At 69.3% G+C, this 55,018-nt stretch carries 55 protein-coding genes (1 of these 55 cut by a window edge); 30 read left to right on the plus strand and 25 right to left on the minus strand.

Annotated features, from left to right (window positions below):
- Positions 1–109 carry the end of a helix-turn-helix transcriptional regulator gene (locus tag NKT36_RS05005; RefSeq protein WP_327052854.1) on the plus strand. The gene continues 236 nt to the left of window position 1, outside the view, so 109 of the gene's 345 nt are visible here — the last part of the coding sequence; its start codon lies beyond the left edge, outside the window; the stop codon is at positions 107–109.
- A 214-nt stretch (positions 110–323) separates the two neighbouring features.
- Here NKT36_RS05005 and NKT36_RS05010 read toward each other — a convergent pair whose 3' ends face one another.
- Positions 324–572 (minus strand): HalOD1 output domain-containing protein, encoded by a 249-nt coding sequence (locus NKT36_RS05010; RefSeq protein WP_327052855.1) that lies wholly within the window; start codon positions 570–572, stop codon positions 324–326.
- A gap of 343 nt (positions 573–915) precedes the next feature.
- Between NKT36_RS05010 and NKT36_RS05015 the strand changes: the two genes are divergently transcribed.
- Genes NKT36_RS05015 through NKT36_RS05025 form a run of 3 tightly spaced genes read left to right on the plus strand, consistent with a single transcriptional unit; the run spans position 916 to position 3,950 of the window.
- Positions 916–1,950: a thiamine pyrophosphate-dependent dehydrogenase E1 component subunit alpha gene (locus NKT36_RS05015; RefSeq protein ID WP_327052856.1), complete on the plus strand. Its 1,035-nt coding sequence runs from the start codon at positions 916–918 to the stop codon at positions 1,948–1,950.
- A complete protein-coding gene (locus NKT36_RS05020) occupies positions 1,947–2,957 on the plus strand; it encodes an alpha-ketoacid dehydrogenase subunit beta (RefSeq protein ID WP_327052857.1) in 1,011 nt (336 codons plus the stop codon). The genes NKT36_RS05015 and NKT36_RS05020 overlap by 4 nt, the downstream gene beginning before the upstream one ends.
- A complete protein-coding gene (locus NKT36_RS05025) occupies positions 2,958–3,950 on the plus strand; it encodes an NAD(+)/NADH kinase (protein ID WP_327052858.1) in 993 nt (330 codons plus the stop codon).
- 54 nt (positions 3,951–4,004) lie between these two features.
- Here the strand turns inward: NKT36_RS05025 and NKT36_RS05030 are convergent, their stop codons facing one another.
- A complete protein-coding gene (locus tag NKT36_RS05030; protein WP_327052859.1) occupies positions 4,005–5,660 on the minus strand; it encodes a 2-oxo acid dehydrogenase subunit E2 in 1,656 nt (551 codons plus the stop codon).
- 254 nt (positions 5,661–5,914) lie between these two features.
- Here NKT36_RS05030 and NKT36_RS05035 point away from each other — a divergent pair, with 254 nt between their 5' ends.
- On the plus strand, positions 5,915–6,190 hold the full coding sequence (locus tag NKT36_RS05035; RefSeq protein WP_327052860.1) for a hypothetical protein: 276 nt from the start codon (positions 5,915–5,917) through the stop codon (positions 6,188–6,190).
- Between the two features lie 131 nt (positions 6,191–6,321).
- Here the strand turns inward: NKT36_RS05035 and NKT36_RS05040 are convergent, their stop codons facing one another.
- A complete protein-coding gene (locus NKT36_RS05040; protein WP_327052861.1) occupies positions 6,322–6,996 on the minus strand; it encodes a helix-turn-helix domain-containing protein in 675 nt (224 codons plus the stop codon).
- Between the two features lie 87 nt (positions 6,997–7,083).
- Here NKT36_RS05040 and NKT36_RS05045 point away from each other — a divergent pair, with 87 nt between their 5' ends.
- Positions 7,084–7,809: a cupin domain-containing protein gene (locus tag NKT36_RS05045; protein WP_327052862.1), complete on the plus strand. Its 726-nt coding sequence runs from the start codon at positions 7,084–7,086 to the stop codon at positions 7,807–7,809.
- 284 nt (positions 7,810–8,093) lie between these two features.
- On the opposite strand, the gene NKT36_RS05050 is transcribed toward NKT36_RS05045, so the two are convergent.
- From NKT36_RS05050 to NKT36_RS05060, 3 genes are all read right to left on the minus strand, one after another.
- Entirely contained in the window at positions 8,094–9,242 is a 1,149-nt protein-coding gene (locus NKT36_RS05050; protein ID WP_327052863.1) for an acyl-CoA dehydrogenase family protein, read from the minus strand.
- Between the two features lie 148 nt (positions 9,243–9,390).
- Positions 9,391–9,759, minus strand: a complete 369-nt coding sequence (locus tag NKT36_RS05055) for a type II toxin-antitoxin system PemK/MazF family toxin (protein WP_327052864.1) — start codon at positions 9,757–9,759, stop codon at positions 9,391–9,393.
- A complete protein-coding gene (locus tag NKT36_RS05060) occupies positions 9,756–10,127 on the minus strand; it encodes a MarR family transcriptional regulator (RefSeq protein ID WP_327052865.1) in 372 nt (123 codons plus the stop codon). Before NKT36_RS05060 ends, NKT36_RS05055 begins: the two co-directional genes overlap by 4 nt.
- A 57-nt stretch (positions 10,128–10,184) precedes the next feature.
- Here NKT36_RS05060 and NKT36_RS05065 point away from each other — a divergent pair, with 57 nt between their 5' ends.
- From NKT36_RS05065 to NKT36_RS05075, 3 genes are all read left to right on the plus strand, one after another.
- On the plus strand, positions 10,185–10,310 hold the full coding sequence (locus NKT36_RS05065) for a hypothetical protein (RefSeq protein WP_327052866.1): 126 nt from the start codon (positions 10,185–10,187) through the stop codon (positions 10,308–10,310).
- Between the two features lie 163 nt (positions 10,311–10,473).
- Positions 10,474–10,770 (plus strand): AbrB/MazE/SpoVT family DNA-binding domain-containing protein, encoded by a 297-nt coding sequence (locus tag NKT36_RS05070; RefSeq protein WP_327052867.1) that lies wholly within the window; start codon positions 10,474–10,476, stop codon positions 10,768–10,770.
- On the plus strand, positions 10,767–11,207 hold the full coding sequence (locus NKT36_RS05075; RefSeq protein ID WP_327052868.1) for a PIN domain-containing protein: 441 nt from the start codon (positions 10,767–10,769) through the stop codon (positions 11,205–11,207). Before NKT36_RS05070 ends, NKT36_RS05075 begins: the two co-directional genes overlap by 4 nt.
- Positions 11,208–11,872: 665 nt before the next feature.
- On the opposite strand, the gene NKT36_RS05080 is transcribed toward NKT36_RS05075, so the two are convergent.
- Entirely contained in the window at positions 11,873–12,109 is a 237-nt protein-coding gene (locus tag NKT36_RS05080) for a hypothetical protein (protein ID WP_327052869.1), read from the minus strand.
- Positions 12,110–12,517: 408 nt separating this feature from the next.
- Here NKT36_RS05080 and NKT36_RS05085 point away from each other — a divergent pair, with 408 nt between their 5' ends.
- The 6 genes from NKT36_RS05085 (at position 12,518) to solA (ending at position 17,884) form a co-directional block, all read left to right on the plus strand.
- A complete protein-coding gene (locus tag NKT36_RS05085) occupies positions 12,518–12,838 on the plus strand; it encodes a NifU family protein (RefSeq protein ID WP_327052870.1) in 321 nt (106 codons plus the stop codon).
- Positions 12,839–13,306: 468 nt separating this feature from the next.
- The gene (locus tag NKT36_RS05090; RefSeq protein ID WP_327052871.1) at positions 13,307–14,530 is read left to right on the plus strand and encodes a S1C family serine protease; all 1,224 of its coding nucleotides are present in this window, start codon (positions 13,307–13,309) and stop codon (positions 14,528–14,530) included.
- A 108-nt stretch (positions 14,531–14,638) separates the two neighbouring features.
- Entirely contained in the window at positions 14,639–14,866 is a 228-nt protein-coding gene (locus NKT36_RS05095; protein WP_327052872.1) for a hypothetical protein, read from the plus strand.
- Positions 14,867–14,894: 28 nt separating this feature from the next.
- Complete coding sequence (locus tag NKT36_RS05100) at positions 14,895–15,839, plus strand: hypothetical protein (RefSeq protein ID WP_327052873.1); 945 nt, start codon at positions 14,895–14,897, stop codon at positions 15,837–15,839.
- 218 nt (positions 15,840–16,057) lie between these two features.
- Positions 16,058–16,639 carry an LURP-one-related/scramblase family protein gene (locus NKT36_RS05105; protein WP_327052874.1) on the plus strand — a complete coding sequence of 194 codons (582 nt, stop codon included), beginning with the start codon at positions 16,058–16,060 and terminating at the stop codon, positions 16,637–16,639.
- Between the two features lie 99 nt (positions 16,640–16,738).
- Positions 16,739–17,884, plus strand: a complete 1,146-nt coding sequence (solA, locus tag NKT36_RS05110; protein ID WP_327052875.1) for an N-methyl-L-tryptophan oxidase — start codon at positions 16,739–16,741, stop codon at positions 17,882–17,884.
- 82 nt (positions 17,885–17,966) lie between these two features.
- On the opposite strand, the gene NKT36_RS05115 is transcribed toward solA, so the two are convergent.
- Both NKT36_RS05115 and NKT36_RS05120 read right to left on the minus strand, forming a co-directional pair.
- Positions 17,967–19,196, minus strand: a complete 1,230-nt coding sequence (locus NKT36_RS05115; RefSeq protein WP_327052876.1) for an MFS transporter — start codon at positions 19,194–19,196, stop codon at positions 17,967–17,969.
- Between the two features lie 172 nt (positions 19,197–19,368).
- Complete coding sequence (locus NKT36_RS05120) at positions 19,369–20,619, minus strand: MgtC/SapB family protein (RefSeq protein ID WP_327052877.1); 1,251 nt, start codon at positions 20,617–20,619, stop codon at positions 19,369–19,371.
- Between the two features lie 350 nt (positions 20,620–20,969).
- Between NKT36_RS05120 and NKT36_RS05125 the strand changes: the two genes are divergently transcribed.
- Entirely contained in the window at positions 20,970–22,004 is a 1,035-nt protein-coding gene (locus NKT36_RS05125; RefSeq protein WP_327052878.1) for a formyltransferase family protein, read from the plus strand.
- Here the strand turns inward: NKT36_RS05125 and NKT36_RS05130 are convergent.
- The 3 genes from NKT36_RS05130 to coxB form a co-directional block, all read right to left on the minus strand.
- Positions 21,971–22,645, minus strand: coding sequence for a DNA methyltransferase (locus NKT36_RS05130; RefSeq protein WP_327052879.1), 675 nt, complete (start codon positions 22,643–22,645; stop codon positions 21,971–21,973). The genes NKT36_RS05125 and NKT36_RS05130 overlap by 34 nt on opposite strands.
- 108 nt (positions 22,646–22,753) lie before the next feature.
- Complete coding sequence (locus tag NKT36_RS05135) at positions 22,754–23,380, minus strand: class I SAM-dependent methyltransferase (RefSeq protein WP_327052880.1); 627 nt, start codon at positions 23,378–23,380, stop codon at positions 22,754–22,756.
- Between the two features lie 154 nt (positions 23,381–23,534).
- Complete coding sequence (gene coxB, locus NKT36_RS05140; protein WP_327052881.1) at positions 23,535–24,323, minus strand: cytochrome c oxidase subunit II; 789 nt, start codon at positions 24,321–24,323, stop codon at positions 23,535–23,537.
- A gap of 284 nt (positions 24,324–24,607) precedes the next feature.
- On the opposite strand from coxB, the gene NKT36_RS05145 reads away from it, so the two are divergent.
- Positions 24,608–26,893: a DUF6789 family protein gene (locus NKT36_RS05145; RefSeq protein ID WP_327052882.1), complete on the plus strand. Its 2,286-nt coding sequence runs from the start codon at positions 24,608–24,610 to the stop codon at positions 26,891–26,893.
- Between the two features lie 39 nt (positions 26,894–26,932).
- Complete coding sequence (locus NKT36_RS05150; RefSeq protein ID WP_327052883.1) at positions 26,933–27,574, plus strand: hypothetical protein; 642 nt, start codon at positions 26,933–26,935, stop codon at positions 27,572–27,574.
- A gap of 4 nt (positions 27,575–27,578) precedes the next feature.
- On the opposite strand, the gene NKT36_RS05155 is transcribed toward NKT36_RS05150, so the two are convergent.
- Complete coding sequence (locus NKT36_RS05155; RefSeq protein WP_327052884.1) at positions 27,579–28,397, minus strand: cytochrome c oxidase subunit 3; 819 nt, start codon at positions 28,395–28,397, stop codon at positions 27,579–27,581.
- Between the two features lie 181 nt (positions 28,398–28,578).
- On the opposite strand from NKT36_RS05155, the gene NKT36_RS05160 reads away from it, so the two are divergent.
- Positions 28,579–30,225: a thiamine pyrophosphate-binding protein gene (locus NKT36_RS05160; RefSeq protein ID WP_327052885.1), complete on the plus strand. Its 1,647-nt coding sequence runs from the start codon at positions 28,579–28,581 to the stop codon at positions 30,223–30,225.
- 74 nt (positions 30,226–30,299) lie between these two features.
- Positions 30,300–30,596 (plus strand): hypothetical protein, encoded by a 297-nt coding sequence (locus tag NKT36_RS05165; protein WP_327052886.1) that lies wholly within the window; start codon positions 30,300–30,302, stop codon positions 30,594–30,596.
- A gap of 11 nt (positions 30,597–30,607) precedes the next feature.
- Here the strand turns inward: NKT36_RS05165 and NKT36_RS05170 are convergent, their stop codons facing one another.
- From NKT36_RS05170 to NKT36_RS05180, 3 genes are all read right to left on the minus strand, one after another.
- On the minus strand, positions 30,608–31,732 hold the full coding sequence (locus NKT36_RS05170) for a 3-hydroxyacyl-CoA dehydrogenase (protein WP_327052887.1): 1,125 nt from the start codon (positions 31,730–31,732) through the stop codon (positions 30,608–30,610).
- Positions 31,733–31,825: 93 nt separating this feature from the next.
- The gene (locus NKT36_RS05175) at positions 31,826–33,232 is read right to left on the minus strand and encodes an APC family permease (protein ID WP_327052888.1); all 1,407 of its coding nucleotides are present in this window, start codon (positions 33,230–33,232) and stop codon (positions 31,826–31,828) included.
- A 195-nt stretch (positions 33,233–33,427) separates the two neighbouring features.
- Complete coding sequence (locus NKT36_RS05180; protein WP_327052889.1) at positions 33,428–35,314, minus strand: bacterio-opsin activator domain-containing protein; 1,887 nt, start codon at positions 35,312–35,314, stop codon at positions 33,428–33,430.
- A 302-nt stretch (positions 35,315–35,616) separates the two neighbouring features.
- On the opposite strand from NKT36_RS05180, the gene NKT36_RS05185 reads away from it, so the two are divergent.
- From NKT36_RS05185 to mobA, 7 genes are read left to right on the plus strand one after another with little or no spacing between them, the layout of a single operon-like run.
- Positions 35,617–36,639, plus strand: a complete 1,023-nt coding sequence (locus tag NKT36_RS05185) for a 4Fe-4S dicluster domain-containing protein (RefSeq protein ID WP_327052890.1) — start codon at positions 35,617–35,619, stop codon at positions 36,637–36,639.
- Positions 36,640–36,641: 2 nt separating this feature from the next.
- Complete coding sequence (gene nrfD, locus NKT36_RS05190) at positions 36,642–37,910, plus strand: NrfD/PsrC family molybdoenzyme membrane anchor subunit (RefSeq protein ID WP_327052891.1); 1,269 nt, start codon at positions 36,642–36,644, stop codon at positions 37,908–37,910.
- Positions 37,911–37,912: 2 nt separating this feature from the next.
- Positions 37,913–41,152, plus strand: coding sequence for a molybdopterin-dependent oxidoreductase (locus NKT36_RS05195; RefSeq protein ID WP_327052892.1), 3,240 nt, complete (start codon positions 37,913–37,915; stop codon positions 41,150–41,152).
- Between the two features lie 6 nt (positions 41,153–41,158).
- On the plus strand, positions 41,159–41,926 hold the full coding sequence (locus NKT36_RS05200; RefSeq protein WP_327052893.1) for a molecular chaperone TorD family protein: 768 nt from the start codon (positions 41,159–41,161) through the stop codon (positions 41,924–41,926).
- A 9-nt stretch (positions 41,927–41,935) separates the two neighbouring features.
- Positions 41,936–42,991, plus strand: a complete 1,056-nt coding sequence (locus tag NKT36_RS05205) for an Mrp/NBP35 family ATP-binding protein (RefSeq protein WP_327052894.1) — start codon at positions 41,936–41,938, stop codon at positions 42,989–42,991.
- Positions 42,992–42,993: 2 nt separating this feature from the next.
- Positions 42,994–43,449: a hypothetical protein gene (locus NKT36_RS05210; RefSeq protein WP_327052895.1), complete on the plus strand. Its 456-nt coding sequence runs from the start codon at positions 42,994–42,996 to the stop codon at positions 43,447–43,449.
- Positions 43,442–44,143 carry a molybdenum cofactor guanylyltransferase gene (mobA, locus tag NKT36_RS05215; protein WP_327052896.1) on the plus strand — a complete coding sequence of 234 codons (702 nt, stop codon included), beginning with the start codon at positions 43,442–43,444 and terminating at the stop codon, positions 44,141–44,143. The genes NKT36_RS05210 and mobA overlap by 8 nt, the downstream gene beginning before the upstream one ends.
- Before the next feature lie 30 nt (positions 44,144–44,173).
- Here mobA and NKT36_RS05220 read toward each other — a convergent pair whose 3' ends face one another.
- The 3 genes from NKT36_RS05220 to NKT36_RS05230 all read right to left on the minus strand — a co-directional run bounded on the left by NKT36_RS05220 (position 44,174) and on the right by NKT36_RS05230 (position 45,553).
- Positions 44,174–44,449, minus strand: coding sequence for a DUF7521 family protein (locus NKT36_RS05220; protein WP_327052897.1), 276 nt, complete (start codon positions 44,447–44,449; stop codon positions 44,174–44,176).
- Positions 44,446–44,823, minus strand: a complete 378-nt coding sequence (locus NKT36_RS05225) for a helix-turn-helix domain-containing protein (protein ID WP_327052898.1) — start codon at positions 44,821–44,823, stop codon at positions 44,446–44,448. The genes NKT36_RS05220 and NKT36_RS05225 overlap by 4 nt, the downstream gene beginning before the upstream one ends.
- 214 nt (positions 44,824–45,037) lie before the next feature.
- Entirely contained in the window at positions 45,038–45,553 is a 516-nt protein-coding gene (locus tag NKT36_RS05230) for an SHOCT domain-containing protein (RefSeq protein WP_327052899.1), read from the minus strand.
- Between the two features lie 183 nt (positions 45,554–45,736).
- Between NKT36_RS05230 and NKT36_RS05235 the strand changes: the two genes are divergently transcribed.
- Complete coding sequence (locus NKT36_RS05235) at positions 45,737–46,681, plus strand: phosphotransferase family protein (protein ID WP_327052900.1); 945 nt, start codon at positions 45,737–45,739, stop codon at positions 46,679–46,681.
- On the opposite strand, the gene purH is transcribed toward NKT36_RS05235, so the two are convergent.
- Positions 46,650–48,266: a bifunctional phosphoribosylaminoimidazolecarboxamide formyltransferase/IMP cyclohydrolase gene (gene purH / locus NKT36_RS05240; protein WP_327052901.1), complete on the minus strand. Its 1,617-nt coding sequence runs from the start codon at positions 48,264–48,266 to the stop codon at positions 46,650–46,652. The genes NKT36_RS05235 and purH overlap by 32 nt on opposite strands.
- Before the next feature lie 268 nt (positions 48,267–48,534).
- Between purH and NKT36_RS05245 the strand changes: the two genes are divergently transcribed.
- Positions 48,535–49,248 (plus strand): diphthine--ammonia ligase, encoded by a 714-nt coding sequence (locus tag NKT36_RS05245; RefSeq protein WP_327052902.1) that lies wholly within the window; start codon positions 48,535–48,537, stop codon positions 49,246–49,248.
- 78 nt (positions 49,249–49,326) lie between these two features.
- Here NKT36_RS05245 and NKT36_RS05250 read toward each other — a convergent pair whose 3' ends face one another.
- A complete protein-coding gene (locus NKT36_RS05250; protein ID WP_327052903.1) occupies positions 49,327–50,295 on the minus strand; it encodes an NDP-sugar synthase in 969 nt (322 codons plus the stop codon).
- A gap of 482 nt (positions 50,296–50,777) precedes the next feature.
- Between NKT36_RS05250 and NKT36_RS05255 the strand changes: the two genes are divergently transcribed.
- On the plus strand, positions 50,778–52,424 hold the full coding sequence (locus tag NKT36_RS05255) for a COG1361 S-layer family protein (RefSeq protein ID WP_327052904.1): 1,647 nt from the start codon (positions 50,778–50,780) through the stop codon (positions 52,422–52,424).
- Here the strand turns inward: NKT36_RS05255 and NKT36_RS05260 are convergent, their stop codons facing one another.
- The 4 genes from NKT36_RS05260 to NKT36_RS05275 all read right to left on the minus strand — a co-directional run bounded on the left by NKT36_RS05260 (position 52,425) and on the right by NKT36_RS05275 (position 55,011).
- Positions 52,425–53,219 carry an ABC transporter permease gene (locus NKT36_RS05260; RefSeq protein ID WP_327052905.1) on the minus strand — a complete coding sequence of 265 codons (795 nt, stop codon included), beginning with the start codon at positions 53,217–53,219 and terminating at the stop codon, positions 52,425–52,427. It lies immediately after the preceding gene.
- Position 53,220: 1 nt separating this feature from the next.
- Entirely contained in the window at positions 53,221–54,183 is a 963-nt protein-coding gene (locus tag NKT36_RS05265; protein WP_327052906.1) for an ABC transporter ATP-binding protein, read from the minus strand.
- A gap of 49 nt (positions 54,184–54,232) precedes the next feature.
- Positions 54,233–54,583, minus strand: a complete 351-nt coding sequence (locus NKT36_RS05270; RefSeq protein WP_327052907.1) for a helix-turn-helix transcriptional regulator — start codon at positions 54,581–54,583, stop codon at positions 54,233–54,235.
- A 92-nt stretch (positions 54,584–54,675) separates the two neighbouring features.
- Positions 54,676–55,011, minus strand: a complete 336-nt coding sequence (locus tag NKT36_RS05275; RefSeq protein WP_327052908.1) for a hypothetical protein — start codon at positions 55,009–55,011, stop codon at positions 54,676–54,678.
- Positions 55,012–55,018: the final 7 nt, after the last annotated feature.

The following is a 55,018-nucleotide window of genomic DNA, read 5'->3' on the forward strand; positions in this document are numbered from 1 at the left end:
CGTCACCAGCGAGCAGGGGTCGATAACGACCACCGACAGAACCCAGCTCGTCGAGTCGTACCTGCCGGTCGACCAAGGCGAGACGAACACGACTGGAACTGAAGAGTAGGTGCGAGCGTTGTCCGTAGAGCGCGTCTGGTTCGGACGGTTCAGCGTGCAAGCTACGCGTCCGCTATTCAGCACGACTGCTGGAAGCTGACACCCGCTGAAGGGGTCAGCAGGGTCAGGTGAGGGTACAGTGTGGCGCGAGACGAGGCGATGGTGCTGTCGCTCTCCAGTTCGCTAGCAGCGTCACTGCGTCCCCCACTGCGTCCCCCTCGTCTCTACTGGCGTGCGTCCAGCGGTTCGTAGACGAGGATGGTGTTGGAGCTACGGACGACGACGAGAAGGTCGTCGACCGTGAACCGGACTTCGACGTGACTCCGTTTGTCCGGGGTCGCGTCGACGAGGTCGTCGAGTGCGTCCGGGTTGAGATGTTCGTACAGCGTGAGCGTGGTCTGGCCGTCGCGACGGTCGGTGACGTCGAGCACGACGTCGACGACGTTGGCCGTCGGCGACTGCGACACGTCCATCGAATAGGACCCGGTCAACGTGTATCGAGCGGGGACGCTCGGACCGGGAGCGTCGGTTTCGGCACCAAACCAGGTGGTCGTTTCGCCGCCAGTCGCCGTACTTGGCATAGAGGCCAATACCACCCCATCGTATTAAGTAATGGATTTCTAAGAGGAATTTAAACGACGTATAATCCGGGCGGTCCGGCGTTCGGAGACGGGATTCGTCGTCGCGAGTACGCTCACCGTCGGCTGAAATCCACAGTGGCGTCGGACGATCGGAAACGTATCCGCGAATCAGCCAAATCGTTCTGTTAGTTTGCGTAACAGTCTTTGAGTGCTGGAACCATACAACGTCCGTTACATGGTAACAATAGACCTGGAGACGGAAGACGGCCAGCGAGAGGCGATGCGGCGGATGTTGACCATCCGTGCGTTCGACACCAAGGCCGGCGAACTGTTCGGCGACGGGGAACTGCCCGGGTTCGTCCACCTCTACATCGGCGAGGAGGCGGTCGCAGTCGGGGCGTGTGCCGCGCTGGGGGACGACGACTACATCACGAGCACCCACAGGGGCCACGGCCACTGCATCGCGAAGGGACTCGACCCCGAGCGGATGATGGCGGAGCTGTACGGGAAGGCCGACGGGTACTGCAACGGCAAAGGCGGGTCGATGCACATCGCGGACGTGGACGCGGGGATGCTGGGCGCGAACGGCATCGTCGGCGCGGGGCCGCCGCTGGCGACGGGGGCCGCGCTGACGTCCCAGCACAAGGGCGAGGACGCGGTCGCACTCGCGTTCTTCGGCGACGGCGCGGTCGCGCAGGGCCAGATCCACGAGGCCATCAACATCGCCGCGACGTGGGACCTCCCGGCGGTGTTCCTCGTCGAGAACAACCAGTACGGCGAGGGGACGCCCGTCGAGAAGCAGCACAACGTCCAGCATCTCAGCGAGACGGCCGAGGCGTACAACATCCCTGGGTTCACGGTCGACGGGATGGACGTCACGGCTGTCTACGAGGCGGTACGGGAGGCGCGCGAACGCGCCGCCGACGGCGACGGTCCGACGTTCATCGAGGCGGACACCTACCGCTACCGCGGGCACTTCGAGGGCGACCAGCAGCCCTACCGGACCGACGAGGACGTCGCCATCTGGCAGGACCGCGACGCCATCGAGTCGTTCAAGCAGCGACTGCTCGACGCCGGGACGCTCACCGAGGAGGAGTTCGACGAGATGGAGGCGACGGCCCAGGAGGAGATCGAAGCCGCAGCAGAGCAGGCGAAGGAAGCCGACTACCCGGACCCGAGCGAGGCGTACGACGACATGTTCAACCAGACCGTTCCCGAGATCAGCGCGTTCGCCGACCGCATGCGGACCGACGGGGGTGAGCGCCGATGAGCACCGACACCGCCAGCGGGAGCGACCCGGCGGACACCGAGGAGATGACGATGCGGGAGGCCATCCGGCTCGCGATGCGGGAGGAACTGGAGCGCGACGACGACGTGTTCGTGGTCGGCGAGGACGTCGGCGAGTTCGGCGGCGTCTTCGAGGTGACGAGCGGACTGGTCGACGAGTTCGGCGAGCAGCGCGTCCGCGACACGCCCATCAGCGAGGCCGGGTTCATGGGCGCGGCGGTCGGCGCGGCGGCGACCGGAAGCCGGCCGGTGGTCGAGATCATGTTCGCGGACTTCCTCGGCGTCTGCTCCGAGCAGATCATCAACCAGATGGCGAAGAACCGCTACATGTTCGGGGGGAAGACCGAGATGCCGGTCACGGTCAGGACGACCGAGGGCGGCGGGATGGGTGCCGCCAGCCAGCACTCGGGCACGCTCCACACGTGGTTCGCACACTTCCCGGGCGTGATGGCGGTCGCGCCGGGGACGCCGGCGGCGGCGAAAGGACTGTTGAAGACCGCGATCCGCTCGGACGACCCGGTGTTCGTCTTCGAGAACAAGATGATATACGAGCAGACGGGCGAGGTGCCGCTGGACGAGGAGTTCACCATCCCGCTCGGACAGGCGAGCGTCGAGCGCGAGGGCGAGGACGTCACGGTCGTGGCGACCCAGCGCATGGTCGGCGAGTCGCTCGACCTCGCGGAGGACCTCGCGGGCGAGACCAGCGTCGAGGTCATCGACCTGCGGTCGCTCTACCCGCTGGACACGGACACGCTCGTCGAGAGCGTGAACAAGACGGGGCGGCTCGTGGTCGCCGACGAGAGCCCGCTCTCGTACGGCACCCACGCCGAGGTCGCGTCCCGGGTCATGGAGAACGCGTTCTTCAGCCTCGACGCACCCATCCAGCGCGTCGGCGTCGCGGACGTCCACATCCCGTTCAGCCCGGCGCTCGAAGAGGAGGTCCTGCCCCACGGCGAGGACGTGAGGGCAGCCATCGACCGGGTCGTCTGAGTGACGACGACAGTCGGCCTCGTCGTCAACCCGGCCGCCGGGCGCGACATCCGGCGGCTCACCGGCGGCGCGAGCGTCAGCAACAACTACGCGAAGCGCCGGACCGCGGACTGCGTCCTCGAAGGGCTCACGCTCCTGGACGACGTCGCGGTGCAGGTCATGCCGGACGCGACGGGCCTCGCCGAGCGCGTCGTCGCCGACACGCCCGACGGCCTTGCGGTCGACCAGCTGGACCTGACGGTGACCGCGTCCGGGCGGGACACGCGGGCCGCGGCTGAGCGCTTCGCCACGGCGGCGGACGTCGCGGTCGTCCTCGGCGGCGACGGCACGAACCGCGACGTCGCCCACGGCATCGGCGACGTGCCCGTCGTGAGCGTCTCGACCGGGACGAACAACGTCGTCCCGACGACGGTCGACGGCACCGTCGCCGGCGTGGCCGCGGCGCTCGTCGGGAGCGGCGCGGTGCCGGCCGACGACGTGACGGTCCGCCACGGGACCGTCGAAGCCACCGTCGCAGGCGACGGCGACGACCGCCACCTCCGGGGGCTCGCCACGGTCGGCATCCTCGACCGGTCGTTCGTCGGGACGCGCGCGATCCTCGACCCCTCGGACGTGGTCGGCGGCGTGGTCTCGCGGGCCGCGCCGGACGAGATCGGGCTCTCGGGCGTCGCGGGCGGACTCGTCACCCACCGGCCGGACGACCCCGGCGGCGTCGGGTTCCGGCTTGGCGGCGACGCCACCCGGACGGTAAGGGCCATCACCGTGCCGGGTACGCTCGCGCGCGTCCCGGTCCGCGAGCACCGCGTCCTCGACGACGGGGAGGCCTACGCGTTCGACGTGGCCTCGGGCGTGGTCAGCGCCGACGGCGAGCGGGACCTCGAAGTGCGGGACGCCGTCGTCACGCTCCGCCCGGTCGCGGACGGGCCCCGCATCGTCCGCGTCGCGGACGTGTTCGAGCGCGCCGCGGCGGACGGATACTTCGGCGAGGGATAAGGCGGCGGGCCGCACGGTCGACGACGGTGGGCCGAGTCCCGGTCGCGCCCTCCGTCAGCGTCCGCCGGCCGCGATGACCAGCGGCCACGGGTCCTCGACGTGGTCGACGAACGTGCCGAGGAAGCGCGCGGCGTCGGCGCCGTCGACGACCCGGTGGTCGAACGACAGCGAGAACGAGATGCGGTCGCGGACGGCGACCTCGCCGTCCCCGGCGGGCACGACCGCGGACCGGATGGCGTTGACGCCGAGGATGGCGACCTGCGGCGGGTTGATGACGGGGTCGAACGACTCGACGCCCAGCACGCCCAGGTTCGAGACGGTGAACGTCCCGCCCGAGAGGTCGTCCATGGTGTAGTCCCCCGAGAGGGCTCGCTGGGTCACCCGCGCTCGCTTCTCGGCGAGGTCGGCGAGCGACAGCGAGTCGACCCCCCGGACCACCGGCGCGATCAACCCGTCCTCGACGTCGACCGCGACGCAGACGTCGTGTGACTCCCGGAGGTGGTGGACGTCGTCCTCGAAGGTCGCGTTGAACTCGGGGTGGGCGTCGAGCGTCGCCGACAGCGCCACCAGCAGGACGTCGGTGACCGACACGTCCGGAGCCAGCGCCTCGTCTGTCGCCGCGGCGGCCGCCAGTAACTCCTCGGCGTCCGCGGTGCGATGTTCGGTGACGTGGACGGCCGTGCGGTCGCTCGCGCCGAGTCGCTGGGCGATGGTGCGACGCATCCCGGAGAGCGGTCGGTCCTCGGTCCGCGTGCCGGGGGGTTCGCCCTCGGCGTCGCCCGCTCCTGATTCCCCGGCACCCGCTCGCTCGGCCTCCGGTTCGCTCGCTTGCGCGTCGGGCCCGCCCCCGGTCGCCGCGCGCACGTCGGCTTCAGTGATGCGGCCGCCCGGCCCGCTCCCGGAGACGCTGGCGACGTCGACCCCGAGTTCGCGCGCGAGTCGGCGCGCGCTCGGCGCGGCGAACACGCGCCCGGCCGGCGTTTCGGGTTCCGTGGCCGCTGCGGCCGACGACTCGGCCGTCGCCTCCGCGGAAGCACCGGATTCGGCCGACTCGGCCGCCTCCGCGGCGTGCTCGGCCGCCTCCGCGGCGGCCTCCACGTCGCCTTCGGTGACCGCGCTCTGCGGTCCCGTGCCCTCGACCGTCGAGAGCGTCACGTCGAGTTCGTCGGCCCGCCGTTTCGCGCGGGGCGAGGCCCGGACCGCGTCTGCGCCGCTGTCCGCTCCGGCCGCGTCGCTTTCGGCGTCGGTCGCGGCCGCTTCGACGTCGCTCTCGGTGACGGCGCCCTGCGGGCCGGTCCCCTCGACGGTTGCGAGGTCGACGCCCAGTTCCTCGGCGCGTCGCTTCGCCCGGGGCGACGCCCTGACGTCGGTCTGCGTCGCCGCCGCCTGCCCGCCGGCGGGCGAGTCGGTGGCCGCCGGTTCGGACGACTCCGCCTTGGCCTCGGGGGAGTCCTCACCGGCTTCGGCGAGGACGGCGTCGACGTCGGCGTCCGCGTCCGCGACGACGGCCATCGGGCCGCCGGGTTCGGTCTCCTCGCCCTCCGCCAGCAGCACGCGCCGGAGGACGCCGTCCTCCCGCGCTTCGACCTCGGCGGTCGTCTTCGCGGACTCGATCTCGGCGATGACGCTCCCCTCCGAGACGTCGTCTCCCTCCGAGACGAACCACTCGACCACGGTCCCCGTGTCCATCTCGAGCCCGAGCTTGGGCATCTTGACAACGTATGACACAGTACAGTCGTACACGTAGCGCCGGAATATAGCCGCTCCGGTCAGCGTCCCGGGCGACAGCGGGGCGACGGGTCGTCGACTGTTGCGGGCGACGGAGGGGGCCGAATGACTGACCTGTCCCCCACCGCTCCCGAACCGTGAGACCCACCTGAGGTCGTCGCTGGTGGTCGTACCACCCGTGGCGACGGAGCGTCGACGCACAAGATACATTGGAGAGGAGTCTGCATTGTCAGGAGATGTCGCCCTCCAGACCGTTCTTCACGTCACCCTCGGGAGCACTCGATACGAGCCAGGTCGTCGACGAAGCAGTCCCCCTCGCGAAGCTCGTCGCGGCCGTCGGTGTGGTCGCGCTCGTCCCGGTCTTCCTGCAGGTTCTACTGGTCGAGATGCTCGGAATCGTTCCCGCACTCGCGGTCCTGTTCACGCTGGCGGCCCAGTTCCTCGCCGCCGTCGGGACCGGTATCGTCCTCATGTACGTCGTCGTCCGTGCGAACCAGCTCGCCGACGAGTGACCGATTGAACGGCGGGACGTCGGTGGCCCGTTCGGGGCGTCGCGGACCCGTTCGGGGTGTCGCGGTCGCGGCGGACGCGACGCGGGAGCCGGTCTCGGGGCAGCGCAAACTGGAACGTCGGTCCTCTCCGGTCAGTGCCGACGCCTGAGGTCGTCCATCACGGCCTGCAGTACCTTCGACTCGGCCTTCTGGAGGTGTTCCGACGCCGTCGGCGGAGCGCAGTCCAGTTCGTCGGCGACGTCGGCGTGCGTCGCCGTGCGTGGACGGTCGTAGTAGCCGAGTTCGAGCGCGACTGCCACGGCGTCGCGCTGTCGGTCGCTCAGTCCCGTCGCGGGGCGCTCGGGACCGCCGTGGAACGGCCCGATCTCCTCGATGCGAACGGCCACGCCGTCGGGAGCCTCGTCGAGCGCGTTCTGGAGCGCGGCGGGGTCGCCGACCACGTGGAAGTACATGTCGCCATCGCGATAGACGATCGGCTTTCGAACGACGATGCCCGGCCTGGTCCGGGCCTCGCGGATCGCGTCGAACATCGGGGTCACCTCGGGCTGCATATCGACGAGGGCGTAGGTCCACTGCTGGTCGGTCGCCGAGAGCCGGACCGACTCGACGCCCGGCGTACCGGGAGCGTCCCTCGCGAACGGCTCCGCGTCGCCGTCGATAGCGAAGAGGACCGTATCGCTGTCGGACACGGTCGTGTTCCACTCCAGAACGCGGGTCTCCCGGATCGCCGCCGAGGCGGACAGCATCGTGTAGAACGGCGGTGCGAGGTCCTGGTCCACGCTGGCCGTCACCCGGAGATGTTTCATTGACGCCTGTTCGAACCGGTCGTCGGATAAACCCACCTCCTATACCATGCAGAAACCCCTCGGCGGGCGCGGCCGAAGTCGCCGACGATGGCTGACAGCGATCCGTCACGCGGCGTCCGTCGAACCGGCCGTCCGCTCGACGACCACGGAGTCCCCATCGACGGGCCGGCGCTGGAACTCCCTCCGAACGGCCCGGCAGCCGACCGCCTGCGGGAATCCCCACGGCCGCTGGCGTCGAACCCCGGCGCGGGGACGTGGGCCACGCTACTCGAACGTCCGGCAGACGGCGAGAGCGACTCACCGGTCCTCTTGCAGTGGCTCGCCCCGGACTCGGCCAGTCCACCGGGACACGTTCACCCGAGCGCGGAGACGTTCGAGGTGCTGGAAGGAACGTTGACGGTCGTCCGCGACGGCAAGGTCCGGCGACTCGACGCTGGCGACGACGTGACCGTCCACCCCGGCGTCGAACACGCCTTTCGCAACGACACCGACGAGTTCGTCGCCTTCAGGGCCGAACTCCCGTCGATGCTGACCGTCGAGTCGCTGTACACCACGTGGGGGCTCGACCACGAGGGAGCCTTCGGTGCCGACGGGGAGTTCGGCGAGCCGGGAGTGCTCCACGGCCTGGTGCTCAGCGAGGACGTGTACGACGATACCGTCATGACGATGGCACCGGTCGCCGTCCAGCGACTCCTCTGGGCCACCGTCGGTCGCGTCGCGAGGGGACTTGGGTACTCGGGAATCGACGAGTCGTACCTCCGCGACGAGTTCTGGCGAAACCACGTCGAACAACCGTCGTTCGACGGCCGGTGACGACTGGCGGCGGCCGTCCGGTGGTCAGGACTCGACCTGTTCCGCGAGCCAGTCGACGGTGACCTCGTCCTGCCCTCGCTCGTTCGTCGTCCCCGGGTCGTCCCCCGGTCCTGACGAACCCGTGGTTCGCGTCCTCGATGGTGTGGAAGTCAGCCCCCTTCTCCCGTGCGACCCGTCGGGCGTCGTCGTACGGCACGACGTCCTCGGCGTCGCCGTGAACCACGAGCGAGGAGACGGCGCTCTCCCGGAACCGCGCTAGAGACGCGATTCGGGTGTCGAGTGCGTCACTGCCGCTGCCGATAGATTAGGTTCCGCTGGACGGCGTTCGCCCCCTCGTAGATGACGGGAACGCGGACGTCGCGGTAGACGCGGGCGACGCGGCGGTCGGTGAAGATGGAGCGGCCGCCGTGGAGTTGCATGGCGCGTTCGGCGCACTCGACGGCGGCCTCCGTCGAGGTGGTCTTCGCGAGCGCGGACCAGTAGCCGGGGTTGTCGCCTGCCTCCACTTTTTCGGCGGCGCGCCAGTTGAGGGCGCGGGCGCGTTCGAACTCGATGAGCATCTCGGCGAGGTCGTGCTGGACGGCCTGGAACTCGTTGACGTCGCGGCCGAACGCCTCGCGGTCGTGGACGAAGTCCCAGGCCTCCTCGATGGCCGCGGCGGCAAGGCCGAGCGCGTGCCCACCGACGACGACGCGGCCGTAGTTGAAGAACTCCGCGAGCATGTAGAAGCCGGTACCCTCGGTGCCGACGAGGTTCGATTCGGGGACGCGGCAGTCGTCGAGGACGACGTGGCCCTGCTTGGACGCGCGGAACGCCATCTTCTCGGGGATGTGCTCGGCGTCGTACCCCTCGGTGTCGGTGGGGACGACGAACAGCGAGTAGTTCGAGTAGCGGTCGTCGGCGTCGTCGGTCTTCGCGTAGACGGTCACCCAGTCGGCCTCGACGGCGTTGCCGATCCAGTACTTCTCGCCGTCGAGCACCCACTCGTCGCCCTGCTTCTCCGCAGTGGTGGTCATGCCGGCGAGGTCGCTGCCGGTCTGTGGTTCGGAGACGGCGAGGCCGGTGAGCTGCTCGCACTCCGCGACGGGGCGGAGGTACTCCTCTTTCTGCTCGTCGGTGCCGTAGCGTTCGACGATCTCGCCGCCGAAGCTGGCGAGTTGCAGGGTGAGCGCGATGCCGCCGTCGGCGCGGAAGAACTCCTCGGCGATGGCGAGCGTCTGCGCGAGGCTCAGCCCGCGCCCGCCCACCTCGGTGCCGAGGTCCTGGGCGACCAGGCCCGCGTCCTGGCCCGCTTCGAGTATGTCGTGGGGGTAGTCGCCCGACCGGAAGTACGCCTCGGCGTTCGGTGCGATGTGCTCGGCGGCGAACTCGCGTGCGTCCTGTTTCACGTCGCGTGCGTCCGCCGGGAGAATGGACTCGTCAAGTAGTTCCATCGACAGTAGTAGGCGCTTCAGGAGCAAATAGCTCGTGGCGGACGTGGACGGCGGACGGCAGTCGTCGATCACGGCGTTCGTTGTTCGGCCGACTCAAGGAACGTCGAGTAACGACGAGGACGCCACTCGATAGCGTTCGAAGCGAAGATCACGGGGGTTGACCGGCCTGCAGTTCGTCGACGAGACCGGCGACTGCGTCATCGACGACGGAGCGTTCGAGACGACCTTGCCAGAGATCGATATCTTCGCGGTCGATCGACTGGACGGCCCACGGGACGATCCGGCTGCCATCCGGTGTTCCACCGCGAGTCCAGCTCTCCTCGGGGATCTCGACGAGGCCGTCCAGCCACGATTTCGTCGTCAGCGTGAGCGCGATGTACTGCTCTCCGTGGAACGGCCGTCCCTCGTGGTTCGAGAGAATCAGCCAGGGACGAGCGTCTTCCTCGTCTTTGAATGGGTCGTCGCCGTTGACGACATCACCGCGCTCGAAGATAGGAGCGCCCTCCTCGTCGGTCACCGTCCGTCCTCCGCGCTCGGATGCGGTTCGTCGGGTGCGTGCTCACGCCACGCGTCCGTGTCCTCTGTCCCAAGGTGGTCGTTGAAGAGTGCGGTCGCCCGCTCGTAGCCACTGTATCCTTCGAGCCGGTCGTCGTCGTCCGTCACTGCCCAGTACGTCGCCTTGTGCTCGACGAGGTCGCGACGCTTCAATCGGGAGAGGGCAGTGCTGACCGCGCCGTCGTCGAGTCCGGTCTGGGAGGCGATCTCGCGTGCCTCGAACGCGCGGTCGCCGTGTGCGGCGAGGAACCCGAGCACCTGATCCGGGACGGAGAGCCCGGCGAGTTCCTCCTCGCTCGCGTTCTCGAACGTGTCCCTGTCGATAGACATCCTCGTGTGTGCATAGCGTGCCCAGAGTTAAGAGTGTTAGCCGTGAAAGCACTGAAAATGGTGAAAGCAATCCGCCATCCGGCAAGGATAGAACAGGACGTTCCATCGAGGGACGAAGGACGATTGTACGACGAGGTTGTTCAGATCCAGACGGGCATCCACGAGGTTGATGACAACTTCTGACGCGCATCACCGATGATTTCCACGTTTCCAGCGATGACAGCCGTGGGCGTCGGTCAAGGGGCGGACGCTCCCGCGTTCAGAAGTGCAAAGAACGAGCGTTGGGTTACCGCCTCAAGGAAGGTATTACGAAAACTCAAGTATTACCAAGGAATACCCATTGCACATGGGAGACTCCGAAGAAGAGACCACCGTCGCCGTCACGAGCAAGGGGCAGGCGACGATTCCGAAGGAGTTCCGGGACAAACTGCACATCGGCACACCGGGCCGAGTGCGATTCGTCGAGAACGAGGACGGGGAGGTCGTCATCCGGCCGGTGAAGCGGCCGTCCGAGCTCCGTGGGGCGCTCGCGTCCGACCGCGAGGAAGGGGAGACGCCGGCCACGGAACTGCTCCGTGAGGAACGCGACCGCGACAGCGAGCAGGCCGAGGAGAAGTTCGGCCAATCGGAACGGGACGGATGACGGTCGTCTTCGATTCGGAGCCGCTGCTGGCGTTCGCGTTCGACGAACCTGGCGCTGGCCACGTCGAGCAGTGGCTCGACCGGGTGTACGACAACGAGATGGACGGATACGTGTCGACGGTCAACCTGGCCGAGTTCCGGTACGTCGCTGCTCGACTGACGTCGGTGGCGAAGGCGGACGCGCACATCGACGACCTTCGGGACATGGGAGTGACGCCGTACGAGGTCGACGGCCTCTGGAAGTCGGCGTCGAACCTGAAGGCCAGGTACAGCCCATCGATCGGCGACGCCTACGCGGTCGCAACTGCGAAAGAGCTCGACGACGAGCGCGAGCATTCGGTGACGCTGCTCGTCGGGGCTGACGACGACTACGACGTCTTCGAGGGGCGCGAGGAGTTCGAGCACCTGATCGAGCGGTTCCGAGATGGGCCGGCGTGAGAGAAAATCGACCGACCGAACCGGTTTTTCTCGGAAGTAGCTTCAAGAACGTTCAGTGGTAGTATCCGCAGGATATTGCTCGTCTACTTGCCTGTAGCACGGCTTCCAGTGCAGAACAAATGGACGGCAAACGAAGATGGTCGCTGTCGGCCCTGTTGAAACCCCAACTCGATGATGAGTTCCAACGACCGTTCTGGATACCGTGCACGGATTAAGTACAGATTCGTTAAATTGCACTTTTGTAACCGAGCGACAACCATCCGATAAGAATAACCAGCCAGATAACCGCCAGAACTCCAACCGCTACGGTTATCAGATTCATGTCGATGTCGCCACATTCCAATAGCCCCTACTTTACTCTGCCGGTAGTTGAGTCGCTGTACACAGAATACAACTTGTGTCAGCTATTAATGAGTCGAACAGAACCTCGGTGTCGGAAGTCGATGTCTAGAGTCGTTTGACGAATTAGCAGAGCACTTCGAGCGAGAACCGAACGGCAGCGAGTACGAGAAAGGCTACGCGGCTTCCCGTGAGGACCTTCCGATCACCGTCGACGACTCGAACGCGGAAACGTGCTCGGGGCAATGAGCGGCGGAGGATGACTGTTGGATAGCTACAGACGCTATCGTCCGTCTCGACACGCCTCGCCAACCATCGTCCAGTCGCTACTCCAGCATCTTCTCTCGCTCGCGCGACCGCGACCCGCCCGACCCGCCGCCGCCGACGAATCGCGTGACGGCGAGGTAGAGCAGGTACACGAGCAGCGCCAGCACCACCAGGCTGATGACGGTGCTGATGAGCCAGGACAGGAAGCCGAGCAGGACGGTCACGACCTTCACGACGACCCAGAGGAGCGCGAGCGCAAGCAGTCCCCAGGCGCCGAGGCGGAGCCAGCGGTTCATACCCGTTTCTTTCGGCTTCGACGGCATGAGTGTTGTCCCGCAGTTCATCGGGTGTGGAACGGCTACGACGCTCGTCCGACGCACGTCGCGGGACGCACTCCCGAGAGCATCTGCAGGCCGTTCCGTAGCACATCACTCCTCGTCGTCGCCTGGCCAAGAACTGCGGCCTGGCTGGAGCGCTGTCGCAGGGAATCGAATCGTGAACTCCCGTCCACGGCGTCGATGACGGCCCGCACTTCCGAGAGAGCAAGAGGAATCTGACGGAGTCGTGGCCACCCGTGAGAGGGGCGGCCCAGGAAAGCTCGTGACGCAGTGATTGAATTGATGCCGTCCGAGTCGATGATTTATGACGGGTCTTCCGCCACCAGAAGGTTCAATTATATAACATATGCTATCGTATGGCGCAGTATGGGTGCTGAAGGCCTCGAACGACGAACGCGGAGTTACCTGAGCAACAACGTGCCACAGATCCAGGAGCACGGCGGCTTCTTCGAGATTCAGGAGGTCGACGACGGCAAGATGACCGTCGCCATCGGGGGTGCGTGCTCGGGGTGTGGCATCGCGCCGATGACGATGAAGGCGATCGAGCACCGACTCCCCAACGAGTTCGACGAGATCTCCGACGTGAGAGTCATCCGGGCAGGTGGTCCGCGCGCAGCGGTGATGCCGACCAAGACGGAGGAGATGGACGAGATGGACGAGTACTCGGACTACTCGCCACCGTTCTGAGCGGGGAGTGGCGTCCACGGTTGCGCGACCGATATCGACCTCTCTCCGCGAGCGAATCGAGCGGGACGGAGAACCACTTCCCGACGCCAGAAGCGAAAGCTGGGGAACGGTAGAACCGTCGAAATCCTGGCCGCAGACGGATGGCAGGAGAGGTCGAAACGGGAGTGGCCGTACGGCGACGTGCGCCAGTCGACCACGCCGCCTGCCGGGGCGATCGAGATCGGCGGCCGGACGGCGGTCGCGAACCGGAGATGTCTCCACTGGTGGACGACACCAGTGCGCGTATCGTGGACTACCGCCGCGTTCTACGGCCCGGCCTGGAATGACGGTCGTCTCCGCCGCACGGTGACGAGAGATTGAACGTGGGAATCGTCCACTACGGCGTCGATAATAGACGATACGCCACTGGGGCGAACGTGAAGGGTACCGAGTAACAAAGTCGCGGTCACTCGTGGAACGGAGAGCGAGATGACCCACAGTACGACGGGACGACTCTTCGTCGGCGTGCTCGCTTTCGCGCTCGTCGTTGCGGGGAGCGCGGGGGCAACGACACGCCCAGCACAGCAGGCGACGACAGCCACCGGCAGCAGCGAGGGTACCGTCGGCCAGGCACAGGACGGGGAGTGCGACTACGCGGAACTGTACGAGGACGTCGCCACGGCAGACGTCGAGATAACGGCGCACAACGAGACGGACGAGTGGGGCGGGTCGGGGTGGATACACGAGATCGAGGACTCGACGGCGTACGTCGTCACGAACTGGCACGTCGCCGAGCAGGGGAATCCGACGGACCTCGACGTGCGGTTCGATGGCGGTCGATGGGTCGAGGGCGAGGTCGTCGGGTCGAGCGCAATCACCGACGTCGCGGTCGTTCGGGTGACGAACGTCCCAGAGTCGGCCACCGCGCTACCAGTCACGCGGGACCCGGCCGAGCGAGGCGAACGGATAGCCGTCTTCGGCCAGCCGTTCCAGTTCAAGGAGACGATAACGGAGGGCATCGTCAGCGGCGTCAACCGCTCGTGGACGACCCAGGGTCCGCGCGGCGTCAACCGCACGATAGCGCCGATGATACAGACGGACGCGAGCGTCGAGTTCGGGCACAGCGGCGGGCCGTGGGTGAACTGCCAGGGCGAGGTCGTCGGGATGACCGTCGGCGGGGTCACGTCGGTGACGAACTTCGGCATCTCGTGGCAGGCGCTCCAGGTCATCGTCCCGGCGTTGACCGACGACGGGTCGTACCCGCTCTCGTATCTCGGCGCCGACACGACCGAGGTGAACGCGACGGTCGCCGAACTGAACGACCTCGCCGTCACGCGCGGGGCCATGGTGGCGACCCTGAACAGGGACAGTCCGGCGCGAGGCGAACTGCGGTCGGCCCACAGTTTCTCACAGCAGTTCAGCGGGTCCAGGATTCCGATCGGCGGCGACGTCGTCCTCGCCGTCGACGGCGTGCCCGTCGAGGACACGGCGGACCTGTTCGGGTACCTCTACCTGGAGACCAGGCCGGGCGAGACGGTGAACTTCACCGTCCTCCGCGACGGCGAGCGCCAAACGGTCGAGGTGACGATGGGCGAGTCTCCGGCGTCCGGGACGACGACAACGAGGAGTACGACCACCGCAACGAGTGGAACGACGACCACGGAGGCGACGACGGAAGCGAGTCGAGAGGCGACACCGACGGAGACGGCCTGAGAGTGGTCCTATCGACGGACGAAACGTGGTCGACGTACTGGAAGACACGACGTCCGAGGCCGACTGGGCAGCAGAGTTAAGCCGCTGAGAAGCTTACGCAATTCAATCATGTTGGAGAGGATACGACGACTGGACCAGGTCACGCGCGTCCAGTACGGCCTCATGTTCATCTTCGGGACGCTGTGTATCGTCGCCGCAGTCGCACCCCTCGAAGAATCCATTCGTATCACGACCGTCGGTACCCTCTTCGGGTTCACTGCCGGGCTCTGGGTCTCGCACCTCGTCCAGGTCCTCCAGCGGGCTGCCGACGTGAGACAAGGCGACGTCGCGGGATGACCACCCGATGACCCAGTCAAAACCAGACATGAACCGATCAGAAGACACGACTCAGTCGGAACCCACCACCGACGCGGAGGCAGGGTCGGCGTTCCTCGACAGCATCGAGTTCCTCACGGGACCGGACCCCAATCTCGGTTCGTTCCTCCTCGTCGTCGGGATGGTGACCACGGTGTTCATCGCGCTGTTCCAGCTCACGCTCCCGGCTCCGGTCTCGACCCTGCTCACGGCCGGCGTGCTGTCCGTCACCGTCCTCAGCGCCATCTTCGGCCTGCTGCTCGACAGCTTCGGATACTTCGACCAGGCGACCACGACCACGACCGCTGCCCCGGCCAGTGAGTCCGACGAACGCACGACGGACGCCAGGCCGTGGGTTCCCGCCGAGAAAACGTCTGCACCCCTTCCGCCGTTGATCAACTTCGACGCCGAGCTCCGGGCCTACGCCGACATGTTCGACGGTGACCTCCCGGAGGCGTTCGACCCGTTCATCAGCGACTACCGCCGCCTGAAGACCAACACGAGGAACCGTGCCACCATCGCCAGCGACCTGCGTGCCGACCTCAACCCGATCGGCGCTCTCTTCGAGGACGGCTCCGAGGGCGACAGGCTCTACGAGGACATTTCCCAGCGCCTCTTCCGGTACCTCGGCGACAGGCAAGAACACGTCACCCTGGACCGCGTCGCGTTCTACGACGAGGAGGGCAACGAGACCGACGTGAGGGCCATCGAGAACCAGCCCGGACGCGTCGAACTCGACATCACCAACGAGGGTGAAGCAGCCGAAGTGGAAGTCAGCGTCGCGCTGTACGACGAGGACAACTCCGTCATCTCCAGCCACACCTACTCCGTGGGTCGCGTCAGTCCCGGCGCCACGAAGACGCTCGACACCGACATCTTCGTGCCCTCGAACGCCGAACGCGCCAGCACGACCATCCGAAGTTCGGAGTCCAGCGGTTCGGGCGCGAGCGTCTGAGCCTACCGAGAGACGCAGGAGAGGACGAACCGAGCGGTGGGCTGCCGGGTCGTCCACGGGCGACGGGAGACGACCGTCGGCTCCTTCCGGTGACCTGACCGGGCCCCAGTGTAAACGAGTCGGCGAGACACCCGCCGACGAGAGAGACCACCGTCGACTGTTTCTCATCTTGAAATTCAAGAGGTGATTTCAAGTCGCCGGGGTTCCCGTAGAAACGTATGGAAGAAAGCAAGCAGTACGAAATCGCGGGCATCGAGCTCTCGGGCGACGAGTTCACCGTCGAACAGAGCCTGGTCCGGAACAAGTACGCCGCGTACGACGCGAGCGGCAACAAGGTGCTCAAGGGGAAACAGAAGCTAGCCAAGTTGAAAGAGGAGTTCCCCTTCACCGCGCCGGACGGGACGGAGGTCTTCACGGTGAAGGCGGGCGGCATCATCGACGTCGCCGGGAACTACCTCCTCACCGACGCCCAGACCGGCCAGGACCTCGTCGTCCTCGACAACGACTACTCCATCTTCCAGGACACCTGGACGGTGCGCGACGCGGACACCGAAGCGAAACTCGCCGAGATCAACTCCCGCGGCGCGATGGTGACGCTGGCCCGGAACTTCCTCCCCTTCGGCGAGATCATCCCGCACAAGTACGAGATAACCGACCAGAACGGCAGCCACGTCGGGTCCATCGACGGACAGCTGTCGCTGAAGGACCGCTACGAGATCACCATCGACGACGCCAGCAACGTCCCGAAGGAACCCATCGTCGCCGCCGCGATGGTCATCGACGCCATCCAGGAGAACTAGGGCGAACGACCGCGGTCACGGCGTTCGAATCACCGCTCCACCGGGGCCGCGACGCAGCACAGCGAGAAGCATTCGAAAGACCGAACAGTCGTCGCGCTGATGTCAGCGCCGATGGTCGACGAAGCGTACGACGTCGTCGTCGGCGGCGTCGGCGGGATGGGAAGCGCGACCGTCTCCCACCTCGCCCGGCGCGGCGCAGACGTCCTCGGAATCGAGCGGTTCGACGTGCCGAACGCCGAGGGGTCCTCGGGCGGAATCACGCGCATCATCAGACGACCGCAGTACGAGGACCCCGCCTACGTGCCGCTCGTCGAGCGGTCGCTTTCCCTGTGGCGCGACCTCGACGCGACGCACGACCGCGACCTGTTCCACCAGGTGGGGTCCGTCGACTTCGGGACCGCTGACAGCGGCGTCTTCGAGGGGTCGCGCCGTTCCTGTCAGGCACACGACATCGAACACGAGGTGCTCACGGGCGACGAACTGAGCGCGCGGTTCCCGGGATACGACGTGCCGGGCGAGTTCCGCGGCGTCTACCAGCCCGACGGCGGCTTCCTCCACTCCGAACAGTGCATCGTGGCGCACGTAGAGGACGCGCACGCCCACGGCGCGACGGTCCGGGCGCGCGAACGGGTCGAAGCCTGGGACGCCGACGAGTCGGGCGTCACCGTCAGGACCGACCGCGGCGAGTACGCCGCCGAGACGCTCGTCGTCGCCGCCGGAGCGTGGACCGGCCAACTCCTGCCCGCGCTGGCCGACCACCTGGAACCGGAACGACAGGTGCTCGGCTGGTTCCAGCCACAGCGTCCCGAACGGTTCGCGCCGGACGAGTTCCCCGTGTTCGTCGCGGACACGCCGGAAGGCCACTACTACGGGTTCCCGGTGTACGAGGTGCCGGGGTTCAAGGTCGGGAAGTTCAACCACCGTGGGGAGACGGGGCGACCGGCCGAACTCGACGACGAGCCGGACCGGGAGGACGAGCGACTGCTCCGCGAGTTCGCGTCGCGGTACTTCCCCGACGGAACGGGGCCGACGATGCGGCTCTCGACGTGCATGTTCACGAACACCCCCGACGAGGACTTCCTCCTCGACATCCACCCCGACCACGGTAACGTCGTCGTCGGCGCCGGATTCTCCGGCCACGGGTTCAAGTTCGCGAGCGTCGTCGGCGAGATCCTCGCCGACCTGGCCCTCGACGGCACGACCGACCAGCCCGTCGACCCGTTCGGCGTCGGGCGGTTCGACTGACCGCCGGTAGGCGGGCGACCGAGCGGCTTCGGGGTAGTCGACCGGTTCGACGCGGACGGGTCGACCGATCGCCGTCGAACGTCTAGTCGCTGAACGTCGGCGCGTGCGACAGGTCGAGGCGCAGGAACGCGGGGAGGGTGACGACGACGATGCCAGCTTCGAGCAGGCCGGCGAGCAGGAACGCCGCGCCGTAACTGCCGTAGCTGGTGACGAGGCTGCCGACGACGAAGCCGGCCAGGAAGCCCAGGTTGCCGAAGACGTTGAACCCGCCCATCGCGACGCCGCGGTCGGCGTCGTCAGCGAGGTCGGACACGAGCGCCATCGTCGCGGGAGAGACGAGCGCGCCGAACACGCCCAGCAGGACCATCGTGGCCCCGGCGAGCCAGACGTTCGGCGCGAGGTACACCGCGACGACGGCGCCGCCGTAGAAGAGCGAGCCGACCGCCACGGGGATCTTCCGGCCGACGCGGTCGGAGAGAACGCCCAGCGGATACTGCAGCAGGGCGAACGGGCCGAAGAACAGACCGAGCATGATGCCAGCGCCCGCTGCGTCGAGCCCGAACGTATCGCGGAAGTAGACCGTGCCGATGAGGGCGAAGAAGCCGGCCGTGAAGCGGTCGACGAACCCGAATGCGAACGGGAAGCTGAGCGCCGGCGTCGCCCGGAGGCGCTCGACGACGTCGCGCAGCCCCGTGTGTTCGTCCGCCGGCGCGCGGTCGACGACGCGCGTCGCCAGGCCGCCGGCGAGCAGGAGCGCGCCGCTCGCGACCACGAGCGGGACGACGGCTCCCGGTTCGTAGAGTTGGCCTCCGACCGGCGCGCCGAGGGCCGTCCCCAGGCCGATGGCGATGCCCGCAGCGCCCATGTTCTGGCCGTGGCCGCCGTCCAGGTCCATCAGCATGGTCATCGACAGGGAGAACGCGCCGATGGTGAGCGCGCCCTGGAGGAACCGCACGAGCAGGAGCGCCTCGAAGCCGACGCCGGGGCGCGGTCCCAGGAGCGCGAGCGCGGCGTAGCCGGCGGCACCGCCGACCGCGCCGGTGACGATGAAGGGGACGCGGCGGCCGGTGCGGTCGCTCAGCAGCCCCCAGAAGCCGGCGAAGAGGACGAACCCCACGAACTCCGCGGTGAGGAACCACGTGCTCGCGTCGAGTCGCTCGGTCGCACCGAGCGCGACGACCAGGTCGGTGACGCCGGGATAGAGCAGGACCTGTGCGAACAGGACGGCGAACAGGATGAGCGCGAGGATGCCGCGGTCGCGCTGCACGGACGTCGTCCCGGAGATCCCGCCTCCTATCGCGTCGCGGACCATTCGAGCGCCTGTACGCACTCCTCGGGATTATAAACGTCGCTCTCCGGCAGGACGTGCTGGCACCGCGTGGCGCGCGACGCCCCGCGACAGCACCACCGCGACGTACGTCGGCACCGGCCGAAGCAGGACGGTCGCGTCGAACGCGTCGCGGGACCGCCGGGCGCACCGGCAGCTAGAGGACGACGACTGCGACCCCGACGGCCAGCACGACGCCGAGGACCAGGGTGACCAGTCGCCCGAGTCGGCGCGTCCCGAGCAGCCACGCGAGGCCGACCTTCACCAGCGTGTTCGCGACGGCGCCGACGACGATACCGGTCGTCGCGACCGTCGGCGATATCTCGCCGTCGGCCGCGAGCGTGCTCAGTGTGAGCGTGATCGCGTCCACGTCGGCGAGTCCGGAGACGAAGGCCGTCGCGTACACGCCCGACGCACCGAACCACGAGTTGGCCGATTCCGACACCAGCAGCACTACCGCGAAGACGACGCCGAAGAACAGTGCCGGTCCGAGCCGGAACGGGTTCGTGACGTCGGCGTCCACCGTCTCCTCCCTGGTCGACCGCCAGTAGAGGACGCCCGCGGCGAGCACCCCCGTGACCGTCATCGCACCGAACGGGACGAGGACGTGAGGAAGCAGCGCCGGATTGACGATGGCGACCTCGACGAGCGCACGGGGGAACATCACGGTCGAGGCGAGGACGGTCGAGAACGCACAGATCCGGTAGAGCGACGGCGACTCCGTCGCCCGCTCGGCCATCGAGACCGTCGTCGCCGTCGACGAGACGAACCCGCCGAGGACGCCGGTGAGGGCGATGCCGCGTTCGGCCCCGACGACCTCGATCAGGACGTAGGCGACGGCGCTCAACCCGGTGACGAACACGACCATGAGCCAGACGTATCGCGGGTTGAGTCCGTACAGGGCGTCGAGTTCGCGGTCGGGCAACAGCGGCAGGACGACGAACACGACGAGGATGAACTTGACCGAGGCGCGGCGTTCGCGGTCGTCGATCCGGTCGACGAACCCGTGGATGGTCCCCTTGGCGGAGAGCAGGACCGTGACGACGCCGCCGACGATGATGGCGAGTTCGGTCCCGCGTCGCGAGTGGGTCGTCATCGCGCCGAGGAGGACGGTGAGGAGGGCGACGGTCAGCGTGGTGAGTCCGACGTCGCCCTCGATGACGACCCTCGCGCCGTACGCCACGGTCAGCGGGACGACGATGACGACGACGGCGACGGGGAGCATCGCCGGGAAGAAGGCCTGGACGAGCGCCCCGTAGAGCGCGAACAGTGGAAACGTGCGGCTTCCGGCGTACGTGCCACCAGACTCGGCGTGCTCGCGTTCCAGACCGACGAGCGCACCGATGCCGAACGCGATAGCGACCCGGAAGACGAGCGTCAGTGCCGAGTCGGTGGCCGGGTCGACCATACCCCGAGAACTTCCCCGTTCGCCGTTGTGAAACTTCGGGCGCGACGACCGGTGCCACTGGCTCGAAGGGGACCGCATCCGACGTCGACGGGTCGACCACGCGAGCGCGTCCGGTGGCAGGGTTCGACGCCGTCGACGGACCGGGCACGTCGTTATACAGCACGTACGACGGCACGTACGCTGTGCTGAACGGTGCAACGGCGGTGAACAGGAGACGCATAACAAATACTTCGCGTCGGAAACGGCAGGATGGAACCATGTGCCCGGCGACCGATCCTCCGTCGAGCGACCCCACGACTCCGTCGGAGGGCGAAGTCGTGTCGAACGAGTCTGCGTCGCGTGGAGGCGCGGTGAGTCGCGGCCGTCAGGCCCACCAGGAGGAGACGCAGGCGGAACCGCTTCGAGTCGGCGTCCTGCTTCCCGGGGAGACGGCCCCGGCGTGGATGCAGCACGCCATCGAACGGATGGTCGCGGAGACGGACGTGGAGATCACGCACGTCGTCGTCAACGAGGCAGGGGGCCCCGACGACCTGAGCGACTTCCTCGCGCAGTTGACCGTCGACGAGTTCCGCGAATACCTCTCGTCGTGTCGCTATCGCCTCCAGCACTACCCGCTCTGGGCAGCGACGGGCGTGCTCCGACAGTTCGGCCCCACGCCGGAGTACCAGCGACCGACGTCGATCGAGAACATCGACGGCGTCGCGGACGCCGACCAGTACCGGTGCGAGCCGGTCCCGGCAGACGGGTTCGGCAACCACCTGCCGACGGAGGTGGCGGAGACGGTCGGTCCGAACACGGACGTCGTCGTGCGGCTGGGCTTCGGCGTACTGAAGGGCGAGTTCCTGGAGATGCCGACCCACGGCGTGCTGAGCTTCCACCGCGGTGACCTGGAGTCGTACCGCGGTCAGCCTGGCGGCCTCTGGGAGTTCCTCCACGACGAACCGACGGCGGGCGTCACCCTCCAGCGCATCGACGACGACCTCGACGCGGGCGAGGTGGTCGTCGAAGACGAGGTCGACATCTCGGACGCCACCACCTGGCGGGAGGTCGAGCGCCGCCAGATAGCGGTCTGCGAGGCGATGCTCGCGGAGGGCGTCGGACGGCTCCGGGACCCGGACCACGAACCGACGACGCCCGACTCGCTCGGGACGCTGTACACCATCCCGTCCGGTACCGACGTCCTCCGCTACGTCGGCAAGACCGCGGTCGGACACCTCCGCTCGCTCGCCTCGGGCGCGGGGGCGTCGGACGCGGACCCGCAGGCGAACCGTCCGAAATGGGAGTCCGGTGGCGACGGTGAGAACACCGCAGACGCCGGCGCTCCCGGCGACACGTCCGTTGCGGGGCGCTCTCAGTCGTCGGATTTCGTGAAGACGAGACAGTAGGAGTGGTCGTAGCCGTATCCGAACCGGCCCCCCTTCTCGTCGGGACTGCCGTCGCCCTCCCACGCGACGACGACTTCGCCGTCGAAGTGGAACACGTTCGAGACGCGCTCCGCGACGTCCCAGGCCAGTGGCGTCACCCGCCCCTCGTGTTTCATGTTCGCGACGTCGACGACGACGCGCCCACCGGGCGCCAGCACCGAGTCGAGGCGGGTGAACGCGGTCTCGACGTCGTCGAGGTAGTCCCCGTAGGTACTCCGACCCGAGTAGTTCTGGAAGGGGTTCCGCTCGTCCGTCCGTTCCATGAACGGCGGCGAGGTGAAACAGCAATCGCAGGGCGGGAACCACGACGCATCCAGGTCGAGCACGCTCCCGTGACGGACGTTCTCCGGCGTCGAGATCTCGTCCCGGACGTGGGCGACTCGGTCGGACTCGTACTCGACCCCGTACGGGACCCGTTCTAGTCGTTCCGCGACCGTCAGCGTCGTCCCGTACCCCGCGAAGACGTCGACAACGTTGTCGCCCGGGTCGGTGTACTCCGTCAGGAAGTGCTCGACGAGCGCGTGCGGGGTCCGGACCTCCGTCGAGTGCCCCGCTGGTAGCTCGTCGTCGTGTGCGTACTCGAACGAGAGTGCCGTGTCCATTATCGCGGAGGTGCGAGAGGAGCGTAATCGGAGTTGCGGTCCGGTCGTCGGTACCACTCCCTCGCGGTGCCCGAGGTGGCGGTCGCCGCGAAAATCGCAGCGAGGCGCCTACGCGTCCAGACGGGCCGCGAAGAACACCCAGCGGGCGTCCTCCTCGTCCGCAAGCTCGTTCGGGCCACCCCACTCGTCGACGACGCTGAAGCCGGCCGACCGCAACTGCTCGCGCGTCGCGTCCGCGCCTGCGATGGACCACTGCATCTCCACGCCGCTGTCGAGCCAGTCCGGGTTCGTCCCGCTCCACTCCTCGGGCCCCTCCGTCACGAGCAGTCGACCGCCGGAGTCCAGGACGCGCGCGAACTCGTCGAGGACCGTCTGGTGGTCGCCGAACGGCACGTGGATGAGCGAGTGGAAGGCGGTCACGGCGTCGAACGAGCCGTCGCGGACGGGGAGTCTCGTCATGTCGCCCTGCGCGAGCGACGCGTCGGGTGCGTTCTGCGTGGCCAGTTCCAGTTGCCTGCGCGAGAAGTCGACCCCGACCGCGGTCGCCGACGCGCTCAGCTCGCGGAGGACGGGCGTCCCCTGGCCGCAACCGACGTCGAGGACGCGTTCGGCGTCCGGAATCGAGGCGAGGAACTCGTCGAGGATGTCGACGTCACGACCGTCGTCGGACCGCTCGGCGGCGTACGTCGCCGCCATGCCGTCGTACCCGTGGCGAACCGCGTCTCTGTCGACCATGTGCAACAGGTAGTGTTGGCAGCGCGACTAATATATTGTGACACCGAACGGGCCGCGCGCTGGTCATGCGGCCCGACGCATCTCCCTACCAGGGAGAACCGTCGGCGTCGCCGTGGAAGGGAGCCGGCGGCCAGTCATCACTGGGCCGCCGCGGTCAAGTCCTGCTCGCGTTCGCGCTGGCGTTCGAACCACCGACCGACGAGTTCGCCGCGGTGCCGTTCGACAGGCTGGCGTTCGACGCGCCGTTGTCGCGGAGCCAGTCGCGGTACTCGTCCTGCGGGAGGACGCGCACGGTCGTCCGCATGCGGGAGTGGCCCGCGCCGCAGAGTTCGGTGCAGAAGCCCTGGTAGACGCCGGGGTCGAACACGCGGGTGTGGACGACGGTCGTCTGGCCCGGGAACACGTCCTGTTTCACGCCGAGGTCGGGGACGAACAGCGAGTGGACGACGTCCTTGGACGTCATGCGGACGTAGACGTCGCGGTTCGCCGGCAGGACGAGTTCGCGCCGGTCGGTGACGCCGTGCTCCGGGTAGCTGAACTCCCAGTTCCACTGGTAGGCGAGACCGCGGACGACGACCGCGTCCTCCGGGACCTCCTCGCCGGCCGCTATCTCCGGGTCGGGCGAGATGTAGGGGCTCGCGAGGACGTTGTACGCCGCGACGCCGACGAACAGGAGGATGATGGCGGTCGCGACGGTCCACGTGATCTCGAGCGACGGGTCGTCGGCCGTCGGCAGCGGGTCGTCGTTGTCGCGGAACCGATAGACGGCGTAGACGAGGATGAGTTCGACGAACAGCGCGAGCGGGATGGCGACGTAGAGGAGCTGGAAGTTCAGCTGGTCGATGAGCCGGCTGTTCACGGACTGCGCCGCCGCTGGCTCGACCGCCACTGCCGCCACCAGCGCGACGATTCCCCCGACGACCGCGACGCGACGCTCCCCCATCACCTCCGTCGCTCGACGCACGCGGAGTTATATCTACTGCCCGCCACGTCGTCGGGCGGTTCCGGAGCGGGCACTCCGGCGACGCCAGACGGGAGTCAGGCAGACCAGACCAGGTCGTCAGGCTGTTCCAGACCGATTCGGCCGACGGGTCCGAGACGACCGACGGTGTCGCGACGGCCCCCGATTTTATCCGGGCGTACGTCGAGCAACGCTGTAACGATGGACTGGGGGACGGGCCGAGGTGGAGAGCAGCGAGTGCGAGCGTCGCGACCGGGGGCGGGACGATGAACCGCGCACTGGTCGAGGTCGGACTGCTCGCCGCCATCCTCCTGGGGTGCTGGGTGACGGTCCGACGGTCGGGGCAGTCCCCGGAGCGGACGCGCGGCGACGGCGGGGCCGCGGGGGAGTACGGCCCCGGCCGCGAGCACGACACGGGCGTCGCTCGGGTCCGCGAAGCGGTTATCCGATGGACGACGACGACCAACCACCGCGACGTCGGCATCCTGTACATCGTGTTCGGGACGTTCGCGGCGCTGTGGGGCGGCATGGACGCGATGATGATGCGGACGGAACTGCTGACCCACGAGACGACCATCTGGTCGGCAGAGACGTACAACGCCCTGTTCACGACCCACGGCATCACGATGCTGTTCTTCTTCGTCACGCCGGTGTTCTTCGGGGTCGGCAACTACTTCCTGCCGCTGCTGCTCGGTGCGGACGACATGGCGTTCCCGCGGCTGAACGCCATCGGCTTCTGGTTGCTACCGCCCGCCCTGTTGCTGGCGCGGACCGGCCTGCTCGCGCAGGTCGCCGGGCAGGTGCTCGGCCTGCTCGTCGAGTCCGGCGACCTCCTGCGGTTCTTCCTGTTCCTCCGCGAACCGGGCATCGGCTGGACGCTGTACCCGCCGCTGTCGATACAGACCCAGGGCCCGCAGATCAACTTCCTCCTCCTCGGCCTGCACCTCAGCGGCATCTCGACGACGCTCGGCGCGCTCAACTTCATCGTCACCACCGTCTACGAGCGCGGCGACGACGTCGGCTGGCAGGACCTCGACATCTTCTCGTGGGCGATGCTCACGACGAGCGGCATCGTCGTCTTCGCGTTCCCGCTGCTGGGCAGCGCCATCGTGATGTTGCTGCTCGACCGCAACTTCGCCACGACGTTCTTCACCGCGGACGGCGGCGGTCCCATCCTCTGGCAGCACCTGTTCTGGTACTTCGGCCACCCCGAGGTGTACATCATCTTCCTGCCCGCGACCGGGCTGATGAGCCTCATCCTCCCGAAGTTCGCCGGGCGGAAGCTGTTCGGGTTCAAGTTCGTGGTCTACTCGACGCTCGCCATCGGCGTGCTGAGCTTCGGCGTCTGGGCCCACCACATGTTCGTCACCAGCCTCGACCCGCGGGTGCGCGCGAGCTTCATGGCGGTGTCCGTCGCCATCGCCGTCCCGAGCGCCATCAAGACGTTCAACTGGATCACGACCATCTGGCAGGGGAACCTTCGCATCACGGCGCCGCTGTTGCTCTGCGTCAGCGGCATCGGCACCTTCGTCGTCGGCGGCGTCACCGGCGTGTTCCTCGCCGCCATCCCCGTCGACGTCCTCTATCACGCGACCTACTACGTCGTCGGCCACTTCCACCTCATCCTCATGGGCATCATCCCGTTCATGATGATCGCCGCGAGCTACTACTGGTACCCCATCATCACCGGCCGGATGTACGACCGCCAGCTCGCGCTGTTCCAGTCGATGCTGTTCGTAACGGGGTCGATCGTCACGTTCGGAACGCTCGTCGTGCTCGGTCTGCTCGAACTGCCGCGCCGGTACGCGACCTACCCGGTGGAGTACCTCCCCTACCAGCAGGTCGCGACGGTCGGCGCGTACGTCATCGGCATCAGCGTCCTGCTGTGGCTCTACAACATGCTCTGGTCGTACCGCTACGGCCGCCCCGTCCAGGACGCCGACGTCTGGAACCTCAAGAAGACCCAGCAGTTCACCCGCGAGTGGGAGTGGTTCGAGCGCCGCCTCGAACAGCAGTACGGCATCGAGCCGACCGAACCCGAGACCGTTCGACCGTCGTCGACGGACGTGCCCGACGAGGGGAGCCCGACCATCCTCCGCGGCGTGACGCCGCTGGTGGGGACGGTCGGGAAGGTCATCGCGGCCGCCGCCGTCTCGGGGTTCGTCGGGACGCTGCTGATGGCGGGCGCGCTCGCCACGGCGGCCGGCCTGGGCGTGCTCGACCCCACCTCCTTCAGCGAACTCGCCGGCCTCGTCGGGATGGGCGAGACCGTCGCCGTCGGGTACGCGCTCTTCCTCGCCGGCGGCATGACGACCTGGCCGCTGCTGTTCGTCGCCTTCGTCGAGTTCCTCCCGGGCCGTCCGATCGTCGTGGCCGGCGTGGCGTTCGCGACCGTCATCTCCGCCGGGTTCCTGCTGGCGTTCTACACCGGCCAGACCGGCCTCGAACTGCTCACGTACGTCGTGTTCGTGCTCATCGCCCACTGGCTGTACGGCCTCGGGCTGGCAGCGACGTTCGGCTCGCTGGCTCGCCGCTGGAGCATCGAACTATGACCGCCGACGCGACGCCACGACGGAGGACGGACCGACGCCATGACTGACGACGACGCGCGACGCGACGACGATACACCGAGACGGACAGCCGACGACGGCAGCGGTACGCCGCCGGACCCGGACCGCGAGGCGACCGCGCCGGACCGGGAGCCGGCGGAGCCGCGCGGGTCGGCCGCGCTGACGTACGGCCCGCCGTTCCTCGGGACGCTGCTCGTCGCGCTCGGCCTCGCCGGCGGCGTCGTCGGCGGGTACGCCCTCGTCCAGGCCGAACTGGGTCTCTGTGGCGACACGACGGTCGTCGTCTACTCGCCCGACGCGACCGACCAGTTGACCGCGGCGCAGCCGGACGGTCCGGGCCTGCGGCGGTTCGCGTTCGACGACCTCGCGCCCGGGGAGCAGCGGGCGGTCGAGACGGCCGTCCGCGACCCCGCGGACCGGGCAGACGTGGAGGGACGGTTCGTCCACCGGGCCGCGTTCGAGCGCGGCGTCCTCGTCGAGTACGCGGGCGCGACGCGCTACGCCACCATCGCGTCGCGGAACGCCTGCCTGGACGTCAACCCGCTGCTGTTCCCGCTCGGCGTCACCTCCATCCTGCTCGGCGTCGTCGGCATCCTCGTCCCGCCCGTCTACCGGCGACTGCTCGCGCTCGAGGTCGAGTCCGAACGCTCGCGACAGGAGTAGGTGCTCACACGAGCGTCGCGCCGGCGTAGACGTAGACGACGAGGAAGATCCAGACGGCGTCGACGAAGTGCCAGTACCACGACACGGTCGTCACGGACGTGTCCCGCTCCGGCGAGAACTCGCCCCGCAGCGCGCGCCAGAACAGGATCCCGAGCAGCACCACGCCGAGCGCGACGTGGAGACCGTGCAGTCCCGTCAGGCCGAAGAACGCGCTCCCGAACACGCCGCTCGTCAGGGTGAAACCCTCGGCGACGACGAACTCGTAGTACTCGACGACCTGCCCGGCGAGGAAGACCACTCCCAGCACCGTCGTCGCCCCGAGGAGCGCGAGGAACCGCCGGCGGTTCCCGTCGTGGAGCGCGGAGTGTGCGACGTGCAACGTCGCGCTGCTGGCGACCAGTATCGCCGTGTTCGCCAGCACGAGCGAGCCGAACACGTCCGGCACGCCGGCCGCCGGCCACGCGCCGACCCGGACGACGAAGTAGTACGCGAAGCCGGCACCGAAGGTGGCGACGTCGGTCAACAGGAAGAGGACCATCGTCGCGCGGTAGGACCCGTCGGCCCTCTCGCCCGTCAGCGACCGGCCGAGGTACGCCTGGCCGAACCAGCCGAAGAGGCCGACGGCGACCACGCCCGCGCCGACGACGGCGATGGCGACGCCCAGGAACACCGGGGCAAGCGGCACCGCATCGGCGAACAGCGCGAGCGCGGCGCCGAGGTACAGCACCCCGGCGCCGGCCGCTGCGACGATGGGCCACCTGCTGCGGTGGTCGTGGTCCGCTGCCTCCGCAGCGCCGGCGTGACCGTCCTGCTGCTCCGTCATGGGGGTTGTCACGGCTTCGACCGACGGCCTCATGACGGTAGTGGCCGGCGGGGGTGGAACGGTCGATAGCTGTCGTGTGGGGCCGCACATTTATATTCGATAGCCGTCACGTTCGACACATGGCCATCCGTCACACGGTAGCGAAGCACTCGACTGTCGCGGAACTGACGAGGGCACGACGATGCGCCTGACCGACGCCGTCGTCGGGACGTTCGAGGCGGCGGGCGTCGACACCGTCTTCGGCTTCCCCTGCGAACAGATGGACCCCTACTACGCCAGCCTCGTCGACTCCGACCTCCGGCACGTCCTCGCGCGCAGCGAGGCCGGTGCGGCGATGATGGCGGACGGCTACGCCCGCACCACCTTCCGCGCTGGCGTCGTGGACGGCGTCGGCGGCCCCGGCGCGGCGAACGTCGGCGTCGGGCTCATCGAGGCGGACGGCGCGTCCAGCCCCGTCGTCGCGGTCACGGGCGACAACTCCCGGCACGCACGGGGTCGCGAGGTCATCCAGGACGCGGACAACGAGGCCATCCTCGGCCCGCACGTCGACGCGAGCTACGACCCCGAGACGCCGGCGCGGGCGGTCGAGGCCGCCCGGCAGGTGGTCCGCGAGGCGGTCACGGGCGTCCCCTCGCCCACCCACCTCAACCTCACCGAGGACGTCCTCGACGCCGAGATCGACGAGTGGACGCCGCCGGACGTCTCCGCGACGTTCCCCGCCGCGCGCCCCGAACCGGACGCCGAATCGGTCGACGCAGCGGTGGACGTGCTCGAGGACGCCGAGCGACCGGTCATCGTCGCGGGCGAGGGCGCGCTCCGGTCGCGGTCCTGGGACGCCGTCGCCGACCTCGCGCACGCGCTGGACGCGCCGGTCGCCACGTCGATGAACGGTAAGGGAATCGTCGACGAGACCGACGACCACGCGGTCGGCGTCGCCGGTCGCTGGGGGTTCTGCGAGGTGGCCAACGACGCCGTGGGCGAGGCGGACGCCGTGCTCGCGCTCGGCTGTCGGCTGGGCGAGCTCACGACGGTCGGGTGGACGCTCGTCCCCGAGGACGCCGCGCTCGTCCACGTCGACCTCGACCCCGCGTGGCTCGGGAAGACCTACGAGGCGGACGTGCCCATCATGGCCGACGTGCGGGCGACCGCCGCGCGCCTCGCTGAATCCGTCTCGGGCGACCCCGACCGCGCCGACCGCGTCGCCGACCTCGCGGACGCGCGCCGCGAGTGGTTCGAAAGCCACGAAGACGCCCTGGAGAGCGACGACGCGCCCGTCAAGCCCCAGCGCGTCTTCCGCGAGGTGGAGCGTGCGACGCCCGACGACGCCGTCCTCGTCTCCGCGACCAGCTTCACCGGCTTCTTCACCGGCGCGTTCTACCGGGTCCGCGAGCCGGGCGTGCGCTACCTCCAGGCGCGCGGCAGCGACGGCATCAACTACTGCCTGCCGCAGGCGCTCGGCGTCCAGGCCGGCGACCCGGACGCCACCGTCGTCGCGGTGTCGGGCGACGGCGGCATCGGCTACCACATCGCCGAACTCGAGACCGCAGTACGTGAAGACCTGCCGGTCACCGTCGTCGTCGCGAACAACCAGTCGCTGGGCTCCTCGAAGATCAGCCAGACCGCGTCGACGGGCACCACGCTCTCGACCGACTTCTCGCCGGCGACCGACTACGCCGCGGTCGCGCGCGGCTTCGGCTGCGAGGCCGAAGTCGTCGACGACCCCGGCGACCTCCCGGACCTGCTCGGCGAGGCGGTCGAAAGCGACGACCCCTGGCTGCTCGACGTGCGCGTCGACCCCTACGCCAGTCCGCCGGTGCGCGTGGACTGAGCGGAGTGCAGTGGTCCCCTACCGTTTTGCCGTTCGAGGTCGTCGTACCCTCCGTCCCTCGACGGGAGCCAGCCATGACCACGCTCGAAACCCTGCAGGAGCGACCAGAGTTCGAATCTGTCGCGCTCTCGATAGACGTCGACGAGGTGCGCGACCGGGTGCACGGAACGCTGAAAGGACTGAACGCGACGGAGACGGCGGACGGCGTCAAGTTCCGGACGACCGGCGGGACGCTCATCGCGGTCGTCGGCGAACGCTCCGGAGGCGACGAGGCCGAGAGCGAACTCGTCTACCGGGCGGCCCCGGCGGCACAGACCGCGACGCGGAAGGGTCGGAAGGTGTACGAGGCGCTCGAACCGTACGCCGTCTGAGCCGCTGCCGATCAATCACTCTCCTCGACCAGTGACGGCGCCGGTTCGTAGACGCCGGCGCCGGTCGCTGCGTGACGCTCGCGCAGCGTCGCCACGAGGAACTCCCGCCCCAGCAGGTCCAGCGCGTCGAAGGGTCCCATGTCGCCGCCGCTACCCCGGCGCAGGATCTCGTTCAGCGTCTCGCGGTCGGTGATGCCGTCGGCGACGATGCGGTGTGCCTCAGAGACCATGGCCGCGACGACCGGCGCGACGTCGTGGGCCTCGTCCGGGTCGGGGACGACCGGGTCGTCGCCGTCCCACTCGTAGAAGCCGCGGCCGGTCTTCTTGCCGAGGTCGCGGCGGTCGACCATCGCTTCCATGCGCTCGCGGACCTCCGGGGGCGGGTCGAAGCGGCCGTCGTAGGGCTCGCGGAGGTTCTCGACCGTCCGGAGGTGGACGTCGAGGCCGATGAGGTCGACGAACTCCAGCGGCCCGCGCGGGAAGCCCAGGTCCGTCGCGGCGCGGTCGATGGCCGCCGGTTCGGCCTCGCGCAGTTCCCACGTGCCGGCGCACTTGATGGCGGCTGAGACGCGGCTCAGGCAGTGCGCGCGCGCCTCGCCGTCGAGTTCGGCCACCCACTTGCCCATCGCCTCGCCGACGGCGACCGCGCGCTCGACCGCCCGGTCGGTGGCCTGCTCGCCGCCCACCTCCACCACGTCGCGCTCGATGGCCGGGTTCGGGAAGTGGAAGAAGACGACGCGCTCGGGGGCGTCCGCGTCGACCGCCACGTCGGTCGGCGTGAGCGAGGAGGTGTTCGTGCCGACGACGGCGTCGTCCGCGAGGACGGCGTCCAGGTCGGCGACGACGCTGCGTTTCAAATCGAGGCGTTCCGGCACCGCCTCGACGACGAAGTCGCAGTCGGCGAGCGCGTCGAGGTCGGTGGCGTACGTGACGTGCGGGACGAGGGCGTCGCGCTGGCGGCGGCCGGCGGCGTCGAGCGCGTCCAGTGCGTCGGTCGCGTGACGGTCGCGCGCCCGGTCCAGCGCGTCGGGGGCGACGTCCACGAGAACCACGTCGAAGCCGGCGTTGGCGAGTAGCGCGCTGACGTCTGCGCCCATCAGTCCAGCGCCGACGACGCCCGTGTCGAGGTCAGCCATACCACGACCTGCGGAGCCCTGCCACATAACTGATACGACGGGGCGGACCGGACGACGGTCGACGCGGCGATCGGTCGGCGTCGCCGTCCGCCGCTACTCGCTGGCCCGGGTGCCGCTGGCGTCCGTGCCGCCGCCGCGAGCCAGTTCGTCGTCCACCGCGCGGTCATCGCGGTCGTCGTCCAGTGGCACGCCGCCCATCGTCCGCCCGCGGCGGGCGAGGTGGCGGCGGCGGACCAGGTAGTACGCCTCGCCGGCGACCATCGCCGCGAGCCAGACGCCGAGAACGCCCGCGTCGTTCGCGCCGAGGAGGGCGAACAGCGCGACGTTGGCGGGGACGCCCAGGGCGGCGACGGCGACGACGGCGCGGGGCGACAGCGGAACCGACGAGTCGGCGTGGACGTCCGGCCGCTCGCGGACGAACCGGACCGCGGCCAGCATCACCGGGACGATGAGGAAGATGCCGCCGAAGCCGAGCAGCGAACCGAGCTGGTCGAAGGGGAGCGGGCTGAGCACGGACGCCGCGGTCACCGCGTAGACGACCGTCAGCCCCCAGTGGGGCGTCCCCCAGCGGTCGTTCTCGCGGGCGAGCACGGCGGGGAAGACGTCGTCCGCCGCGAGCGCGGCGAGGTACTTGGGTGCGATCATGAACACGGCGTTGAGCGTGGTCGCGGTGGCGAAGAGTGCACCGCCGACGACGAAGACGGCGACGAGCGGGGCGGGCAGCACCGCCTCGGCAGGCAACGCGAGCGACTCGCCCGCGAGCGCCGCCGGGCCGACGGTGCCCACGGCGACGAACGCGACGAGCGCGTAGAGCGCCAGCGCGAGCGGGATGCTCACCAGGAAGGACCGCGGGATGGTGACCGTCGCCGCCCGCACGTCGCCGCCGAGGTCGACGATGAAGTTCGCGCCCAGACAGACGAAGTAGAGGACGGCCGCGCCCGTCACCACGCCCGTCGCACCGGTGGTGAACAGCGGCCGGAAGGTTCCGGGGTCGACCGCCGGCAGGCCGAGGAGGACGAACGTGAGCAGGCTGGCGACCAGCGTGGCGAACAGCGCGAGCTGGACCCGGGCGGCCGGACGGATGCCGAGGAGGTTGACGCCGAAGAAGAACGTGAGCGCGAGCACCGCCGTCAGCTGCGGCGTCACGCCGGTGAGCGTCTCGACGTACCCGCCGAAGCTGAGCGCGTACAGCGGGAGGCCGCCGCCGAACATGCTCACCGTCAGCCCCCACGCGGCGAGGTAGGCGACGTGTGGCGAGACGAACTCGCGCGGGTAGCGGTAGTTGCCTGCGACGGTCGGGTAGGCCGCGCCGAGCACCGCCGTCGGTACCAGCCCCAGTGCGACGACGCCGAACGCGACGACGTAGGAGACGGGGACGGCCGGCCCCGCGAGGTCCGTCGCGACGCCCGTGAGCGCGAACAGCCCCGCGCCGACGATGAGCCCGACCTCGATGGCGACCGCCTCCAGGAGCCCGATGTCCCCGCTCGACTCCGAACCCATGTTCAGTTCGTTTGACACGCATCTGTTAAATGTGTTCGTGCCACACAGGGGCAGCCCACCGCGCGAGCGTCGGCGGCGCGCACATACGGGGCACGGAACGCAGGACCGGACGCCGCGGTGGAGGGCCAGCAGTCGTCCGCGGCGACCGACGTCGTCCGCCGGAGACCGCAGTGGGATGCAGCGCCGGGACGTCCGTCACGCCCGGAGTTCGCGGGAGTCGGCCGGGACGCGCCGGGTGTCGAACAGCGAGTCCAGCAGTTTCCGCTGGGCCGCGCGCAGGTGCTGGAGGAACGTCGACTGCGAGATGTCCATCATCGCGGCCACGTCGTCGCCGCTGTTCTCCCGGGGCCAGTCGAAGAAGCCGGCGGCGTAGGCCGTCCTGACGGCCTCCAGTTGCCGACCCGTCAGTTCGGACTCGACCTCGGCGCGGAACGCGGGCTTCACCTGTCCGTTCGGCCGGCGCTCGCGCTGGGCGACGAGCGTCGCGTCGGGGTGGACGTCCCGCAGCGCGGTGACGACGGTCCGCGTCTCGATGCGACTCGGCATCTCGACCGTCACCGTCGCCTCGCCGTCACCGGCGGACAGTGCGGTGACGACCGCGCCGTAGTCGGCGAGCGCCGACAGCATGGACGCCTCAACGGGGACGAGCCGGAACACGTGGGCGTCGTCGTCCGCGCAGACGTATGCGGCGGCCTCGACCCAGTCGGCGGCGTCGGCGTACGCCACCACCTCGTCGCGGTCGACGCCCGCGAAGGAGGCGAAGACGGCCTGCTGGCCGTCGGCGTCGCCGAGCAGGCGTTCGACCTCGACCGAGCAGTCCAGCGCCGTGACGACGTCGACCCACGGGACGTCCTCGTCCGTCAGGCGGAACTCCAGTTCGGTCACGTCGTCGCTGACCAGCGCGCGCTTGCTCTCGACGGCGTTGATGGCGTAGCCGACGGTCCGCCCGAGTTCGGCGAACACGTCGCGGTCGATGGCCTCGACGGTCGCGCGGTCGGCGGCGTAGACGTTCAGCACGCCGTAGACGCTGCTGCCGTAGCGGACGGGGATGGTGAGGACGGCCGCCGCGCCGCACTCGCGGGCTCGCGTCGCCCACGCTTCGTCGCGGTCGGCGAGGCCGGTCACCGCGACGCGCTCCTCGTCGAGCGCGCGGGAGAGCGGCGTGTCGCCGTCCGCGTCAGCGAGCGCCGCGACCAGGTCGTCCGCGGCGTCGTCGTCCAGGCCGGCGTGGGCGCGCGGGGTCACGGAGCCGTCGACCATCCGCGGATGGCCGAACCAGGCGAACGCGAACGCTTCGCGGGCGGCGAACTGTTCGCAGACGGTCCGTTCTATCTCCTCGCGGGTGCCCGCCGCGACGAGCTCCCGGTTCACGTCGCGCAGCACCTCGTTCGTCGTGTTCAGCGTCGCCAGCCGGTCGTTCTGCTGTTCGATGCGGAACTCGCGTTCCTTGCGCTCCGTGACGTCCGTGTCGACGGCGACGAAGCGCTCGACCGCGCCGTCCGCGTCGGTGATGGGCGCGATGGTCATGTCGACCCAGCAGTGCTCGCCGTTCCGCCGCTCGTTGATGATCTCGCCCTCCCAGACGTCGCCGCTCTTGATGTCCGCCCACATATCGTCGTAGAACGACTCGTCGTGCTCGCCGGACTTCCACAGGCGCGGGTTCTCGCCGATCAGTTCGTCGCGCCCGTAGCCCGTCACCGACTCGACGGCGGGGTTCGCGTACGTTATCGTGCCGTCGGTCTCGGTGATGAAGATGGCGTGGCCGGCGTGCTCGACCGCCTTCTCGAACTCGCGCAGGCGGTCGTTGGTCGCGGACAGTCGCTCCTTCACGCTGCGCTCCTCCTCGACGTACGCCGCGAGGAAGTGGACGGCGAGGACGGCGAGGACGCTCACGACGAGGCCGGGCAGTTCCTCGATGCCCGTCGTCGCGGTCGTCGCGGTCCACGCCTGGCGGACCGCCATCAGCGCGAGCATGAGCGTCAGGAAGCCGAACCGTCGGTCGCCGCTCCGGACCAGCAGGACGAGCGAGTAGCCGACCCCGAGCAGGCGGAGCAGCACCGACGCGGCGACGACCGGCGTCACGGCGACGCCACCCCCGCAGTGGGGCGTCCACGGACCCGCGGCCGAACACGGTTGCTCATGTCTGGAACGGCACGGACGAGACCAATAAGAAGGCGACCCGATTCCAGCGCGCTGGGAACCGGTCGCGTCGGCGGTTTTCCGGCGGTTTCGTGGCGTCCCAAACAGTATGGGTGCCGGGTTTACCCCCGGTTCGGCGACGGCCAACAGTATGGGTACCACGCTCAGCACGGTCGCGGTCCTACGTCCACGTGTATGACAGCATCACTGCTCGGACGAAGGACGCCCGTCGGGAGGCGGTGGCGATGAGCAGTCCCGAGGAACCGATGCCGGGAGTGCCGTCGCTCCCGGACGAGGAGACGTTCGACGCCGTCGTCGACGAGGAGACGGCGGACCCGCGCGAGGAACTGGCGAAGACGGAGTACAGCACCGACCTCGGCGTCGCGATGGCCGAGGACGCGAAACGCGTCTCGAACGGCGAACTGACCGGCGACGAGTACTGGGCGAAGTACGACTCGGCTGCCGCCGCGGAGTTCGGCGACGACTACCGGAACACGCCGAACCCGGCCATCGACCGCGGCGACGACGGCCAGACGGTCTCCGAGGAGGTCGCCGAGTCGCTGAGCTGTACGGTGGGGTCGATGGAGTCGGTCGCGGCCGAGATGGCGGGCGACGCGGCGGGCGACGACGAGGACTCGGAGCGCTGGGGGATGGTCATCGACCTCCAGAAGTGCGTCGGCTGCGACTCCTGTACGGTCGCCTGCAAGGCCGAGAACCGGACGCCGCCGGGCGTCTCGTACAACGTCGTCGTGGAGGAGGAACACGGCGAGTTCCCGAACGTCACCCGGACGAACCTTCCGCGGCCGTGCATGCAGTGCGAGAACCCGCCGTGCGTGCAGGTGTGTCCGGTGTCGGCGACGTACAAGATGGACGACGGCGTCGTCAACGTCGACTACGACCGCTGCATCGGCTGCCGGTACTGCATGATCGCGTGTCCCTACGGCGCACGCTACTTCGACTTCGGCGACAACTACGACGACGAGGTCGAGGGCGCTGGCGAGGTGACGAGTCCGGAGTACGGCGTCGACCGCGGCCCCCGCGAGGACGGCACGTCGCCGGTGGGCAACGTCCGGAAGTGTAGCTTCTGCACGCATCGACTCGAACGCGGCGAGGAGCCGGCCTGCGTCGAGACTTGCGTCGGCGACGCCCGCAACATGGGCGACCTCGACGACCCCGAGAGCGAGGTGGCGGAGCTCTCGGAGTCCTCGCGCGCGTTCCAGCTCAAGGAGAGCGAGGGCACCGACCCGAACGTCTACTACCTCAGGTGACCATGGCAACCGAAACCGCATTCGACTACGACCCCGGGTTCAACGACGGCCGTCTGCGCGCGGTCTGGTACGCAACGTTGGCGGTCGCGCTCGGCATCGGCGCGTTCGCCATGTACCAGCGGGTCACGCAGGGGATGGCGAGCACGAACCTCACGAGCGTCACCCCGTGGGGCGCGTGGGTGGCGTTCTACATCTACTTCGTCGGCCTGTCGGCCGGCGCGTTCCTCGTGAGCACGCTGGCGAACGTCTTCGAGGTGCCGGGCATGGAGCGGGTCGACCGCGACGCCCTGTTCGCGGCCATCGTGAGCATGATCGTCGCGATGCTGTTCGTCTGGACCGACCTCGGCCGGATGGACCGCATGTACCACCCGTTCCTCTGGCGGCAGGTCACCTCCCCGCTCGCATGGGAGGTCCACGCCTACGTCGCCTACATCGGCGTGCTCGTGACGGAGCTGTACTTCTCGATGCGCATCGACCTCGCGCGCGTCGCCGAGCGCGACGACGGCTGGCGCGGGACGATGTGTGGACTGTTGACGCTCGGCCGCCGGGAGACCAGCGAGGCGTCGCAGGCGACCGACCACGCGTGGCTGAAGCGGGCCGGCATCGTCGGTATCCCGCTCGCCATCTTCTTCGTCCACGGCGGGACGGGCGTGCTGTTCGCCGTGGCGAAGGCCCGCCCGTACTGGAACAGCGGGCTGTTCCCGCTCATCTTCGTCGTCTCGGCCGTCGTCAGCGGGACGGCGCTCGTGATGGCGCTGTACGTGCTGCGGACGCGGCTGTTCACGGCCCAGGGGGTCGACCCGGACCTGCTCGAACGGCTGGCGAAGCTGCTGGGCGCGTTCATCCTGACCGACGTGGCGCTGACGGCCATCGACGCGCTGGTCGCGCTGACCAGCCTCCACCACCACGAGGTGGCGACGTGGATGCTCGTGTTCACCAGCAAGTTCTCGTGGTCGTTCTGGGGCGTGATGGTCGGCCTCGGCTGGGTCGTCCCCCTGCTCCTGCTGAGCAAGCGCGCCTGGCGGCGTCGGCCGGCGCTGATGGTCGCCGCGGGACTCAGCGTCGTCGTCGGCATCGTCGGCGTGCGGTTCAACATCGTCGTGCCGCCCCAGATCGTCCCCGTCATGGAGGGACTCCCCCACGGGCGCTACGACCCGACGATGGTCGAGTGGGCGACCAGCGCCGGCATGGTCGCCGTCGGCCTGCTGGTCTACTCGCTCGGCGCGGAGGTACTGCCACTGACACCACTCGGCGACCACGGAGGTGACTGACGATGAGTTCGAACGACGGCGGCGACGAGGCCCCGGTCTCGCGCCGCGACTTCGTCAAGGCGGTCGGGAGCATCGGCGCGCTCGGCGCTGCGAGCAGCGCGAGCCTGAACCTCGACGTGGGCGACCTCTGGTCGGACGAGGAGCACTACGTCGGCGACGACTACGGCGAGTACGACGCCGCGGACGTGCTGCACACGACCTGCGGGCAGTGCAACAGCTTCTGCCCCATCAAGGTCCGCCTCGACGACGCGAGCGGCACCGGCCAGTACAGCGCGCTCGTGCGGAAACTGGCGGGCAACCCCTACTCGTTCCTCAACACCCAGCCGTTCTCGCAGGTGCCGTACGACAGCGACCCGGAGAACGTCGCGATGGGCGACGTCGCCGGTTCCGGTGACGTCGCGGACACGCGGTGGTCGCTGTCCGGCGGCCGCATGTGCCTGAAAGGGCAGGCCGGCATCCAGACGGCGTTCGACAGTTACCGGGTCCGCAAGCCGATGAAGCGCGTCGGCCCGCGCGGCAGCGGCGAGTGGACGACCATCTCCTGGGAGCAGGCCATCGAGGAGATCGTCGAGGGCGACGACGACCTCGGCCACCCCGGACTGCGGTCGATGTGGGCGTACGCGCCGGAAGAGCAGGTGATGGGCGACTGGGAGGCCGTCCAGGACGGCGAGATGAGCAAGGGGGCGTTCGACGAGAAGTACGAGGACGTGCTCGTCGACACCGACCACCCGGACCTGGGCCCGAAGGCGAACCAGATCGTCGACGTCGGCGGCTACCGGCGCAACTTCATCCGCAAGCGGCTGTGGTCGCAGGGGCTCGGCTCCGTCAACAGCCTCCACCACGCCGGCACCTGCGGCTTCTCCAGCGTGATGGGCAACGTGCGGTCGTACGGCGGGAAGAAGAAGCGCCAGTACGCCGACGTCGACAGCTGCGAGTACCTGCTCGTCTGGGGGACCAACCCGATGGTCGCCAACAAGGGGCCGACGTGGCTCGCACCGAAGCTGACCAACGCCATCCAGGACGGCATGCGGATGGACGTCGTCGACCCGCGGCTGTCGAAGACGGCGGAGAAGGCGGACACGTGGGTGCCGGTCGACCCCGGCAGCGACGGGGCGCTGGCGCTCGGCATCGCCCGCTGGATAATCGACCACGAGCGCTACGACGCGGACTACCTCCGCAACCCCGGCAAGCCGGCGGCCGAAGACGACGGCGAGCCGACGTGGAGCGACGCCACCCACCTCGTCCGCGTCGACGCGGAGGCGCAACCGAAGGCGCGCGCAGGCGACGTCGGCCTGGAGGGCGACGGGTTCGTCGTCGTCGACGCGACGACCGGCGAACTCTCGACGGCCGACGCCGCCGAGACGGGGACGCTCGACGTGGACGTCACCGTCGACGGCGTCCACCTGAAGAGCGTCTGGCGGCTGTACCGCGAGCGGGTGTTCGAGCACACGCTGGAGGAGTACGCCGACATGGCGGGCGTGAGCGTCGAACAGATCGCAGACGTCGCCGACGAGTTCACGAGCCACGGCAAGCGCGCGGCCATCATGAGCTATCGCGGCCCAGCCAAACACTCCAACGGGTTCCACAACCAGCGCGCCATCGCCACGCTCCAGCACCTCATCGGCAACTACGACTGGAAGGGCGGCCAGATGACGCCGTACGCCGGCTACGACACCATGTCCGGGCGGTACGAGCTCGGCAACGTGCCGGACGGCCACTCGCCGTGGGGCATCCCCATCGTGCGCGGCGGCGTCGACTACGAGGACACGTCGCTGTTCGAGCGCGACGACGGTTATCCCGCCAAGCGGCCGTGGTTCCCGGTCGCGCCGCCGTACGCGGTCCAGGAGCTGTACGGCAGCGCGAAGGACGCCTACCCCTATAGCGTGAACGCGCTGTTCATCCGGCCGTACTCCGAGAACCACGTCCTCTCGGCGGCCGGCGGCGACAGGATTCCCGAGGTCATCGGCGACCCCGAGACAATCCCGCTGGTCGTCGCCTCCGACACGGTCGTCGGCGACACGAGCCAGTACGCCGACTACATCCTGCCGGAGCCGACGTACCTCGAACGCTGGGAGAACTTCGGGACCTACCCGAACAAGCGCCTCGCGGACGAGAAGATCAGCCAGCCGACGGTGAAGGTCGTCCCCGACGCCCGGCCGTTCGAGGAGGTGCTCGTCGACGTGTGGAAGCGCCTCGACCTGCCCGGCGTCGGCGAGGACGCCATCGTCGACAGCGACGGGGAGCGGTGGCCGCTCCACCGCAGCGAGGACTTCTATCTCAAGCTCGTCGCCAACGTCGCCTACTCGCGCGACCCGGTGGCCGACGCGAGCGACGACGAACTCGCGGTGTTCCGCAAGGCCCACCGGAAGGGGCTGGGCGAGCACTTCGACCTGGAACGGTGGAAGTCGGCGGTCAAGCCCGGTGAGTGGCGCAAGGTCGTCACCGTCCTCAACCGCGGCGGCCGGTTCGAGGAGCCCGTCGACGGCTACGCGGAGGCGTTCGAGCAGTACGGCCACGACTTCGACTACGCCGACCGCTTCGACGACCGGTCGAACGCCTACGACGGCGACAAGTTGCGCTACCGCCTCGGCGCGCGCGCCGACTTCTACAGCGAGGCCGTCGCGACCGGCAAGCACTCCTACACCGGCGAGCGGTTCGACCCGCTGCCGAAGGTCGAGGACGTGCGCCACTACGACGGCAGCGTCCAGTCGCCGGTCAAGAGCGACGAGTCGCCGGACCGCCCGCTGCGGCTCATCAACTGGAAGCCGCGGACGATGGGCATGCACCGCACCCAGAACGCGCCGTGGCTGCGCGAGCTCCGGCCGACGAACCCGCTGTGGATGAACCCCGACGACGCCGAGCAGCGCGGCATCGAGACCGGCGACGAGATACGCATCGACGCCGGCCGCCGCACCGTCGAGGGCGTCGCCTGGGTGACCGGCGGCATCCGCCCCGGCGTCGTCGGCGCGATGTGGGGCTGGGGCCGGACCGGCGACGGCGCGACGGCCCAGACCGTCGACGGCGAGACGCAGGAGGCCGCCGAGCGTGACGGCCACACCCCCTACCGGTTCGACCACCCCGGGAGGGAGGAGGCGGGCTACGCCGGCCCGCGCGACGCCGGCTTCGCCATCAACCACGTCCAGCCGCTGGACGCGGAGCTCGGCGACACCGGGCTCAGCGACCCCGTCGGCGGGAGCAACGCGCAGTACGACGCCTACGTCGACGTCGAGAGACTGGAGTGACCGACGATGCACGACACCACATCCGACGCGAGAGACGCTGGCGACCAGCACGACCAGATCGGCGACGGCAGTGCGGCAAGCGATGGCGACCCCGGCCCGGACGACGCGGCCTTCACCCGCTCGCGGGCGCGGGTCTACCGCCTGCTCGCCGCGGCGTTCGACGGCGACGTCGCCGCGTTCGCGGACGCCGTCGAGCGCGACGCGTTCGCCCAGGTGACCGCCGCACTGCCGGTCGACGTAGACCTCGGTCCGCTCGACGAGGACCCGCCGAGCGAGGCGGCGCTCGACCACGGGTACGACAACCTGTTCGCCGTGCCCGGACCGCACTACGTGCCGCCGTTCGCCTCCGCGCACGCCGGCGACGGCGAGGACCCCGAGTCGTTCGAGTCCGACTCGGCGTTCCGCGAGGGCGACGGCGGCGCGCTGCTGGGCACGCCGGCCGCGACGATGGCCGAACTGCACGAGCGCGCGGGGTTCAGTCCGACGCGCGGCGACGGCATCCCGGACCACCTCGCGGCGCAGTTCGAGTTCCTCGCCGTGCTGGCCGCGGCCGAGGCGGCCGCCGCGGACGCCGGCGACGCCGACCGCCGCGGGGACCTGCGGGCGCTCCAGCGGGCGACCCTCGACGCGCTCGGGTGGCTCGACGCCTTCGACCGGGCGGTCGGCGAGGCCGACGCGGTCGAGGGCGTCTTCGCCGCGCTCGCGACGTTCGCGCGGACGTTCGCCGCGTGGGACGCCCGGGACGGCATCGGGGCGGCCGACCGACAGCGGTGACTCACGACGATGACCACGACAGAATCCGACCTGTACGACCGGCTTCGCACCGTCGAGGACCCCGACCTGGGCGACGATATCGTCACGGCGGGTCTCGTGACCGACCTCGACGTGGACGAGGCGAGCGCGACCGTCGAACTCGCGCTCGAAGCGCCCCACGCGCCGACGGAGGCGGCCATCGTCGACGAGGTACACGCGGTCGTCGAGGCAGCGGGCCTCGAACCCCACCTCGTGGCCGCCCCCAGGCGCGAGGACGACCCCGAGACGGCCGTCCTGCCGAACGTCCGGAACGTGGTCGCGGTCGCGTCCGGCAAGGGCGGCGTGGGGAAGACGACCGTCGCCACCAACCTCGCGGCGGGGCTCGCCGACCGCGGCGCGCGCGTCGGCATCCTCGACGCCGACGTGTACGGGCCGAACGTCCCCCGGATGCTCGGCGTCGCCGACGACCCCGCGGTGGAGGAGGCCGACGGCGAGCAGTTCATCACGCCGCCGGAGGAGCACGACGTCGCGGTGATGAGCATGGACCTGCTGGTCGACCGCGAGGAGGCGGTCGTCTGGCGCGGCCCGATGGCAGACAGAGCGCTGTCGGAGCTGTTCGAGGACGTGACGTGGGGGCAGCTCGACTACCTGGTCGTCGACCTGCCGCCGGGGACCGGCGACGTGCAGTTGACGATGCTCCAGAACCTTCCGGTGACGGGTGCCGTCGTGGTCACGACGCCGCAGGCCGTCGCCACCGACGACACCCGCAAGGGTCTCCGGCTGTTCGGCCGGTACGAGACGCCCGTTCTCGGCGTCGTCGAGAACATGGCGCGGTTCGTCTGCCCCGACTGCGGCGGCGACCACGAGATATTCGGCGCCGACGGCGGGCGCGACCTGGCTGACGAGTTCGACGTCCCCTTCCTCGGGTCGCTCCCGCTCGACCCTGCGGTCCGGTCGGACGGGACGCCCGTCGTGCTGGGCGACGGCGACGCCGCGGCCGCGTTCGACGACCTCGGCGGCACCGTCGCCGACAGGGTCGGCCAGTTGCACCGCCACCGCCGCCGCCGCGCCGCAGGAGGGGACTGACGATGTCGGTCGACGACCGACGTTCCGCGGTCCCCGTCGGCGACGTCACCGTCGTCGGTCGGCGGCGCAAGCGCCTCGGCCCCGCCGTCCGCCGGGAGCTGCCGACGGTCGAACTGGACCACGCGGTTCGCTGTGCCAGCGGCGAGCGCACGGCCGGACGCTGGCGCGGCGTCGCCGTCGGCCTCCTGCTCGCCATGGTCGACGCCCCCGACGAGACCACCCACCTGTTCGTCGAGGGACGGGACGGCTACCTGGTCGGCGTCGAACTGCGACGCGCCCTCGGCGGTCTCCTCGCCGACGAACGCGACGGCGCGCCGCTGGCCGCCACCGGCCCGCGGTTCGTCGCGCCCGGCATCGACGGCGAGCAGGCCGTCAGCGACGTCGTCAGGGTCGAGACCGCGGCGCTCGCGCCCGGGGAGTCGCCGGTCGACCGGGAGGTGCGCGACCCCGATGGTTGAGGCCACGGGCGTCGTCCTCGCGGGCGGCGACAGCACGCGGTTCGGCGACGCGAACAAGGCCGTCGCGACGCTCGACGGACGGCCGCTCGTCGCTCACGTCGTCGGCGCGGTCGACGCAGCGACGGAGGCGACGCCGACCGTCGCGGTCAGGACCGACGCCCAGCGGGCCGACCTCGAGGACGCACTCGCCCGGCCCGTCCGGTTCGTCCGCGACCGTCCCGGCGGTGGGCCGCTGGCCGGACTCGTGGCGGCAGCGACGGCCGCGGAGACGCCGGAACTCGTCGTCGTCGGGTGCGACATGCCGCTGGCGTCCGCTCGCGTGCTGCGGTGGCTGCGAGACGAACGCCGACCGGCGGGACGGCTCGACGCCGTCGTCGCGTGCGACGCCGAGGGGCGACCCCAGCCGCTCCACGGCGCGTACGCGACGGACCTCGTCGCGGGCCTCGGCGTCGGCGAGCACGACGGACGCCTCGATGCGGTAGAGCGAGCGGCGTCGCGGGTCCGTCGAGTCGCACCCGCCGACGCACCGCCCGACGCGTCGCTGGCGCGGTCGATGACGAACGTCAACACGAGGGCCGACCTGCGAGCGGTCCGGCGGACGGACGGAGCGGACGACGGGGTCGGGACGGAACGACCAGCGCCCGAACGAGCGCACCGCGTGTTCTGGGACGCGCTACAGGAGTTCTACGGGTAGTCGGGCGAACGACCACGTCGTCCGCAACCCTTACTCGGCGTACAGCGAGTAGAGGATGATGGCGAAGCCGACGGCAGTGAGCGCGCTGTCGGTCATCAGCGCGTACGTGCCGTTCACGGGAACGAGGTGGTCGACGACGCCGGCCAGCATCGCGCCGACGGTGACGACGCCGAAGCCGATGGCCAGTGGCTGGAGGGCGTCGGCCTGGGTACGACGGTAGGCCTTCCACGCGAAGTAGGTTATCAGTGCACCGATGATGAACGTCGTCGTCTTGATCGCGACGATAGTCGAAGTGATGTGGGTCATGTCTCCTTGCGCACCTCCGACCACATGCTCGCGAGCTGCTCGTCTGCAGACTGGGGCGGACGCGTGATCGATATGTCGAACTGCCGGCGTTCGTCGAGCATGATCTGGACCTCCTCGAACGCCAGCACGTACTGCGACGTGTGGTGACCGTCGGTCCGCAGCGCGGTCTGCTGGGCGAGAATCGACGCGTCGGTGAGCTGTTCCAGCTTCCGGTAGGTCGTCGACTGCGGGATGTCACAGCAGTCGGAGATCTCGCTGGCCGTCATCGGTTCGTCGAGCGACTTGACGATGTCCCGGCAGTCGGGGTCGTCGAGGACGCCGAGCACGTCCTGTAGTTCGGGGGAGTCCTCGCCCGCGAGCGGGTCAGGGAGCATTCGGACGATAATCAGGCAGAACCACCGTATAAATCGTTCGCCTCGCACGTAGGACAGGTCCGTTCGGTCCAGACTCCGATCCCCTTGGTACGACGCTGGCTCGGCGGAAACGTACCGGGAAAGCGCGCCACGCCGCCGTTTCACGACGTTGAAACGTTCTGGTGGCAGCCGGCGGGGAGGGGACGACCGACCTGAGCACACCGTCGAGGACTGGCTACAGTTCGAACTCGCGGTCGGTCCGCTGTCGCTCGCGCCAGATGCGGTCGTCGTCGACCGATTCGTCGTCCATGAGGTCGCGCAGCCGACGCTCGTACTCCGCCTCGCCGATGTCGCCCGCGACGTATCGCTGTTTCAGTTCGTCGATGCGGTCCTCCTGCGTGGGTTCGACGCGGTCGGAGAGACCGACGGTCCGCGCCTTCGGGGACGCGCGCTCGACGAGCTCCGCGAGTCGCGCCAGCCGGTCGTCCCTGGGCATCGACGCCCGCCGGACCGCCGTCACCGCCAGCGTGACCGCGAGCACGCCCGCGACCAGCGCGTCGAGCAGCCCCAGGACGATGTAGGGAGCCGTCGCGTCGAGGACGGCGAACAGCAGCGGCGTGCTCCCGGTGGGGTCGCCGAGCGCCGACAGCGCCGCGAGCAGCCCGAGCGCGCCGACGGCGACCATGACGACGAGCGAGACGACCAGTCCCGCGAGCAACGTCTTGACCGTGGTGTCGTCCAGGAGGCCCATCGGACACTGGTTGGGCCGGCGCGTACTTCAATCCACGCCGGCCGACAGGCCGCCGTCGTAACGGTACGTTGAAGTGATAGCTCCGGGACGATTCGACCGTCTCTTCTCCAGGGCTATAGCCGTGGCTCGGCGGAGCCGGGTCGCGCTGTGGCCGGTTGTCGCACGTGACGCGACGGTCAACCCATGACGACCGAATCCACCGTACGCGACGCACTCGCATCGCAGTTCGAAGACGTCGCGGTACGTGACTGCCTGCGGCGTGACGCCCGGAACACCGTCCACGAGGTGTCCGTCGACGGTCGCCGGGCGGTCTGCAAGACGACCGACACCCAGCCGGCGATGCTCGCCCGCGAGGGAGCCGTCCTGGCGGCCGTCGGCGAGCGCACCGCCGTCCCGGTTCCGGCGGTGCTCGCGGCCGGCGACGGACACCTCGTGCTGGCGTGGGCGCGCGGCGACGTCGACGACCGCGACGACCCCCGCGACCGGCGACGCGAGCGACTGCGTGCCGTCGGCCGGACGCTCGCTCGACTCCACCGCGACACGGCAGGCTGGTTCGACGGCCACGGCGCACTGGAGGAGGGCGGCGGCCCGCTCGTCGTCGCACGGCCGACCGGCTGGCCCGACAGATTCGCGGGCTTCGTCGACGACTGGGCGGCGACCCTGGCGGGGACCCGCGACGCCGACGCGGGCGACGCGGTCCGGGAGTTCGTCGGCGAACACCGCCACGAATTCGCCGACCGCTCGCCGGTCCTCGTCCACGGCGAGCCGGCCCCGGACCACGTCCGGTTCGACGGCGGCGAGGTCACGGCGCTGCTCGACTGGGAGCTCGCCCAGGCCGCTCCGGGGGCGTTCGACCTCGTCTGGGCGGAGCGCGACTTCCTCAGGACGCCCACCGCCGTCGCGGTCGACGACGACCTCCGGACGGCGCTGCACGAGGGGTACGAGGCCGAGCGACCACTCCCGCCGGAGGCGGCGTTCCGCTGCGAGGTCTACCGGGCGGCGTTCGCCATGCGGGACCTGCGGCTCGTGGGGCAGGACAGCGAGGATTGCAGGGAGTCGCTACGGACGTACGTCTTCGACCGACTGGACGCCGCCACTAATCGTGGCGGAAACAGCGCTGACCGGTGAACACCATCGCGACGTCGTGCTCGTCGGCGGCCGCGACGACGTCGTCGTCGTTGACCGAGCCGCCGGGCTGGACGATGGCTTCGATGCCGGCCTCGGCGGCGATCTCGACGGCGTCCGGGAAGGGGAAGAAGGCGTCGCTCGCCATGACGGCACCGTCGGCGGACTTGCCCTCGGCATCCTTCTCGGCCTTCATCTTCGCGATCTCGACAGCGTCGACGCGGCTGACCTGGCCGGCGCCGACGCCGACGGTCTCGGTGCCGTCGGCGAACAGGATGGCGTTCGACTTGACGTGCTTGATGGTCTGCCAGGCGAACAGAAGCGACTCGAACTGCTCGTCGGTCGGTTCGCGTTCCGTGACGACCTCGAGGTCGTCGCGGGTGAGCGCCTGCGCGTCCCGCTCCTGGACGAGGCGGCCGCCGACGAGGTCCTTCTCCGTCGTGTGCTCGGTCGTCTCGCCGAGCGGGCCGGTCTCCAGGACGCGGAGGTTGTCCTTCTCGAAGAGGGCGTCGAGCGCGTCGTCGGTGTAGCCCGGCGCGACGACGACCTCCTTGAACGAGTCGGTCACCTGTTCGGCGGTGGCGGCGTCGCACTCGCGGTTCAGCGCGACGATGCCGCCGAACGCGCTCTTAGCGTCGGTGGCGAGCGCGCGCTCGTACGCCTCGGCGAGCGAGTCGGCGGTGGCGCAGCCGGCGGGGTTGGTGTGCTTGATGACCGCGGCGGCGGGCTCGTCGAACTCCTTCACGAGGTTCAGCGCGGCGTCGGCGTCGTTGTAGTTGTTGTACGAGAGGTCCTTCGCGCCCTCGTTGAGCTGGTCGGCGTGGACGACGCTGGCCTCCTCGCAGGTGGCGTCGCCGTACAGCGCGGCGTCCTGGTGGGGGTTCTCGCCGTAGCGCAGGTCGGCCGCGCGGTCGGCCGTCTCGACACGGCGGACCGGGAACCGGCCGCCCTCGTCGCCGTCGACGCTGACGGCGTTGGCGTCGTAGTCGACGTCGACGCGGTCCTCGGCAAACCACTTCACGGCGCGCGGGTAGGCCTTGAACTCGCCCTCGTAGAGCACGCGCTCCTTCAGCGAGTCGGCGTCGTCGCCCTCGTAGACGGGGACCGGCTCCTGGGTGACGACGGGGCCGGTGTCGACCAGTTCGGGGTCGACCGCGCCCGTCTCGTCCGTCGCGTCGGTGACGACGTGGACCGTACAGCCGGTGACGTCGACGCCAGCGTCGAGCGCGTCGCCCCAGGCGTCCGCGCCGGGGAACGACGGCAGCAGCGCGGGGTGGACGTTCAGCGTCGTCGGCGCGGCGTCGAGGAACTCGTCGGTGAGGATGCGCATGTAGCCGTCGAGGCAGACGAGGTCGAACTCGTGGTCGTCGAGGGCGTCGAGCACCCGCCGCTCGTGGGCGCGGCGGTCCTCGTCGTCGCCGAGTTCGACCACCTCGGTCGGAATGTCGCGCTGCGCCGCCGCGTCGAGCACCGGCGCGTCGGGGTCGGTCGTCAGGACGACCGAAAGCTCGGCCCCACCGGGCGCCAGGTCGTCGAGGTGCAGGAGGTTTCGACCACGGTTCCCGGCCATGCCAGCGATTCGTGTCATGGTCGAAGCGGCGCGCGCCGGGCCAAAAGATGTTGTGGTTGCTCGCCGGAAGATATGCACTTACGTGGATACATATCGGTGTTCTAAGCCACGTTGAACGGTAGAGTGTTCACGTCCGTGTCACTGCGGGGCGTCCAGAGTTGCGCTGGTCGGCGTCGGCACGACTAGTCGACGGACGCCGGTGACGAGTCGACAGTCGGTCTGCGTCGCTCTCCCCGGACGCGAGGAAATCCGTCGCCCATTTATCCGCTGGGGCCCAGGCACCACCATGAGCGACGAATCGGCCGGGTGGGTCAGCCTCTACTCGGGCGGCAAGGACTCCTCGTGGGCGCTGTACCGGGCGCTGGAGCGCGGGCTTCCCGTCGAGCGCCTGCTCACGGTCCACCCCGACGGCGACTCGTACATGTACCACGTCCCCGCGACGGACCTCGCCGCGCTCGCCGCCGAGAGCGTCGGCATCGACCTCGTGGAGGTCGAACCGGACGACTTCGCGGCTGGCGACGCCGAGGACGCCGGCGCGCAGGGCGACCGCGAACTCGCCGTGCTGGAGGACGCGCTGGCGGACCTCGCTCTCGACGTGACGGGGGTCACGGCCGGCGCGGTCGAGAGCGAGTTCCAGACCCACCGCATCGAGGCGATGTGCGAGCGCCTCGGCGCGGACCTGTTCGCGCCGCTGTGGCGGGAGGACCCCGTCGACCTCGCGCACGCGATGCTCGACGCCGGGTTCGAGATCCGCATCGTCGCCGTCGCCGCCTACGGTCTCGACGAGTCGTGGCTCGGCCGCCGCCTCGACGCCGACGCGCTCGCCGACCTCCGGCGGCTGAACGAGGAGTACGGCGTCCACGTCCTCGGCGAGGGCGGGGAGTTCGAGACGCTGGTGACCGACGCGCCGCACATGGACCGCCCAATCGAACTCGAGTACGACACCGAGTGGGACGGCACCCGCGGCACCATCCGCGTCGAGGACGCCTGGCTGGGGTAGCGGTCGGGAGGGTTCCGGTGGAGTTCTTCGGCGACGTGACGGAGAAACGGGCGGTCTACTTCGGGGTCAGACCGGGCGCTACTGGCCGTTCGTGATCTGCGTGTGGGCACCGATGAGCGCGCCCGAGAGGTCCATGTTCTCGATGTGGGTCTTCTCGTCGATGATGGAGTTGCGGACGTCGCAGTCGCGCACGGTGGCCTTCGGGAAGATGACGGCGTTGTTGACGCTGGCGTTCAGCAGTTCGGCGTCGTCCATGACGTGGACGTTCTCGCCGACGGTGGCGTTGTCGAGCGTCGCCGAGTCGGCGACCCGGGATTCGCCGTCGAGGTACCAGGCGACGGCGTCGAGGTAGCTCTCGGGCGTCCCGATGTCGAACCACGCCTCGTCGAAGGTGTAGGCGCAGACGGTGTCCCGGGACTGCAGCCACTGGACGAACCAGCCCGGCTCGTCGGGGTTGTTGCCGTCGGAGAGGTACGTTTCGAGCAGCGGCAGCGTCTCGCGGGTGAAGGCGTAGCAGGCGATGGAGACGAGCGTCGAGTTGGGGTCGTCGGGCTTCTCCTGGAAGTCGACGACCTCCTCGCCGTCGAGTTCGACCAGCCCGTACGACGTGGCCTTCTCGCGGCTGCCGACGTCGTAGGCGGCGAGGCTGGACGCGCCGTGGCGCTCGAAGAAGTCGATGAAGTCGCCGACGTCGAAGCTGATGAGGTTGTCGCCGGCGATGACCACCAGGTCGTCGTCGACGCCCTCGCGGTCGACCAGCTGGGCGAGCGCGCCGACGACGCCGAACTTCTCGTCCTCCTCGGACGTGTCCTCGATGGACAGCGTCGGCTTCTCGAACTCGCTCCCGGCGAGGTGAGTGCGGAAGTCGTCGGCGAACCGCTCGTTGGTGCTGACGAACACCTCGTCGATGCGGTCGTCGGCTTCCAGGTCGGCGAAGATGCGGTCGATGACCGTGGTCTCGCCGATCGGGAGGAACATCTTCGGGCGATGTTTCGTGATCGGCCACAGTCGCGTCGCGTACCCGCCTGCGAGGACGACGGCTTTCATGGCCGGAGCGTCTATCCGGTGCGACAAGACCTTTTTCATCTTTCGACCGCCACCAGATAGATAGTGCCGCCCTCCGTGACATTCCAGTTCCCGTCGACCTGCGGAGACGAACGTCGTGCGTGCGGAGATGATGGCGGTGACGCGGGGGAACGCAGCTGTCGACCGCCCGAGGTGTCGAACGGCGTCCAGTTGGCGGCGTCGCGGGACGCGTCGGGCCGAACGACCGGCGCTGGAAGCCTCGCCCGCGGGGCGGTCGGTCGTCGCAACTGTCCGTCCCTCGACGGGACGGAACCAGACCTATAGGCCTCGTCGTCGTGTAACGTGACGGGGGCGAAAGGGATGTCATCGAGCGAGGGGGGAGGACGGCTCCCGCTACGGGACGCGGTCGCATCGCGCGGCGGAGGTCCAGGGACGAACGCGGACTGCTCGCGAGCGCCGGCGACGGCGTCCGTCATCGGCAGGAACGACGACGGCCGGGACGGATGACCGGGGTGACACGCCCGTCGGCCGCGGTGGTCCTGGCGGTCCTGCTGGCGACGTCTGGCACTGCGTACGTCGCCGCGCTTCCTGCCCTGGACGTCGGCGGTCCCGCCCGTGACGGGCCCGCTGCCGCCCAGGAGACGCCCACGACGATCGGGACCCTGGCGCAGGGAGAGACGCAGTTCGAACTCGTCTCGGCGACGACGAACGTGCCGGTCGACGGACGGGGGACGCTGGCGCTGACGTTCGAAAACACCGGCGACGCCGTCCGCAACGCAAGCGTCCGGGTGCAGTCGCCCAACGAGAGCCTGCGGTTCGGCCCCGCCCAGAACGCCACGGACTTCGTCGGCACCTGGGCGCGTGGCGAGCGCCGGACGGTGAGGTTCGAGCTCCTCGCCGAGGAGTTCGCCGAGACGCGCAGCTACCCCTTCGAGGCGACCGTCGCCTACACCGCCACGAACGGCACCCGGGTGCGCACCCCGCCGTTCACGTTCGACGTGCGCCCCTCCGGGCGCATCAGACTCGACCGTTTCGAGGTCACCCGCATCGCCTCGACGGTCCAGGCCGGCGAGACGGGGACCATCTCGGTCACCGTCGAGAACACCGGCCCCGACGTCGACGACGCCATCGTCACGCTGCGGCCGCTGACCGACACCATCCGCCTGGGACGGGTGCGCGCCGGCGGCACGCGCGGCGTCGTCGGGGCACGCAACGCGACGCGGTTCGTCGGCGACTGGGCGTCCAACGAGGACGTCACCTTCGAGTTCGACGCCAGCGCCGGCAACGACACCGTCGTCGCCAGCTACCCCTTCTCGATGACCGTCTCCTACGCCACCAACGGCAACCGCACCCAGACTCAACTGGAGACGTTCGGCGTCATCCCGGCCCCAGAACAGTCGTTCGCGCTCGGCGACGTCACCAGCACCCTCCGCGTCGGCGACGAGGGCAACGTCACCGGCGCGGTGGTGAACGAGGGACCCGAACCGGTCCGCGACGCGACGCTCGTCCTCCAGCGGGGGTCGACGACGCTCCGATCCGGGGAGACGCAGTACCCGCTCGGGACGATTCCGGCGGGCGAGCGGCGGTCGTTCCGGTTCGACGTGGACGCGAGCAACGCCACGAGCGCGGGACCCAGGCAGCTGACGTTCCGCGTCGTCTACCGAAGCGAGGAGGGCGGGCGGACCGCGAGCGACCCGCTACCGGCGACGATCCAGGTCGGCGCGAGGCGCGAACCGTTCGACGTTACCCCGGTGGACGCGTCGTTCGGCGTCGACGAGAGCGGCCGGATCCGGGCCAGAATAGCCAACGACGCCGGGCGACCGCTGAGGAACGTGACGGCGCGCCTGCAGGTCGCCGAACCGCTGACCAGCGACGACCCGAGCGCGTACGTCGGGCGGCTGGCACCCGGCGGGTCCGCGACCGCGGCGTTCGAGCTGACCGTCGAGGACGAGGCCGTCCCGGGACGCCAGCCGGCGACCGTGCTCGTCACCTACGAGACGCCGGACGGCGAGCGCCGCGTCGCCGGTCCCTACCAGGTCCCCGTGCAGGTGCAGGGGAGCCAGGGCCCGGGCTTCCCGCTCGTCGCAACGGTCGCGGTGGTCGCCGTCGTGCTCGCGGGCGCAGGCTGGTGGTGGTGGCGCGGGCGGTAGTCAGACGTCCTTGCGCTCGAACAGCTCCGCGCTGGCGACGAGCAGGACGACGGCGACGACGACCAGCAGGGCGAGGTCGCCCCACGCGACCGTCCCCTCGGTGAGTATCTCGCCGACGTCGTAGTAGCGGGTGACGGCGACGTCGCCGACCCACTCGTAGTCGGTGTCGAAGGTGAGCGAGTCGACGAGGAACATGCCGAAGACGCTGCCGATGCCGGCCGTCTGGGCGCGCCGGGCGGAGTCGAAGACGACCGACGCGACCATGCCGATGGCCGCGCAGGCGAGGAGGTAGCCGATGGAGTAGGCGTGGAGCGCGAACAGGTCCACGGCGTCGATCGACTCGTCGATGTACTGGACGCCGCCGTACACCGCGAGGTAGCTCAGGGCGTTGACGGCGACCATGCTCGGGACGAGCGCGAGGAACTTGCCGACGACGAGCCGCGACCGGCTGACCGGGTGGGCGAGCACCAGTTCGAGGGTGCCGTTCTCCACCTCGCTCGCGACGCTCGACGCGGCGGCGTACGCGTAGTAGACGCCGAGCACGAGCAGCCAGGCGAGCTGGTAGAACTGCGAGGCGAGGAAGCCGTCGATGGTGGTGATGGTCGTCACGTTGCCGACGAACGCGCGCCGGGTCTCCTCCGGCAGGCTCTCGATGTAGGCGTCGAGGTCGACGCCGGCGTTCTGTATCGAGGGGAACAGGGCGACGTGGAGCGCGATGAGCACGACCAGCGCCGCAGTCAGCAGCAGCGTCCCCCGGACGCGCTTGCCGACCTCGAACCGCGTTATCTCCAGCACGTCACTCCCCTCCGGCCTCCCCCGGCGGCGGTGCCGTTGGCTCCGCCGGCCGTTCGACGTCCTCGTCGTAGAACTCGATGAAGACGTCCTCCAGCGACGTCGCCCTGACCACCACGTCGTTGATCGTGTACCGGTCGAGGACGTCCACCAGCCCGTCGTAGTCGTCGCCGGTCACGACCAGGCGGTAGTAGCCGTCCGCGTCCCGTCCGGCGCTCGCGACGCCCGGGAAGCGGAGGTCGTCGGGCGCGGGCGACTCCGCCAGGTCGAGGCGCACGACCTTCCCGCTCTTTGCCAGCAGGGCGTCGATCTGCTCCAGCGCGACGCGTCGCCCGTCGCGGATGATGCACACCCGGTCGCAGAGCCGCCGCACCTCGCTCAGGATGTGGGTCGAGAAGAAGACGGTGACGCCGCGCTGCTGTTCGGTTTCGAGGAACTCGTAGACCGCGTTCTGGGCCAGCGGGTCCAGGCCGGCGGTGGGTTCGTCCATGACGACGAGGTCGGGGTCGTGCATGAACGCCTGGACGAGTGCGAGTTTCTGCTTGTTCCCTCGCGAGTAAGCCTTCACCTTCCGGTCGTGCGGGATGGGGAAGCGGTCGAGCAGTTCCTCGCGGCGCTGGTCGCCCGACAGCGACCCGAAGTAGTCGAGCAGTCGCTCGCCGGTCACGTCCCCGTAGAAGTTCGCGTCGCCGGGGACGTACCCCACGTTCGCCCGCGCCGCCAGCGCGGCGTCGCGGTCGGTCACGTCCTGCCCCAGTAGCCTCGCCGTCCCGCGCGTCGGCTTCAGCAGGCCGAGCATCGCCCGGATGGCCGTCGACTTCCCCGCGCCGTTCGGGCCGAGGAACCCGAATATCTCCCCAGCGTCGACCGCGAACGTCAGGTCCTCCACCCCCCGGACGTCGCCGTAGTACTTCGTCAGGTCCTCCACGGCGATCGCGTTCTCGACGGTCGTCGCGTCCGTCGTCACACCGAGAACAGGACGGGCCGGACGGTCTTAACGGTTCCCGGCGCGACCGTCACCGGACGAACCCGTCGACGGCGTCGGCGATGGGGTCCGTCTCGTCGAGCAGGACGTCGTCGAGTTCGTCGGAGAAGCGTCGCAGCGCCTGGGCGGCGGACGTCTCTGCGAGCGCGTACTCCGGATAGGGGCCGTCCGTCTCGACCGTCCGGACGAGTCCCAGGTCGAGCAGGGCGTCGCGGTGGGTCGCCCACGTGCTCGGGTCCACGTCCGCGTGTTCGGCGAGGTCGGTGGCTCCGAAACTCGCCGACGGATCGTCGGCGAGCACCCCGAGGATCTTCACGCGCGCCGGATAGGCGAGCACCTGGGCGAGGGGCGGGGACGTGAGGTCTCGCGTTCCCGGAGCCATCGTTCCGTGTTCCACCGCCTTGTTTCAAAACGATGTCGGTGTTCGTCTCGTCTCGTGACCTAATTAACGAACGTAGATTCGATGGAAAAATTTTAACGTTCGTTCGGCGATTCCCCTGTGGGGCGTACGACGACCAGAGGCTCTCCGTACCGACGGTCAGGAACCAGGACGTGTCCCTGCGTCGCCCGGTCGACGGCGCAGTACGCCACGGTCTTCGAGACCTCGCGAACCGGTCCTGTCATCCGGTGCGATGCCGCCACGAGGAGCGCTAGCTCCCGTTCGCCCCGCTGACACTCCACCGACGACGCGACCCCCGTCCGTCGTTCCCTCCTTTCGCCTCCCTCCCCCTCCATACGCCCCAGGTCCACCTTCCACCTCGTCCGCCTCCATCCACCTCGTCCGCCTCCATCCACCTCGTCCGCCTCCATCCACCTC

Origin of the sequence: Halomicrococcus gelatinilyticus (genome assembly GCA_024227995.1) — an archaeon.
Lineage (GTDB): Archaea > Halobacteriota > Halobacteria > Halobacteriales > Haladaptataceae > Halomicrococcus > Halomicrococcus gelatinilyticus.

What these genes read in the sequence shown, in the direction of transcription:
- NKT36_RS05010 (WP_327052855.1), bottom strand. Translation starts at nt 572, where the DNA reads ATGGACGTGTCGCAGTCGCCGACGGCCAACGTCGTCGACGTCGTGCTC.
- NKT36_RS05015 (WP_327052856.1), top strand. Translation starts at nt 916, where the DNA reads ATGGTAACAATAGACCTGGAGACGGAAGACGGCCAGCGAGAGGCGATG.
- NKT36_RS05020 (WP_327052857.1), top strand. Translation starts at nt 1,947, where the DNA reads ATGAGCACCGACACCGCCAGCGGGAGCGACCCGGCGGACACCGAGGAG.
- NKT36_RS05030 (WP_327052859.1), bottom strand. Translation starts at nt 5,660, where the DNA reads ATGCCCAAGCTCGGGCTCGAGATGGACACGGGGACCGTGGTCGAGTGG.
- NKT36_RS05035 (WP_327052860.1), top strand. Translation starts at nt 5,915, where the DNA reads ATGTCGCCCTCCAGACCGTTCTTCACGTCACCCTCGGGAGCACTCGAT.
- NKT36_RS05040 (WP_327052861.1), bottom strand. Translation starts at nt 6,996, where the DNA reads ATGAAACATCTCCGGGTGACGGCCAGCGTGGACCAGGACCTCGCACCG.
- NKT36_RS05045 (WP_327052862.1), top strand. Translation starts at nt 7,084, where the DNA reads ATGGCTGACAGCGATCCGTCACGCGGCGTCCGTCGAACCGGCCGTCCG.
- NKT36_RS05050 (WP_327052863.1), bottom strand. Translation starts at nt 9,242, where the DNA reads ATGGAACTACTTGACGAGTCCATTCTCCCGGCGGACGCACGCGACGTG.
- NKT36_RS05060 (WP_327052865.1), bottom strand. Translation starts at nt 10,127, where the DNA reads ATGTCTATCGACAGGGACACGTTCGAGAACGCGAGCGAGGAGGAACTC.
- NKT36_RS05065 (WP_327052866.1), top strand. Translation starts at nt 10,185, where the DNA reads ATGGTGAAAGCAATCCGCCATCCGGCAAGGATAGAACAGGACGTTCCA.
- NKT36_RS05070 (WP_327052867.1), top strand. Translation starts at nt 10,474, where the DNA reads ATGGGAGACTCCGAAGAAGAGACCACCGTCGCCGTCACGAGCAAGGGG.
- NKT36_RS05075 (WP_327052868.1), top strand. Translation starts at nt 10,767, where the DNA reads ATGACGGTCGTCTTCGATTCGGAGCCGCTGCTGGCGTTCGCGTTCGAC.
- NKT36_RS05080 (WP_327052869.1), bottom strand. Translation starts at nt 12,109, where the DNA reads ATGAACCGCTGGCTCCGCCTCGGCGCCTGGGGACTGCTTGCGCTCGCG.
- NKT36_RS05085 (WP_327052870.1), top strand. Translation starts at nt 12,518, where the DNA reads ATGGGTGCTGAAGGCCTCGAACGACGAACGCGGAGTTACCTGAGCAAC.
- NKT36_RS05090 (WP_327052871.1), top strand. Translation starts at nt 13,307, where the DNA reads ATGACCCACAGTACGACGGGACGACTCTTCGTCGGCGTGCTCGCTTTC.
- NKT36_RS05095 (WP_327052872.1), top strand. Translation starts at nt 14,639, where the DNA reads ATGTTGGAGAGGATACGACGACTGGACCAGGTCACGCGCGTCCAGTAC.
- NKT36_RS05100 (WP_327052873.1), top strand. Translation starts at nt 14,895, where the DNA reads ATGAACCGATCAGAAGACACGACTCAGTCGGAACCCACCACCGACGCG.
- NKT36_RS05105 (WP_327052874.1), top strand. Translation starts at nt 16,058, where the DNA reads ATGGAAGAAAGCAAGCAGTACGAAATCGCGGGCATCGAGCTCTCGGGC.
- solA (WP_327052875.1), top strand. Translation starts at nt 16,739, where the DNA reads ATGTCAGCGCCGATGGTCGACGAAGCGTACGACGTCGTCGTCGGCGGC.
- NKT36_RS05115 (WP_327052876.1), bottom strand. Translation starts at nt 19,196, where the DNA reads ATGGTCCGCGACGCGATAGGAGGCGGGATCTCCGGGACGACGTCCGTG.
- NKT36_RS05120 (WP_327052877.1), bottom strand. Translation starts at nt 20,619, where the DNA reads ATGGTCGACCCGGCCACCGACTCGGCACTGACGCTCGTCTTCCGGGTC.
- NKT36_RS05130 (WP_327052879.1), bottom strand. Translation starts at nt 22,645, where the DNA reads ATGGACACGGCACTCTCGTTCGAGTACGCACACGACGACGAGCTACCA.
- NKT36_RS05135 (WP_327052880.1), bottom strand. Translation starts at nt 23,380, where the DNA reads ATGGTCGACAGAGACGCGGTTCGCCACGGGTACGACGGCATGGCGGCG.
- coxB (WP_327052881.1), bottom strand. Translation starts at nt 24,323, where the DNA reads ATGGGGGAGCGTCGCGTCGCGGTCGTCGGGGGAATCGTCGCGCTGGTG.
- NKT36_RS05145 (WP_327052882.1), top strand. Translation starts at nt 24,608, where the DNA reads ATGAACCGCGCACTGGTCGAGGTCGGACTGCTCGCCGCCATCCTCCTG.
- NKT36_RS05150 (WP_327052883.1), top strand. Translation starts at nt 26,933, where the DNA reads ATGACTGACGACGACGCGCGACGCGACGACGATACACCGAGACGGACA.
- NKT36_RS05155 (WP_327052884.1), bottom strand. Translation starts at nt 28,397, where the DNA reads ATGACGGAGCAGCAGGACGGTCACGCCGGCGCTGCGGAGGCAGCGGAC.
- NKT36_RS05160 (WP_327052885.1), top strand. Translation starts at nt 28,579, where the DNA reads ATGCGCCTGACCGACGCCGTCGTCGGGACGTTCGAGGCGGCGGGCGTC.
- NKT36_RS05165 (WP_327052886.1), top strand. Translation starts at nt 30,300, where the DNA reads ATGACCACGCTCGAAACCCTGCAGGAGCGACCAGAGTTCGAATCTGTC.
- NKT36_RS05170 (WP_327052887.1), bottom strand. Translation starts at nt 31,732, where the DNA reads ATGGCTGACCTCGACACGGGCGTCGTCGGCGCTGGACTGATGGGCGCA.
- NKT36_RS05175 (WP_327052888.1), bottom strand. Translation starts at nt 33,232, where the DNA reads ATGGGTTCGGAGTCGAGCGGGGACATCGGGCTCCTGGAGGCGGTCGCC.
- NKT36_RS05185 (WP_327052890.1), top strand. Translation starts at nt 35,617, where the DNA reads ATGAGCAGTCCCGAGGAACCGATGCCGGGAGTGCCGTCGCTCCCGGAC.
- nrfD (WP_327052891.1), top strand. Translation starts at nt 36,642, where the DNA reads ATGGCAACCGAAACCGCATTCGACTACGACCCCGGGTTCAACGACGGC.
- NKT36_RS05195 (WP_327052892.1), top strand. Translation starts at nt 37,913, where the DNA reads ATGAGTTCGAACGACGGCGGCGACGAGGCCCCGGTCTCGCGCCGCGAC.
- NKT36_RS05200 (WP_327052893.1), top strand. Translation starts at nt 41,159, where the DNA reads ATGCACGACACCACATCCGACGCGAGAGACGCTGGCGACCAGCACGAC.
- NKT36_RS05205 (WP_327052894.1), top strand. Translation starts at nt 41,936, where the DNA reads ATGACCACGACAGAATCCGACCTGTACGACCGGCTTCGCACCGTCGAG.
- NKT36_RS05210 (WP_327052895.1), top strand. Translation starts at nt 42,994, where the DNA reads ATGTCGGTCGACGACCGACGTTCCGCGGTCCCCGTCGGCGACGTCACC.
- mobA (WP_327052896.1), top strand. Translation starts at nt 43,442, where the DNA reads ATGGTTGAGGCCACGGGCGTCGTCCTCGCGGGCGGCGACAGCACGCGG.
- NKT36_RS05220 (WP_327052897.1), bottom strand. Translation starts at nt 44,449, where the DNA reads ATGACCCACATCACTTCGACTATCGTCGCGATCAAGACGACGACGTTC.
- NKT36_RS05225 (WP_327052898.1), bottom strand. Translation starts at nt 44,823, where the DNA reads ATGCTCCCTGACCCGCTCGCGGGCGAGGACTCCCCCGAACTACAGGAC.
- NKT36_RS05230 (WP_327052899.1), bottom strand. Translation starts at nt 45,553, where the DNA reads ATGGGCCTCCTGGACGACACCACGGTCAAGACGTTGCTCGCGGGACTG.
- NKT36_RS05235 (WP_327052900.1), top strand. Translation starts at nt 45,737, where the DNA reads ATGACGACCGAATCCACCGTACGCGACGCACTCGCATCGCAGTTCGAA.
- purH (WP_327052901.1), bottom strand. Translation starts at nt 48,266, where the DNA reads ATGACACGAATCGCTGGCATGGCCGGGAACCGTGGTCGAAACCTCCTG.
- NKT36_RS05245 (WP_327052902.1), top strand. Translation starts at nt 48,535, where the DNA reads ATGAGCGACGAATCGGCCGGGTGGGTCAGCCTCTACTCGGGCGGCAAG.
- NKT36_RS05250 (WP_327052903.1), bottom strand. Translation starts at nt 50,295, where the DNA reads ATGAAAGCCGTCGTCCTCGCAGGCGGGTACGCGACGCGACTGTGGCCG.
- NKT36_RS05255 (WP_327052904.1), top strand. Translation starts at nt 50,778, where the DNA reads ATGACCGGGGTGACACGCCCGTCGGCCGCGGTGGTCCTGGCGGTCCTG.
- NKT36_RS05270 (WP_327052907.1), bottom strand. Translation starts at nt 54,583, where the DNA reads ATGGCTCCGGGAACGCGAGACCTCACGTCCCCGCCCCTCGCCCAGGTG.
- NKT36_RS05275 (WP_327052908.1), bottom strand. Translation starts at nt 55,011, where the DNA reads ATGGAGGCGGACGAGGTGGATGGAGGCGGACGAGGTGGATGGAGGCGG.